General features: G+C 70.6%; 39 protein-coding genes. 15 read left to right on the plus strand and 24 right to left on the minus strand.

Annotated elements, in window-relative coordinates; translation table 11 throughout:
- Positions 1-175: 175 nt before the first annotated feature.
- Positions 176-2,161: a DUF5107 domain-containing protein gene (locus ACF08M_RS35915; protein WP_392189484.1), complete on the minus strand. Its 1,986-nt coding sequence runs from the start codon at positions 2,159-2,161 to the stop codon at positions 176-178.
- Positions 2,162-2,421: 260 nt separating this feature from the next.
- On the opposite strand from ACF08M_RS35915, the gene ACF08M_RS35920 reads away from it, so the two are divergent.
- Entirely contained in the window at positions 2,422-2,757 is a 336-nt protein-coding gene (locus ACF08M_RS35920; protein ID WP_392189485.1) for a DUF6204 family protein, read from the plus strand.
- Between the two features lie 108 nt (positions 2,758-2,865).
- On the opposite strand, the gene sbnA is transcribed toward ACF08M_RS35920, so the two are convergent.
- The 13 genes from sbnA to ACF08M_RS35985 all read right to left on the minus strand — a co-directional run bounded on the left by sbnA (position 2,866) and on the right by ACF08M_RS35985 (position 24,819).
- A complete protein-coding gene (gene sbnA / locus ACF08M_RS35925; protein WP_392189486.1) occupies positions 2,866-3,873 on the minus strand; it encodes a 2,3-diaminopropionate biosynthesis protein SbnA in 1,008 nt (335 codons plus the stop codon).
- A gap of 213 nt (positions 3,874-4,086) precedes the next feature.
- A complete protein-coding gene (gene sbnB / locus ACF08M_RS35930) occupies positions 4,087-5,157 on the minus strand; it encodes a 2,3-diaminopropionate biosynthesis protein SbnB (protein ID WP_392189487.1) in 1,071 nt (356 codons plus the stop codon).
- Positions 5,154-6,158: a TauD/TfdA family dioxygenase gene (locus ACF08M_RS35935; RefSeq protein WP_392189488.1), complete on the minus strand. Its 1,005-nt coding sequence runs from the start codon at positions 6,156-6,158 to the stop codon at positions 5,154-5,156. Before ACF08M_RS35935 ends, sbnB begins: the two co-directional genes overlap by 4 nt.
- 23 nt (positions 6,159-6,181) lie before the next feature.
- Entirely contained in the window at positions 6,182-9,436 is a 3,255-nt protein-coding gene (locus ACF08M_RS35940; RefSeq protein ID WP_392189489.1) for an amino acid adenylation domain-containing protein, read from the minus strand.
- Between the two features lie 78 nt (positions 9,437-9,514).
- Positions 9,515-12,028, minus strand: a complete 2,514-nt coding sequence (locus ACF08M_RS35945) for a Pls/PosA family non-ribosomal peptide synthetase (RefSeq protein WP_392189490.1) — start codon at positions 12,026-12,028, stop codon at positions 9,515-9,517.
- A gap of 604 nt (positions 12,029-12,632) precedes the next feature.
- On the minus strand, positions 12,633-13,340 hold the full coding sequence (locus ACF08M_RS35950; RefSeq protein ID WP_392189491.1) for an HAD family hydrolase: 708 nt from the start codon (positions 13,338-13,340) through the stop codon (positions 12,633-12,635).
- A gap of 37 nt (positions 13,341-13,377) precedes the next feature.
- On the minus strand, positions 13,378-16,428 hold the full coding sequence (locus ACF08M_RS35955; protein WP_392189492.1) for an alpha-mannosidase: 3,051 nt from the start codon (positions 16,426-16,428) through the stop codon (positions 13,378-13,380).
- Positions 16,429-16,508: 80 nt separating this feature from the next.
- The gene (locus ACF08M_RS35960; RefSeq protein WP_392189493.1) at positions 16,509-18,254 is read right to left on the minus strand and encodes a beta-galactosidase; all 1,746 of its coding nucleotides are present in this window, start codon (positions 18,252-18,254) and stop codon (positions 16,509-16,511) included.
- 102 nt (positions 18,255-18,356) lie between these two features.
- Positions 18,357-20,297, minus strand: coding sequence for a glycoside hydrolase family 5 protein (locus ACF08M_RS35965; RefSeq protein WP_392189494.1), 1,941 nt, complete (start codon positions 20,295-20,297; stop codon positions 18,357-18,359).
- A gap of 68 nt (positions 20,298-20,365) precedes the next feature.
- Complete coding sequence (locus ACF08M_RS35970) at positions 20,366-21,211, minus strand: carbohydrate ABC transporter permease (protein ID WP_392189495.1); 846 nt, start codon at positions 21,209-21,211, stop codon at positions 20,366-20,368.
- A gap of 7 nt (positions 21,212-21,218) precedes the next feature.
- Positions 21,219-22,208 (minus strand): carbohydrate ABC transporter permease, encoded by a 990-nt coding sequence (locus ACF08M_RS35975; protein ID WP_392189496.1) that lies wholly within the window; start codon positions 22,206-22,208, stop codon positions 21,219-21,221.
- The gene (locus ACF08M_RS35980) at positions 22,205-23,488 is read right to left on the minus strand and encodes an ABC transporter substrate-binding protein (RefSeq protein ID WP_392189497.1); all 1,284 of its coding nucleotides are present in this window, start codon (positions 23,486-23,488) and stop codon (positions 22,205-22,207) included. Before ACF08M_RS35980 ends, ACF08M_RS35975 begins: the two co-directional genes overlap by 4 nt.
- A 140-nt stretch (positions 23,489-23,628) precedes the next feature.
- Positions 23,629-24,819: an ROK family protein gene (locus ACF08M_RS35985; RefSeq protein ID WP_392189498.1), complete on the minus strand. Its 1,191-nt coding sequence runs from the start codon at positions 24,817-24,819 to the stop codon at positions 23,629-23,631.
- Positions 24,820-24,997: 178 nt separating this feature from the next.
- Here ACF08M_RS35985 and ACF08M_RS35990 point away from each other — a divergent pair, with 178 nt between their 5' ends.
- Entirely contained in the window at positions 24,998-27,124 is a 2,127-nt protein-coding gene (locus tag ACF08M_RS35990; RefSeq protein WP_392189499.1) for an alpha-galactosidase, read from the plus strand.
- Between the two features lie 65 nt (positions 27,125-27,189).
- Positions 27,190-28,026: an alkaline phosphatase family protein gene (locus tag ACF08M_RS35995; protein WP_392189500.1), complete on the plus strand. Its 837-nt coding sequence runs from the start codon at positions 27,190-27,192 to the stop codon at positions 28,024-28,026.
- A 65-nt stretch (positions 28,027-28,091) separates the two neighbouring features.
- Here the strand turns inward: ACF08M_RS35995 and ACF08M_RS36000 are convergent, their stop codons facing one another.
- Positions 28,092-29,780, minus strand: a complete 1,689-nt coding sequence (locus tag ACF08M_RS36000) for a helix-turn-helix domain-containing protein (RefSeq protein WP_392189501.1) — start codon at positions 29,778-29,780, stop codon at positions 28,092-28,094.
- A gap of 184 nt (positions 29,781-29,964) precedes the next feature.
- On the opposite strand from ACF08M_RS36000, the gene ACF08M_RS36005 reads away from it, so the two are divergent.
- Complete coding sequence (locus tag ACF08M_RS36005) at positions 29,965-30,969, plus strand: ArsR/SmtB family transcription factor (protein ID WP_392189502.1); 1,005 nt, start codon at positions 29,965-29,967, stop codon at positions 30,967-30,969.
- A 226-nt stretch (positions 30,970-31,195) separates the two neighbouring features.
- Here ACF08M_RS36005 and asnB read toward each other — a convergent pair whose 3' ends face one another.
- Positions 31,196-33,043 carry an asparagine synthase (glutamine-hydrolyzing) gene (gene asnB / locus ACF08M_RS36010; protein WP_392189503.1) on the minus strand — a complete coding sequence of 616 codons (1,848 nt, stop codon included), beginning with the start codon at positions 33,041-33,043 and terminating at the stop codon, positions 31,196-31,198.
- Positions 33,044-33,683: 640 nt separating this feature from the next.
- Between asnB and ACF08M_RS36015 the strand changes: the two genes are divergently transcribed.
- Positions 33,684-35,042, plus strand: a complete 1,359-nt coding sequence (locus ACF08M_RS36015; RefSeq protein WP_392189504.1) for a hypothetical protein — start codon at positions 33,684-33,686, stop codon at positions 35,040-35,042.
- Positions 35,043-35,093: 51 nt separating this feature from the next.
- Here ACF08M_RS36015 and ACF08M_RS36020 read toward each other — a convergent pair whose 3' ends face one another.
- From ACF08M_RS36020 to ACF08M_RS36040, 5 genes are all read right to left on the minus strand, one after another.
- The gene (locus ACF08M_RS36020; protein ID WP_392189505.1) at positions 35,094-35,684 is read right to left on the minus strand and encodes a GNAT family N-acetyltransferase; all 591 of its coding nucleotides are present in this window, start codon (positions 35,682-35,684) and stop codon (positions 35,094-35,096) included.
- A 467-nt stretch (positions 35,685-36,151) separates the two neighbouring features.
- On the minus strand, positions 36,152-37,096 hold the full coding sequence (locus tag ACF08M_RS36025) for an LD-carboxypeptidase (protein ID WP_392189506.1): 945 nt from the start codon (positions 37,094-37,096) through the stop codon (positions 36,152-36,154).
- Positions 37,093-39,072 carry a prolyl oligopeptidase family serine peptidase gene (locus ACF08M_RS36030; RefSeq protein ID WP_392189507.1) on the minus strand — a complete coding sequence of 660 codons (1,980 nt, stop codon included), beginning with the start codon at positions 39,070-39,072 and terminating at the stop codon, positions 37,093-37,095. Before ACF08M_RS36030 ends, ACF08M_RS36025 begins: the two co-directional genes overlap by 4 nt.
- Before the next feature lie 21 nt (positions 39,073-39,093).
- Entirely contained in the window at positions 39,094-40,437 is a 1,344-nt protein-coding gene (locus ACF08M_RS36035) for a M20/M25/M40 family metallo-hydrolase (RefSeq protein WP_392189508.1), read from the minus strand.
- On the minus strand, positions 40,430-41,263 hold the full coding sequence (locus tag ACF08M_RS36040) for a M55 family metallopeptidase (RefSeq protein WP_392189509.1): 834 nt from the start codon (positions 41,261-41,263) through the stop codon (positions 40,430-40,432). Before ACF08M_RS36040 ends, ACF08M_RS36035 begins: the two co-directional genes overlap by 8 nt.
- 513 nt (positions 41,264-41,776) lie before the next feature.
- Between ACF08M_RS36040 and ACF08M_RS36045 the strand changes: the two genes are divergently transcribed.
- The 9 genes from ACF08M_RS36045 (at position 41,777) to ACF08M_RS36085 (ending at position 51,979) form a co-directional block, all read left to right on the plus strand.
- Positions 41,777-42,979: an aminotransferase class V-fold PLP-dependent enzyme gene (locus ACF08M_RS36045; RefSeq protein ID WP_392189510.1), complete on the plus strand. Its 1,203-nt coding sequence runs from the start codon at positions 41,777-41,779 to the stop codon at positions 42,977-42,979.
- Positions 42,964-44,295, plus strand: a complete 1,332-nt coding sequence (locus ACF08M_RS36050) for an ABC transporter substrate-binding protein (RefSeq protein WP_392189511.1) — start codon at positions 42,964-42,966, stop codon at positions 44,293-44,295. The genes ACF08M_RS36045 and ACF08M_RS36050 overlap by 16 nt, the downstream gene beginning before the upstream one ends.
- 5 nt (positions 44,296-44,300) lie before the next feature.
- On the plus strand, positions 44,301-45,251 hold the full coding sequence (locus ACF08M_RS36055) for a carbohydrate ABC transporter permease (protein ID WP_392189512.1): 951 nt from the start codon (positions 44,301-44,303) through the stop codon (positions 45,249-45,251).
- Complete coding sequence (locus tag ACF08M_RS36060; RefSeq protein WP_392189513.1) at positions 45,248-46,063, plus strand: carbohydrate ABC transporter permease; 816 nt, start codon at positions 45,248-45,250, stop codon at positions 46,061-46,063. Before ACF08M_RS36055 ends, ACF08M_RS36060 begins: the two co-directional genes overlap by 4 nt.
- Positions 46,064-46,068: 5 nt before the next feature.
- Positions 46,069-47,970: a glycoside hydrolase family 36 protein gene (locus ACF08M_RS36065; RefSeq protein ID WP_392189514.1), complete on the plus strand. Its 1,902-nt coding sequence runs from the start codon at positions 46,069-46,071 to the stop codon at positions 47,968-47,970.
- 65 nt (positions 47,971-48,035) lie between these two features.
- Positions 48,036-49,064 carry a LacI family DNA-binding transcriptional regulator gene (locus ACF08M_RS36070; RefSeq protein WP_392189515.1) on the plus strand — a complete coding sequence of 343 codons (1,029 nt, stop codon included), beginning with the start codon at positions 48,036-48,038 and terminating at the stop codon, positions 49,062-49,064.
- A 549-nt stretch (positions 49,065-49,613) separates the two neighbouring features.
- Entirely contained in the window at positions 49,614-50,558 is a 945-nt protein-coding gene (locus ACF08M_RS36075) for an ABC transporter ATP-binding protein (RefSeq protein ID WP_392189516.1), read from the plus strand.
- Positions 50,555-51,529, plus strand: a complete 975-nt coding sequence (locus ACF08M_RS36080) for an ABC transporter permease (protein WP_392189517.1) — start codon at positions 50,555-50,557, stop codon at positions 51,527-51,529. Before ACF08M_RS36075 ends, ACF08M_RS36080 begins: the two co-directional genes overlap by 4 nt.
- Positions 51,530-51,574: 45 nt before the next feature.
- Positions 51,575-51,979: a GntR family transcriptional regulator gene (locus ACF08M_RS36085; protein ID WP_392189518.1), complete on the plus strand. Its 405-nt coding sequence runs from the start codon at positions 51,575-51,577 to the stop codon at positions 51,977-51,979.
- A 43-nt stretch (positions 51,980-52,022) separates the two neighbouring features.
- On the opposite strand, the gene ACF08M_RS36090 is transcribed toward ACF08M_RS36085, so the two are convergent.
- From ACF08M_RS36090 to ACF08M_RS36100, 3 genes are read right to left on the minus strand one after another with little or no spacing between them, the layout of a single operon-like run.
- The gene (locus ACF08M_RS36090; RefSeq protein ID WP_392189519.1) at positions 52,023-52,580 is read right to left on the minus strand and encodes a DinB family protein; all 558 of its coding nucleotides are present in this window, start codon (positions 52,578-52,580) and stop codon (positions 52,023-52,025) included.
- 31 nt (positions 52,581-52,611) lie between these two features.
- The gene (locus ACF08M_RS36095; RefSeq protein ID WP_392189520.1) at positions 52,612-53,484 is read right to left on the minus strand and encodes an alpha/beta fold hydrolase; all 873 of its coding nucleotides are present in this window, start codon (positions 53,482-53,484) and stop codon (positions 52,612-52,614) included.
- Positions 53,481-54,131, minus strand: a complete 651-nt coding sequence (locus ACF08M_RS36100; RefSeq protein WP_392189521.1) for a TetR/AcrR family transcriptional regulator — start codon at positions 54,129-54,131, stop codon at positions 53,481-53,483. The genes ACF08M_RS36095 and ACF08M_RS36100 overlap by 4 nt, the downstream gene beginning before the upstream one ends.
- A gap of 47 nt (positions 54,132-54,178) precedes the next feature.
- Between ACF08M_RS36100 and ACF08M_RS36105 the strand changes: the two genes are divergently transcribed.
- Positions 54,179-55,024, plus strand: a complete 846-nt coding sequence (locus tag ACF08M_RS36105; protein WP_392189522.1) for an amidase — start codon at positions 54,179-54,181, stop codon at positions 55,022-55,024.
- Positions 55,025-55,122 lie beyond the last annotated feature (98 nt).

The following is a 55,122-nucleotide window of genomic DNA, read 5'->3' on the forward strand; positions in this document are numbered from 1 at the left end:
TGGGGATGGAGCTACTTGGGCATTTCGGCAACGCGGGAAGCGTGCGTGCCAGGGCGTGGCCGCCCGATCAGAGGTCACCCGACAGGCTCTGAGCCGCGGCTTCCCGCGCCGGTTCGGCTCATGGCCGCCCGGCCCGCACCGGTGGGGATGGGTGCGCGCCGGGCGGCCGCCTGCATCAATCCCGTGGACGCATACGGTAGTTGTATGCATCCGGCAGGGGCTCGTCGGCGAGTTGGCCCCACACCTCGTCCAGGATCTCCGCCCCCTCGCGCAGATCGGCGACCTCGAAACCCTCGTCGAAAATCGCGCGGGCTGCGGCCCGGTCTCCCTCGGCGATCAGCAGCCTGGCCTCCAACAGACGGAAACGGCCCCGCCGTTGGACCGACGGGCACAGCCCCTCCCATACCGTCCGGGCCGCTGCGGGGCGCCCCGCCGCCAGCATTGCCTCCATCGCCTCGCAGCCGAGCGCCGTCACGACGGGCGCCCAGGCGTCGCCGCCGCCACCGCCGTCGTCGTCGGTGCGTTGCGCACCCAGGTCGTCGAACGCCTCGGCGTAGAGGTCGGCGGCCCGGTCCCCCTGCCCGCTCGCCTCGGCGGCGACGGCGAGGCAGCGCAGCAGCGGCCACCGGGACGGGGCGAGAGCCAGTCCGCGCTCCCAGCTGCGGACCGCCTGGGCGCGGTCACCGGCATGCCACTGGGCGACACCGAGGTGGTATTCGGTGAGGGGTTCGGCGGAGGCCGTCTCCAGCATGTCGCGCCAGTGCGGCGCAACCAGGGAGGGGCCGGGGAATACCGCCCCGCGCGGCTCGGGGAAGGCGCCCTGGTCCAGCAACTCCAGCCAGGGTTCCTGTTGTTCACCGAGGGTCGACTCGGCGAACGGGGTACCGGGGAGCCGGTATTTTCCGCGCCGGACCTCCAGGGCGCCCCAGCCGGAACCGGTGGCGAGCGACTCGCGCGGCTCGATGTCGGCGCAGGGGCGCCAGGCGGCGTACGCGGCGTCGACATCGGCACGCGGCAGTACCTCGGCGAGCCGCCGCTCGGTCTCGGCGCGGGCCGCCGTCCAGTCGTCGCCGTGCACGGCCCCGGGGTCCGCGGACAGCGGCCCGTACGACTCCAGCCAGCTGAACTCGGCGCCCGGTTCGAGAGGAACATGTTCCAGCTGGGTGCGGGCGAGTCCGGCCTGGATCTCGGCGTAGCCGACCGTGCCGGGCTCGGTGAGCCACTCCTGCCAGCGCCGTCCGCCCGGGCCGCTGCCCCACAGGAACAGTTTCCTGCCCCGCAGCAGATCGGTCGACGTCTGGACGAGCCCGTGCCCGTCCTGGTCGAGGGAGGCGATCCAGCGGCGGGCACCGTCGGGGACTTCGTAGAAGTAGTCGGCGGGGAAGTCACCGCGCAGGGGGTACGTACGGTCGACGGACCCTGACTCGGGAACCGGGACCCGGGTCAGGGTGCGCGTGTAACCGAAGTGCCACGCCTCGTCTGCCGGGGCCAGCACGCGGGTGCGTTCGCCCTCGGGCACGGCGATGTTGGACCACCAGTAGACGGGTGCGGTGTGCTCGTGCGGATTGCGTATCCGTACGCCGACGTGCAGGAAGTCGGAGTCCTCGGGCAGCCAGAGGTCCACCTGGAACGGCAGGTCGCGCAGCCGCTCCCACTCCCAGAGACGGACCATTTCGCCGCCGTCCGGTGCGGGCACCCGGGCGGCGTGCACCGGGGCGCAGGAGAGCGTGGTGTGGCCCGTGGCGCCGATGTTCCACTCGATGCCGCCGGAGAACCAGGCGCCGTTGAGCGCGAAGTCGGCAGGTTGCAGGACCGGGTTGGTGTAGAGGAGTTCGCGGCCGGTCGGCTTGTGGTGGAGGGAGTGGATGCGGCCACCGAGCCCGGGCAGAACGGTGGCCCGCAGCCGGTCGTTCTCGATGATGATCGTGTCCAGTGCGGTGGGGGTGCGTTCACGCCCGTACCCGTCGAGGATGCGTACCGGCAGCACGGTGCGGAGCGGTTCGTAGCCGATCTGGCGTGCCATGTCACGTGGCAGCCCGGCCCGGTCGCGGTCGTCGACGACATGCATCTCGTCGAGCGGCCGCAGGGCGGGCAGCGGGTTCTCCGGGCCCAGTGCTGCGGCGGGCAGATCAAGTACGGCACGTCGTACGGTCGTGGCCAAGGCAACCTCGCTCCCTCGCGCGGGCCGCCACAGGTCCGGGCGCCCCCGATGACCATGGAACACGCCGGACAGCGGTCCGGCCAGGGGCGTTGCCGTCAGACTTCGGCAAAAGACCGAAAGTCCACGGCCTGCCGCCCGGGAACACCGACCGGGGCTCCGCCTCCGGTACCGCAGCCGCGGTAATTCGCGTGCGTCTCGCCGCCGGCACCGTAGCCTTTCCCCTCGACGGTTCATGAGCGGAATGCGGAGCGGAAATCACGATGAGCACGCAGCACACCTACCGAGTGATCGTGCGCGGCACCTGGGACGGCCTGACGGAAGAGGCACGCGCCCGGCTCCTGTCCGAGGTGGACGAGCACGGTCTGAGCGCGATGCAGTTCACCGAGGAGGGCTCGCTGACGTACGACCGTGTGCTCAAGCACTTCAGCTTCCGCTTCGTGGTCGTGTCGGACGCCGGGGACGGCGAGGGGATGGCGTCCGCGATCGCCGAGGACCGGGCCGCGGGCCTGCTGCGGGACCAGGGGTACGGCCACGGCGAACTGCGGTCCACGGCAACGGACATGGACACCATGAAGATCAACTACAAGGGCCGCTGATCGGCGGCCCGGGCGCGACATCGCACCGGAAGCCGCCGCAGGAGCGCTGACAAGGGAGTCTTGCCGTTGCCCTTGCGGCTGCCGGCCGGCAGGGTCCGGCCGGCAGCCCTACCGGGTCGCCGGCGAGGGGGCGGCTGCCCAGGAATCGGTGGCCTCCTTGTCGGATTCGAGCACGCCCTCGCCGTAGAGATCCTGCAGCCAGTTGGTCTGGTAGATGGTGTCGAGGTAGCGCTCGCCGAGGTCCGGGCCGATGGCCACTGCGGTGAGTTCGCGCGCGTCATGCCGGGCCAACCAGTCCGTTGCGCCGCTGACCACCGTACCGGTGGAGCCGCCGAACAGGAATCCGCGCCTGGCCAGACGATGGCAGGCACGGATGGTGTCCGCCTCCTCGACACGGATCACCTCGTCGACATAGGACTCGTCGAGGAGCGGCGGGCGCATGCTCATGCCCAGACCGGGAATCATCCGGCGGCCCGGCGAACCGCCGAAGGATACCGAGCCGACGCTGTCCACCGCGATGATCCGCACCCGCCGGTGCCATCTCCGGAAGTAGCGCGCACAGCCCATCAGGGTCCCGGTGGTGCCGGCTCCGACGAACAGCACGTCCAGCTGCGGGAACCGACGAGCCACCTCCGGCGCGGTCGTGCGGTAGTGCGCCTTCCAGTTACTCGGATTGGTGTACTGGCTGAGCCACACATACCGGTCGTCGGAGGCGCACAGCGCGCGGACGTAGTCGAGCCGTGCGCCGAGAAAGCCGCCGTTGGCCAATTGTTCGGAGATCACGTGCACCTGGCTGCCCAACGCCTCCATCATCATTCTGTTCGACAGATTGCCGCGGGAGTCCGTCACACACAGGAACCGGTAGCCCTTGCTCGCCGCGATCATGCTCAGGGCCACACCGAGGTTTCCGGACGAGGACTCGACCAGGATCGATTCCGGCGTCAGGATTCCATCCCGCTCGGCGGCCTCCACCATCTCGGTCGCGGCCTTCAACTTGATCGAGCCGGCGAAGTTGAAGCCCTCGCATTTCAGGAAGAGCGATAGCCCGAAGATCGACCGGAGGTCGACATAGAGATCCTCTTCGTTGAAGGCGTAGGGGGCGGAAATGACGGGCACGATGGTCTCCTCTGTCTGGAGCAGAGCACTGTCGGAACTTCCGGCCGGCCGTGGGAGGGTTCCTCGCTTGTGCCGGCGAGACCCCGTGTCCGACCAGGCGGGACGGGGCCCTGCGTCAGCGGCCCCTGGCTCCTGCGTCAGGACCTGCTGCGACGTGACCGGAGGTCTCTCCTGGGATCAGCCTGGAAAGAGCCTCCTGGACTCTCGGCCTGCTCATCCGTACCGGCTCAGTTCGTGGAAGAAGTCGTCGACGACGTGCAGCTCTCCGCTGCGGGCCACTTCGGTGTACACGTACTTCCCCACCGCGAGGTCGAGCACCCCGAGGCCGAAGGGCGAGAACACCACCGGCCGGTCCGTCGGCACCGCCACCCGCCCGGCCATCACGTCGTCCAGCGTGCCGTGCAGGAAGTCCCGGTTGCCCGTGAGTTGCTCGGCCAGATGCGGCGACGTGTCGGCCTTGAGGCAGTGCTCGACGTCATCGACGATGTTGGTCGAGGCGAGCAGGATCTCCGGCGCGAGATCGCGCAGCGACACATGCAGCACCAGCGGATTGTGTGCGAACCATGACAGGTCACTGACGTGCGGATGACCGGCGACCGTGGCGAAGACGACCAGGTCGCTGTTTCGGATCAACTGCTCGGCGCTGTCGTGCACGGTGATTCGGCCGGCGGTGTCCGACTGCTCCAAGTAGCACCGGAAGCCTGCCGCGCTGTCGGCGGACAGATCGTGTACGCCGACCTCGTCGAACGACCAGCCGGTGCCGGCCAGGAAGGTGTGGATGTAGCGGGCGATCAGGCCCACCCCGAAGAACCCGACACGCGTCGGTCGCGGCCGGTCGCGGCTGAGCCAGTCGGCCGCCGACGCCGCCGACGCCGCCGTCCGGGTGGCGCTGATGATCGAACTCTCCAGACAGGCGAACGGGTAGCCGGTGTCATGGTCGTTGAGGATCAGCACGGCCGATGCCCTGGGGATGCCGGCCGTCACGTTCTTCGGGAAGCTGGAGATCCACTTCAGGCCGTCCACCCGTGTCTCGCCGCCGATCGAGGCGGGCAGCGCGATGATCCGGGAGGACGGGCGGTCGGGGAAACGCAGGAAGTACGACGGCGGGTTCACCGAATCACCGGCGCCGTGCACCCGGTAGGTGGCCTCGACCAACTCCGTGATCCGCTTCTCGCATCCGTGCAGCGTGCGCCGGACCTGGGCGCCGGAGATCACCGCGAACGGTGGCACGGTGATCGGTGCGACGCCTGCGTACTCTCGCGCGGTGGAATCGAGGGTGGTCATTGCGTGGTCACCTCCACGGTCGGCGAGCAGTCGGCCAGACGCACCGGTTCGGCCATGGCGACGAGCACCTCGCGCGGTCCCTCGAAGGGCTCCCTGCTGTGCGCGGTGCGGACGTTGTCGACGAGCATCAGGTCGCCGGCCTGCCACGGTTCTCGTGCGGTGTTCGCCTCGTAGACGGTGTTGAGCAGTTGGACGACGTCCGCACCGATCGGGTCGCCGTTCCCGAAGCGCGTGTTGAACGGCAACCCGTCGGCGCCGTAGACGTCCACCAGGTACTCGTGCACCTCGGGGGCCATCGTCCACTCGTTGAGGAACGCGATCTGGTTGAACCAGCAGCGCCGGCCGGTGACCGGGTGGCGCACCACGGCGCTGCGGCGCTGTCTGGTGCGCAGTCCACCGTCCGGCTGCCACTCGAAGGCGATTGCGTTGGCACGGCAGTAGCGCTCGACGGCGCCCCGGTCGTCGGTGCCGAAAGCCTCGGCGACGGACGCGCCGATCTCGTCGTTGTAGCTGCGGGTGAGCAGCCAGCCCTCGCGCTCGAAGCGCTCGGTCAACTCGGTGGGCAGTGCGTCCAGCACGGTCGGTGAGTCGGCCACCGCGGTCGCCCCGCCGTCGGTGGGGGCACTGAGACAGGCGAACATCATCAGGCCGGGGAACTCAAGCGTGTAGCTCAGTTCGTGGTGCATACACATGGGCTGGTTCGGCGGCCACTTCGATGAGGAGTACACCCCGTCGGAGTAGGTCTGCCGGGGTGCGAAGGCCTCCTGCTCGGCCATCAGACCCGTGGCCAGCTTGGAGAAGACGGCTCCGGTCTCGGCCGCGTCGCGCAGCCCGAGGCCGCGGACCAGGACCGAACCGTGCTCGGCGACGACTGCGCGCAGCGCGTCCCGGTGCTCGGCCGCCCAGGCCGGCGGGGAGCCGGTGGCCTCGGCCCGCAGCCGTGGGGGTGCGCCGGATTCCAGTTCCACGTCGACCAGCAACGCCGTGGATGTGAACGACATCTCGATTTCCTTTCAGCTGATACTCAGGAAGAAACGCACAGTTCGGCGGCGTGCAGCACGGCTTTGGCTGCCTCGGCCGGACGGGTGCGCAGGAAGTAGTGGCCGCCGTCGGCGAGCTCGTGCAGGTCGACCTGCTCGGCCAGCAGCTGCCAGTCGCGGTACCGGCGCGGGTACTCCGCCGTGCTCGGGTCGTCCGCGGCGACGACCACGGTGACCGGCGCGGAGAGCTTCTGCGCCGGCGGGTGCTCCAGGGCATCGGCGAAGTAGTGGTGTGCGGACACGCAGTCGTGCCGGTAGGCGGCGCCGACGTGCTCGGCGTGCTGCGCACCCAGCTCATCGAGTGAGGTGCAGCCGCCGTGCGTGCTCAGGCTCGCGGCGATCTCGGCGTTGCTCCGCCCGGTCAGCTCGGTGACGGTGGCGCGCCGGTCGTCGGCGTCACCGAGCAGTTGCGCGCCGAGGAAGACCCGTTGGACGTCCACCCCGCGTTCCCGCAGCCTTCTGGCCGTCTCCAGGGCCAATGCGGTGCCCGAGGAGTGGCCCCACAGCAGGACCCTGGTCAGGCCACGCCCGGTGATCTCGTCGACGACCTGCTCGACCACCTGTGTCATCGGCGCGAGCGGCTCACTGTCGGCGGCCATGTCGTGACCGGGCAGCTCGACGGCGTAGACCGCCGGTCCACCGTCCGGCAGCGCCCTGGCCATCGGCTGGAAGTTCACCGCGTTGCCGCCGGCGTAGGGGAAGCACACCAGGGCTGCGGTCTGCGCGCCGTCCGATTCCGACAGCGGCTGGAGCAGCCCGGCACGCCGCACGGACCTGCCGTCGACCAGCGCGGCCAGATCGGCGAGGACCGGGTGGCGGGTGACGTCCTTGAGGGACACCGCACGGTCCAGGACGATGGCCAGCTTTACTGCCGACAGCGACGTGCCGCCCCGGTCGAAGAAGTGGTCCCGCCGTCCGATCCGGTCCTGCGGGATGCCGAGCACCTTCGCCCATGCGGCCGCCAACTGCTGTTCGGTCGGCGTATCCGGCGCGCGGTAGTCGTCCCGGACGACATCGAGTTCTCCGGCGAGTGCCTGCAGGGTCCTTCTGTCGATTTTGCTGTTGGCCGTCAGCGGCAGCGTCTCCCGCCAGTGAAAGGCCGACGGGACCATGTACGCGGGCAGCGACTCACCGAGCCGGTCCGGCAGGACGTCGGCCCCGATCGGCCGCCGACCGGAGTAGAACGCCACCAGGTGCTTGCTCCGGTCGGGCCGCTCGGCGACCACGACCGCACCGTCGCGAACACCGGGCACCTGCAACAGGGTGTTCTCGATCTCGCCGATCTCGATCCGGAAGCCACGGATCTTCACCTGGGTATCGCGGCGGCCGAGGAACTCCAGCTTTCCCTCGGGCGTCCAGCGGCCGTAGTCGCCGCCCCGGTAGAGCCGGGCGCCCGCGCGGTGCGGATCGGCCAGGTAGGCCTGCCGGGTGCGCTCGGGGTCGTTGACGTATCCGCGGCCCACGCAGACACCGGAGAAGACGATCAGACCGGGGGCTCCGAGCGGCACCGGGATCAGGTGCTCGTCGACGACGTAGACGTGCACGTTGTTGACCGCGGGACCCAGCAGGACCCGGTCTCCGCCGGGCACGCGGTCCATGACCTCGTGGTTGGTGTCGTCCGAGGTCTCGGTCAGCCCATAGGCGTTGACCAGCTTGATGCCGGGCTGGGCGGCGAACCAGCGCTGCACGAGTTCCTTCTTCAGCGCCTCGCCCGTGACCGACACACACCGCAGGTCCGGCAGCTCGCGGGGGTGCTGCTTCAGCCAGGACACGACCACGTCCAGGTAGGAGGGTACGACCTGGAGGACGGCGACCCGGCCGTCGACGATCTTGTCGACGAACCGCTGGACGTTCAGGATCACCTCCTGCTCCACCAGCAGGGTCCGCCCCCCGACCAGGAGCCCGGACACCAGCTGCCACAACGAGATGTCGAAGCATTGGGGTGCGGTCTGGGCGACCACCTGTCCCTCGCCGATCTCCAGGTCGTCGATCTTGGCGTAGAGGTGGTTCAGCATGCCCGCGTGCTCGCACATCGCGCCCTTGGGCTCACCTGTGGAGCCGGAGGTGAAGTAGATGTAGGCGAGCTGATCCGGTGCGATGTGGAGGCCCAGATCATCGTCGGCGTGGTCTTCCTCGTAGGCTGCGCCGACACAGAGCTTCCGGACCCCGGACAGCGAGCCGAGGGCCTGGTCGAGCGTGGAGGTGCTGCCGGGTTCGGTCAGCACGAGCCCGCATGCGGCACGGGAGAGCATGGTCGCGAGACGGTCGGCCGGGAAATGCGGCTCGATGGGCAGATACACGCCGCCTGCCTTGAAGACCGCGAGGACGGCGGCCATCCAGTCCAGGTTGCGCTCGGTCACCACCGCGACGACACCCTCGGGGCGCAGCCCCCGCGCCAGCAGGGCTCGTCCCACCCGGTTGGCACGCGCGTTGAGTTCCCGATACGTCAGTTGCTGCTCCCCGTGCACCGCGGCGACGGCGTCCGGGTGTGCCGCCACCCGCTGCTCGAACAGTTCGTGGAACCGGTGGTCCGGCAGTTCCCGGCGTGGACCGGCGAGTGATTCGAGCTGGAAGTGGAGTTCCTCGGCGGAGAGCAGGCTCTGCCGCCCGTGCTCGGCGTCCGGATCGGCGGCGATCAGCGCGAGTGCGGTGAGGTGGTAACCGGCGATCCTGACGGCGCAGTCCTCGTCGAGCGCGTCGGTCCGATACCGCAGCCTCAGCACGAGGTGGCCGCCGCGTTGTGAGAATCCCGCCCACAGCCTGGTGCCACCGGTGATTTCGCCGCCCACGCCGTGCGGATCGAACACAGCCCCCATCGACGGCTCTGCCAGGCCCAGTTCGCACCTGAGCTCATCGACCGGGAATTCCTTGTGCGCCAGCAGGTCCGACGCGACTCGATGAGCGTCCAGCAGCAGTGTCCGCCATAAGCCGGACCCGGTCGTCAGCCGGCAGAGCAGCGGTCGGCCGCCCTCCGCGGTGACGTATCCGGTCGCGATCTCGTGCTCGCCGGACAGCGCGGCGAGCACCTTGGCGTGCGCTGCCAGCAGCACCGAGTCGAGCGGTACCGCCAGGTCCTCGGCCAGCCGGCCCAACGCCGCGACGACGTCGTCCGGGATCGGCGCCTCGTGTTCGCCGACGCCCTTCACCGGATTGAGCGTCCACCGCGGGATTTCGGTGGATCCACCGGCGCCGAGCACATCGCGCCAGAACTCCCGGTCGGCCTGCACTTGCATTCCCATCTGGTCGTCCCTCTCCATTCGCCTTTCGCCACCGTGCTGTTCAGCGCCGACAAGGGCGGAGTTGCTATCCCGTCCGCGTCAGCGCGTCGGGCTGATCAGGGCGTCTCGCATCTCCGTGGCGGGGTTTCCTCCCCAGCGTGCGTGCTGCGGGACCTCCTCGCCCTTCATGAGGAAGGAGTCGGGTGCGAGCACCGCGCCGGTACCCATCGTCACGCCGTAATGGACATGGGCTCCCACGCCGATGGTGCAGCCGGCGTCGAGGGTGCTGCGATCGGATTTGAAGGTGCCGTCCTCCTGCGAGTGGCACTGGATCTTGCTTCCCGCGTTGAGCGTGCAGTCGTCTCCGACGGTGGTGAGCGTCCGCTCCGTCATATAGCAGCCGTCATCGAAGACCCTGCTGCCGATCCGAACCCCCAGCATCCGCCAGATCACGTTCTTGAAAGGCGTGCCGTTGAAGATTTCGAGGTAGTTGTCGGGCACCTTCCACAGGCGCTCGTGCCACCAGAAGTAGGGGTCGTAGATGGAGCACACCTGTGGTTGCAGCGCGCGGAATGCCGCGATGCCGCGCTCCACCAGGACGAGATAGACAGCGGTGAACCCGAGGCTGAACACCAGGAACGCGGCGATCAGTACAGGACCGTAGGAGTCGTACAATTCGGCGCTCGCCAGGCCGAACATCGTGAGCACGAAGAAGTGCAGCCACCGCACGAGCAGGAAGAAGACCATCGAGCGGATGTTGTAGCGGTTCTTCGCAGCGAGGCTGCGGCGCAACGTGTCACCGCTGCGCAGATAGTCGAACCGGGAATCGCGCTCGACCGACCGGGGAATCTCGAAGCACGGCGAGCCGAGCAGGCCCACCCCCTCGCGCACCTCGCCTTCGAGCGGAACCATCACCTTCGTCGCGAGGAGACAGTTCTCGCCGGTCCTGGCCCCCGAGGGATAGGCGATGTTGTTCCCGAGGAAGTTGTAGGCCCCGATCGAGGCCCGGGACACCCGGAAGGACGTGCTCGAATAGTCGGCGTTGATGATGGAGATCCCGTCGGCGACCATCGTCCCGCTCCCGACCGAGCACAGAAACGGGGTCTCGTGTTGCACTTCCGTGCCGAAGTTCGACCCCGTCTGCTCGACCTGGGACAAGTCGTATCCGAGGCCGCGCAGGTAGTGGACGATGTAGGAGCTGTCCCCGAACAGCCATGCGAAGAACTTGATGTTGGTCATGCGCCCGATCGCCCGGTGCACCGAGTAGTGAAACCCGTACAGCGGATAGACCTTGTCCGGCTTGACGACCAGGTTCAGCAGGCGCGGAACGGTGAACATCACGGCCAGACCCACCACGACGAAGCCGAAGAACAGCAGCAGGGAAAGGACCAGCGCGTCGATGTAGAGGTCCAGCGATGTGAGCTCCACCCTGCCCGGGCCCAGCCGCTTGTTCAGCGCCGGGACCAGGGTCACCAGCATGTACGCGCCCCCGATGGACAGTGGCACGTAGAGGAAGAAGAGCTGAAGCACGGTGATGAGGCCGAAGCCGGCCCGGCGCAGCGTGCCGCAGGTGGCCGGCCCGGTCCTCAGATAGTCGTGCTGTGTGAGCTCTGCCGGGGACCCGTGCCAGCGCTGACCGCCCGGGACCGCCCGGCCGCTGTACAGCGTGGACGTGTGGCCGAGTTGAGCCCCGTCGCCCATCGACGTGTCGATGTCGAGCACGGTCTTCTCACCGATGAACACATCCCGGCCAAGGGTGACCCGGCCGGTCTGGATGCGCCCGGCGTGCGCCCGGTAGCAGAGGAAGAACGAGTCTTTGCGGATCACCGTGCCGGCGCCGACCGTGAGCAGGTCGGTGCAGACCGGGACGGTGCGGGAGAGGATCGTGACCCCCTTGCCGATCCGTGCGCCCAGCGCGCGCAGGTACAGCACGTACAGGGGATTGCCGACGAAGAAGATCATCGGGTTGGCGTGGATCAGCACCTTGACGGTCCAGAAGCGCAGATAGGTCAGACTCCAGACCGGGAACTCGCGTGGCTTCCACCGGCCGATGAGGAGCCATTTGGCCGCGATGGGGAAGGTGCACAGACCGACGAGGCCGACGCCTCCGAAGACGAACGATCGCAGGTAGACATCGATCACGCCCGACCCGGCGGAGACCCACGCATAGCCTCGGTCGGTAACAAGTCCGGCGAGGAAGGCGTATCCCAGGAAAAGCAGGAACTGCAGGGTTCCGCAGAGGGCGTACCGCGCCGTGCCGACCGAGGTCACCACCTCGGTCGGCGCCGGGACCGACGGCTCGACGGGCGCGGCATTCGCGAGCCCTGTCGCCAGGCTGCGGATCGTCGGGTGCTGGTAGATGTCCTTCATCGACGCCGAGGGAAGGTCCGCCCGTTTTCTGACTCGCGCACAGAAATGGGCCATCACCAATGAGTTGGCGCCGAGATCGTCGAAGAAGTGGCTGTCGATCGACACCCGTTCGACGCACATGACGTCGGCCAGCACCTCGGCGAGGTCTTTCTCGATGCCGGTCTCCGGGCTGGTGCAGTCGCTTATACCGATTGCGGGTTCATCCAGCCCGGGCGTCAGGACGTCGAGGGATTTCTCCTCCATGCGAGCTCCTTGAGGAACTTTGGAGTGCCGTCGCCATTACGGGCGGCGCCCCGTACTCGCGCTTTTCGATGCCGGAGCGAGCGGCCCGGAGATGCACGAGGTCGGGATCTGTTGTCCGGATCCCGAACCGCTGACTCAGTCTTAGCCGTCCACCGTCGGGCTGCCACTCGAACTCGGTTGCATTGGCCCAGCAGTGGCCCTTCTGGTTCACTCCTCGCCCAGAATCCTGCCCGGCGGGACGGCGATGAGCTGCGCATGCGTCCCGCCCGTGCTGCATGCGAGTGGTCCGTTCCTGATCCGGGAGGAGCTGCGCCGGGGTGCGGGGCGGTGACGGCATCCGGGGCATCGCAGCTGTGAGGAGGCGGAGCGGCCTCCGGGTGCTTCTCAGTGGTGGCGCGGTGGCACGCGCGACCGCCACCATCTGATGTCACTCGATCAAGTGATGCACGCCCGCACGCCCGCACTCCCGCAGCGTGATCGTGGTCGGGCTCCGCGATCACTTCGGCCGGTTCGGCATTGCGCCGGATGGCCGCCCCCTCCAGAACGAGGCCGGCCAGCGAGTCCGAGCCGAGCGGCCCCGCTGCGTTCGCGCTGTCGCGCCCGTTCAGCCCCCCTGGATCCGCGGACGCAGTGGGTGACCGCCTGGCCGCTCGGACGGCCTCGTGGCCAGGCGACGGAGCAGGGCGACGTTCACGTCCAGCAGGCTGTGGACCACTGTCCTGTGCGGGGCCGGCGGGACAGGGGTGAGGGAGGGGACGGCGAGGACCGTGCAGTGGGCGGCCTCCGCGGAGGCGATGCCCGTCGGGCTGTCCTCGATGGCCACGCAGGCGGCCGGTGTGGTGCCCAGGGTGGTCAGGGCCGCCTGGTAGGGGTCGGGGAAGGGCTTGGTGCGGGGGGTTTCGCCGGCGGCGACGGTCGTGGTGAAGCGGTGGCGCCCCAGAGTGGCGAGGACGGTGTCCACGACGGGGCGGGTCGAGGCCGAGACCAGGGCCATGGGTACACCTGCCGCGTCGAGCGCGGCCAGGAGGTCTTCGGCTCCTGGGAGGGGGACCACGTCACCTCGTACGAGGTGCGTGAAGCGGCGTTCGAGGGAAGCGGCGAGCTGGAGTGGCCCGGCCCGGCCGGCCGCGCGGGAGGCGAGGTGGGCGGCAGTGTCTTCGATCGCGCGGCCGATGACGTGTGGCAGATCCGCTTCTGTGAGGACGAGGCCGAGGCCCAGGTACTCCTCCTCGACCGCCTGTTTCCAGAGGCGCTCGGTGTCGACGAGTGTGCCGTCCATGTCGAAGAGGACGGCCTGGAGCTCTGCGGGCACGGGGTCCCCCTGGTTGGTGGTGGCGGTGTCACGCGCGTCATTGGTCCCCTCGGAGGCCGATCCGCAGGGTGCGGATCTCGAAGGGCCGCAGCGTGAGGTGGAGCGACCTGGTGTCCTGTGCTCCCGGCCGGGTGGGGTCCGCCCCGGCCAGGGGACGTTCGAGGAGGTCCGTGTCGGTCGCGGTATGCCACGGGGCGCAGATCGTCAGCGTGGTGCGGGCGCGGGATCCGTGGGCTTCGTAGAGGCGCACGACAATGTCGCCGGAACGGTCGTCGGCAAGCTTGACGACCTCGATGACGACGCCGACGCCGTCGTCGCCTGTGGTGACCAGAGGTGTCACCGCCGGCCCGCTGCCGGGGACCGAGCGCTCGGGCAGGTTGAAGGCGTAGCCCTCGCGCACCGCGTCGGCGATGTCGGCACCGAGGACCAGGCCGTAGCGCAGGCGGTGTGTTCCCTGGTCGGCGTCCGGGTCGGGAAAGCGGGGGGCGCGCACCAGGGAGAGGCGTACGGTCGTGGTCGTGCCGCCGTCCGGGCGTACGTCACGGGTGACGTCGTGTCCATAGGTGGAATCGTTGACCAGCGCCGCGCCCCAGTCCCGCTCGCCGACGTGGAGGAAGCGATGGGCGCAGATCTCGAACTTTGCCGCGTCCCAGCTGGTGTTGGTATGGGTCGGGCGCCGAACATGGCCGAAGGGGATCTCGGCGGTCGAGTGGTCGGACCGGACGTCCAGCGGGAAGGCCGCCTTGAGGAGGCGCTCCCGCTCGTGCCAGTCGATGTCGGTGTCGATGTCCAGGCGCCGCGCGCCCTCCCGCAGGGACAACAGCTGCCGGACGCGTGATGCTCCGAAGGTGCGCACGATCTCGATGCCGCCCGCCAGGGCGGTGACGGAGTCGGCGTCGTCCAGGTCGCGCACCGTGTTGCGGTAGAACTCGTCGATGTCCCAGGCGTCGTACTCGTTGGGGAAGTCCTGGTGGAGCTGGAGCAGGTTGGCTGCCTTGCCGGGGGCGACGGCCTCACGGCCGGTCGCCAGGTCGACCGCGGAGACGACCAGGCCGCGGGCGTCGATCCCGATCCGTACGAGACCGTTGTCGAGGACGAAGCCGTCGCCGGACGGCACCGGCCCGACGGTCGGGTCAGTGGCCGCGGTGCGGACGGCCGCGCCGAGGGCGGGGATGTCGCCACGGGCGTGCGGGGCGGAGTTGAACACGACGGTCAGATCGCCGTCGCCTGCCAGCGCGCGCTGCGCCGAGGTGACGATCCCGTGCAGCTCGGCGAGGACCTCGGTGTAGGTCCGCTCGGCCTCGCGGTGCACCCAGGCGATGGAGGAGCCGGGCAGGATGTCGTGGAACTGGTGCAGCAGTACGGTCTTCCAGAGCCGGTCGAGCTCCTCGTACGGATAGCGGAAGTCCGTACGGACGGCCGCCGTGGCCGACCAGAGTTCGGCCTCGCGCAGCAGGTGCTCGCTGCGCCGGTTGCCCTGCTTGGTCCGCAACTGGCTGGTGAGCGTGGCGCGGTGGAACTCCAGGTAGAGCTCGCCGAGCCACACCGGGGCGTCGGGGTACTCGGCCTCGGCGCGCGCGAAGAAGTCCGCGGGCCGCTCGACGACCACCCGGGGCGAGCCTTCCAGGTCGCCCAGACGCGCCGCACGGGCCAGCATCTCGCGGGTGGGGCCTCCGCCACCGTCGCCGTACCCGAAGGGCAGAAGTGAGCTGTTGGCTGCTCCCTTGTCCTGGAAATTGCGTACCGCGTGGGCGAGTTCGGCTCCGGTGAGCTCGGCGTTGTAGGTGTCGGCGGGCGGGAAATGGCTGAAGATCCGGGTACCGTCGATCCCCTCCCAGCGGAAGGTGTGGTGGGGGAACTTGTTGGTGGTGTTCCAGGAGATCTTCTGGGTGAGGAACCAGCGCACGCCGGCCAGCTTCATCAGCTGCGGCATGGCCGCGTTGTAGCCGAAGGTGTCGGGCAGCCACATCTCCTTGGTCTCGACGCCGAACTCGTCGAGGTAGAAGCGCTTGCCGTGGATCAGCTGGCGGGCGAACGCCTCGCCTCCGGTGATGTTGGTATCGGGCTCCACCCAGAGGCTCCCGACCGGCAGGAACTGACCGGCCTTCGCCTTCTCCTGGACGCGGGCGTACACCTCGGGACGCTGCTCCTTGAGCCAGGCCAGTTGCTGGGCCTGGGACATGGCGAAGCGGAAGTCCGGGTGGTCGTCCATGAGTTGGGTGACGTTGGAGAGTGTCCGGGCGACCTTGCGGACGGTCTCGCGCAGCGGCCACAGCCAGGCGGTGTCGATGTGGGCGTGTCCGACGGCGGAGACGCGGTGGGAGCTGGGTGCGGCCGGGGCCGCCAAGGCGGGGCGCAGCACCTCGCGGGCGGCGGGCGCGCAGCCGGAGACGTCCTGGAGGTCGACGGCGTCCAGGGCCCCCTCGATCGTCTGCAGGAGCTGCCAGCGGCGGGGGTCGGATTCGGGGAGCGCGTGCATCAGCTCACCGAGGACATCCAGGTCCTGGGCGAGTTCCCAGACCTGGGTGTCGAAGACGGCGAGGTCCGTGCGGAGCAGTTGGTACAGGGTGTCGCCGGCATGGCCGCTTCCGGTGATCCAGGCAGGCAGGCTCCCGAGAGGGGTCGGCTCATGGCTGTCGCAGAGGGCCGGGTTGGCGGCGGCCTCGATGTAGTAGGTGAACTCCTCGCCGCCCCGGGCCGGATCGGCGACCGGGATCCAGCTGTTACGGGGGTTGAGCGCCTTCAGTACGGTGCCGTCGGGCCGGTACACCAGTCCCTCGGCGGAGAAGCCGGCGCCGGTGACGTTGAAGCCGAGGTCGAGGACGGCTTCGACGCGTTGTCCGGCCCACTTCTCGGGGATCCGGCCGGTGACCTTGAACCAGCTCGTCGACCAGGCCGGTCCCCAGCGGTGTCCGACCTGGACCGGCCGGTACGGCGCTGCCAGGCCGGCGGCGACCGGCGCCGGTTCGCCGGGGACGTCCCAGATCTCCACCTGGAGCGGGGCCGTCCGGGCGTGTACGGCGGGCCGGATCCGTTCCCTGAGGACCCGCTTCAGGCGTTGCTCGATGAGGCGTTGCTTGCTGTGCATGGGGCTCTCCCGGGCGGATGTCGGTACGGGGCGGAGGTGTCGGCACAGCCCCTGGGGATGCCGGTCTTCCTGGGCGGATGTCAGTCCTGGGCGGGTCCCAGGCAGGGCCGGTCCCGCAGTTCGACGGTGCGGGTGGTGGTGGCGTGGAGTTCGAGGACGGTGATCTCGTTGCGGCCGGGACGCAGGGCCGGTGCGGGTACGTACAGGGTGGTCTGAGGGCCCCGGGACCAGTACCGGCCGAGCGGGAAGCCGTTGATCCAGGCGTGGCCCTTGGTCCAGCCGTCCAGCGCGAGGTAGCCGTCGGCGGGCCGGCCGAGCTCGAAGGAACCGCGGTGGAAGGCCGGGCCGACGAGGGGCCTTGTGGGGGCGACTGCGAGGTCGTCGAGGCGGTCGAGCGGAAGCGAGCTGCTGCTCCAGTCGGCGAGCTCCGCACCGTTGACGGTGACCGGGCCGAGCAGGCCCTTGCGGTCGTGGATGCCGGGGCCGTAGTTGACCCGGCCCTGATTCTCCACCAGGACCGCGAGCCGGGCGCCGCTCCTGGGCGTGACGAACGCGAGGGCGTGCTCGTGGTTCTCCCGTTCCAGTACGCCGACGGGCTGCCCGTCGACGAAGACCTGGGCCCGGTCGCGGACCTCGCCCACCCGCAGCACGGCCGCCCCGGCGACCGGCAGCTCCGTCTCGTACAGCACGAAGCCGACGGACTGGCCGAGCTCTTCCATGGTCAGTGGCCGGTCGGCGAGGACCGGCCGCCCGAACAGCTCGGTCCGATCGAACAGACCTGCGGACGTGTCGAGTTCGACGATGGTCGGGGCGAGCTTCGGGCCGGGTGCCGGAACCGGCTCGTCCGGGACGGGGGCGTACCGGGCGATGGTTTCGCGGAAGGCCTCGTACTTGGGGGTCGGGTCGCCGGCCTCGTCGAGGAGTGAGTCGTAGTCGTAGGAGGTGACGGTGGGGCGGTAGGTGCCCTTGTCGTTGGCTCCGTTGGTGAGGCCGAAGTTGGTGCCGCCGTGGAACATGTAGATGTTGACGGAGGCACCGGTGGCGAGCAGGCGGTCCAGGTCGGCCGCCGCGTCCGCGGCGTCGCGGGTGGTGTGGATTCCGCCCCAGCGGTCGAACCAGCCGATCCAGAATTCCGAGCACATCAGTGGCCCGGTCGGCTGGAGCCGACGCAGCTGGTCGAGGCCCGCCTCGACGCGGCTGCCGAAGTTCACCGTGCGCAGCACGCCGTCCAGGCCGCCGCGGGCGAGGTCGTCCGGTTGGTCGCAGGTGAAGAGGGGGACATCGACGCCGTGGGTGCGCAGCAGGCCGGCGAGGTCCGCGAGGTAGCCGGTGTCGTCGCCGTAGGCCCCGTACTCGTTCTCCAGTTGCACCGCGATGACCGGCCCGCCGGCGTTGGAAAAGTACGGCTTCAGCGGCGGAAGGAGCGCGGCGAGATAGCCGTCGACCGCTTCCAGGAAGCGTGGGTCGCGGCTGCGCAGCTCGATGCCGTCCTGGGCGAGCAGCCACGAGGGCAGGCCGCCGCCCTCCCATTCGGCGCAGATGTAGGGGCCGGGGCGGAGGAGGACATGCAGGCCCTCTGCGGCGGCGAGACCGAGGAAGCGGGGCAGGTCGAGACCTCCGTCCAGCCGGAATTCACCGGGCCCGGGGGCGTGGAGGTTCCAGGGGACGTAGGTCTCGACCGTGTTGAGTCCCATCAGCCGCGCTTTGTGGAGCCGGTCGGCCCACTGCTCGGAGTGGACGCGGAAGTAGTGCAGTCCGCCGGAGATGATGCGGAACGGGTGGTCGTCGAGACGGAATTCGTTCTCGGCGATCTCCAGTCGGGGCATGCCGGGGTGCTCCTGGGGGTGGGTGCGGAGGAGGGGGGCAGGGCCTGTCGGGCGACCTCTGATCGGGCGGCCACACCCGATCAGAGGTCACCCGGCAGGTTCTCAGGCGAGCGGACGGCAGAGCAGGGCGTCGGGAACGCCGCCGTGGTTCCACTTCCAGGTGTGGGCGACGCCGGCGAGGTACTCGTTGTCGGCGCACTGGCCCTTGTAGTGGCCGGGTGCCCAGTCGCTGGCGTTCGAGCCTCCGGTGGCGGGCCTGTTGTCACCCTGGTCGAACCAGAGCACGCGGCCGGAGGTGGGCAGGGAGGCTGTCGCGGGGGCGCAGAGAAGGGCGGCCATCGCATTGCCCTTCACGCTGTAGCCGACGGCGAAGGTCCGGTCGGGGCACTGGAGCTTGTTGTAGCCGCTCGCCCAGTCTCCCCCGGTGACGTACCGTTCGTCGGTGACGACGGTCCAGGCTCCGCTTCCCTTGGCCGGCTGGCCGGCGTCGGTGCACAGGCCGCGGCTGTCGCTGCGGCCGAGGCCGGCCAGGCGCTGGGTGTCGGGGCAGTTGCCCTTGCGGTTGCCGGGCGACCAGTCCGGCTTCGCCAGCATGGTGGCGGAGACGTTGTAGTCGGCATAGTCCAGGTTGAGCATGTTCCAGCGCGGGGCCGGGGCGATCCGGCCGGTTTTGCCGGGGGTGTTGACGAGCTTGTTCCAGTCGGTGGCGCGCCAGTCGCCGGTGTCCATGACACCGAGCCGTGTGCCGTCGGCGCTGTAGTTGACCATGGCCCAGTTGTCCTGCGGCGTGCCGTTCGTGTCGGTCCAGCCGACCAGGGGCCAGATGGCGAAGTCGGTGTCGTTCTTCACCAGGATGTCGGTGAAGTTGGCGAACCAGGCGCGTTCCTTGGCGTCGGTGTCGCCGCGGCCGGCGGCGCCGAACTCGCTGATCCACACGGGTGCGGTGAAGTGCTGGCCGGACCGGGTGACGAACAGGGCCTGGTCGTCGACGACCTGGGCGAGCTGTGCGGGGGTGAGTTCCTCGTAGCGCGGGTCGTGCGTCTCGCCCGTGCCGGTGGCGCCGGTGTGGTTCGGGCCGGTGTAGCCGTAGAAGTGGGCCGCGTAGACGAGTTTGTCGGAGCGGATCAGGGTGTTGGACAGGGTGGCGACCGGGGTGAGTGTCGGGCGGCTGTGGGGGGTCAGGTCGGTCGGTATGCCCTGCCAGTTGATGCCCTCCATGATGACGAGCATGTCCGGGTTGGCCTGCAGGATCTTGTTGCCGGCTTCTTCCAGGGCCTTGTTGAGGTCGTGATCGTTGCCCCATCCCCAGTTGGCGTCGTTCCAGGTGTCGCGGCGGACCTCGTTGCGCAGGTCGGCTCCGACGACCCGCTTGTCGGCCTGGTAGCGCTTCGTCAGGAACACCCAGTCGTCGATCCACTGCTGGGTCGACTGGCCGCTGTTCCAGCGCTCGTTGCCGTCCAGGCCGCAGCAGAAGCGGTAGCTGGTGGTGTGGTTGTTGAGGATGACGGCGAAACCGTCCGCGGTCAGGGCTCCGACGACGGCATCGAGCACCTGCAACGGGGTCTTGCCCTTGAGCTGCGGGTTGGCGGTGACGGCCGAGTCCGGGACGGCGTTCGTGTCGTGGATGAGTGCGTTGGCGAACGGCAGCCGGATGCTGTTCAGGCCCAGGGCGTGGAAGTCGGCCAGGATCTGGGACATCGGCTTCCGGTCCAGGCCGAGCGGGATGTTGTGCGACATCTGCCTCGCCTGGTGGTTGGCGACGTCGCCGACATCGCCGCTGCCCTGCCAGGTGCCCTGGGCGCCGGCCCAGTTTCCGGACTTGAGCTTGAACCGGTCGCCCTCGGCGTCGACGACGTACCGGTCCCGGGTGGACAGTGGGGCGGTCCATGAGGCGGCGAGCTGCGCGCCGGTGAGGGCCGGGGGCGGCGGTGCCGTTCCCGTGTCCGCCGCGGCGGCGGTGGGGGTGAGGGTGCAGAGGAGGAGCGCGGACGACGTGGCGAGGGCCGCGGTCGCGCGTCGGAGCAGGGTGATGCGAGGTTTCACGGGGAAGCTCCTTGCGGGTGGGGGGTGTGTGTGCCTGCCTTGTGCGTGGTGCGGGATGGTGGGGTGGGTCAGCCCTTGAGGCCGCTGGTGGCGATGCCTTCGACGATGTACCGCTGGGCGACGAGGAACATGACGACCAGGGGTGTGATGGTGACGACGGCGCCGGCGAACAGGCCGGGGAGGTTGATGGTCTGAGAGGTGAGGAAGGTGGACAGCGCGATCTGCGCGGTCCAGGAGGAGGGGTCCTGACCGATGACCAGTGGCCACAGGAAGGCGTTCCAGCTGTCGATGAAGGACAGCGCCCCGAGCGAGGCCAGCATCGCTCCGGAACTCGGCAGGGCGATCCGGCGGTACAGGCCGAGCCAGCCGAGGCCGTCGAGCCGTCCGGCGTCCTCGATCTCGCTCGGGAACTGCAGGTAGAAGTTACGGAACAGCAGGACCGCGAACGGATTGAACAAACCGGGAACGATGATGCCCCAGAGCGTGTTGACGCCCCCCATGGAGCCGACGACGACGAACGTCGGCACGAAGGTGACCGAGCCGGGGATCATCAGTGTGGCCACGACCAGGGCGAGCAGCACTCCGCGTCCGGGGACCGGGATCCTGGCAAGGGCGTAACCGGCGGCCGAGGCCAGGAGCGTGGAGACGGGTGCGGTGATGGCAGCGATCAGCAGGGAGTTGCCGAGAGCCGGGCCCATGGAGACGGCGGGATCGTCGAACAGGGCGGTGAAGTTCTCGAAGTGCATGGTCGAGGGCCACCATGTCCACTCCGGCGCCGTCAAGCCCTGGGAGCCCATGAGGGAGTTGCGGAGCATCAGGTAGAAGGGTGTCAGGAAGGCCGTGGTCAACAGGCCTACGAGCAGGCCGCGAAAGAGGAGGCGAGCGGCTCGGGACAGTCCGGGCAGGGTGATCATGCGGTTCTCATTCTCCTCTCCTGCCGAATCCGGTGAACCGTCCCTGGAGCAGGGTCACCCCGACAATGAGGGCGGTGAGCACGAAGGCTCCGGCGGAGCCGAGGCCGTAGTTCTGGCTCCCCATGGCGGTGTTGTAGAGGTGGACCAGCGGGGTCTGTACGGGTGCGGTTCCGGTGCCGGAGAGCCCGCTGTTGAACAGGTTGTAGAACTCGTCGAAGGCCTGGAACGCGGCGATGAACAGCAGCATCAGCACGGCGACGGCGGTGTTGCGCAGCATGGGCAGGGTGATCCCGGTCAGGAGCCGTCGGCCGGTGGCGCCGTCGAGCGCGGCGGCCTCGTAGAGCTCCTTGGGGATGGCCTGGAGGCCGGCCAGGAAGAGCACCATGTAGAAGCCGACCTGGAGCCACAGGCGCAGCGTGACGAGGACGACCCAGTACAGCGGTGGCGAGGTGGACTGCAGCCAGGCGGTCGGCTCCGCGCCGAACCACCCGCCGATCATGTTGGCGATGCCTGTCGGCAGGCCGTTGAACAGGCACATCTTCCACAGCAGGGAGGCTGCGACGTACGAGACGGCGGCCGGGATGAGGAAGGCGGTACGGAACAGGGCCCGGCCGCGCCTGATCCGGTGCACGAGCAGCGCGAGACCGAGGGAGGCGGCGAAGGTGACCGGCACGATGAAGGCGGTGAAGAGCAGGATCTGGCCCAGCGAGCCGCGGAAGGTCTGGTCGGCCAGGAGCGTCCGGTAGTTGTCGAGTCCGACCCAGTGGCCGAGGGCGATGGTGCCGCGCGCGTCGCTGAGGCTGAGCAGGAAGCTCCAGCCGATCGCGACGTACTTGAAGAGGCCGAGGCCGATCAGCATCGGCCCGGTCAGCAGGACGAACGCGAACCAGCCGGACCGGCCGGGACGTGGTCGACCGGTCCGGGCGGCGCCCCGTGGGGTGGGTACGGGGCGCCCGGCACGCTCGGGCTCGAGCGTGATGTCGGTGGCCGGGTTCATCGGCCGAGCTGCTTGTCGATCTGGCCCTGGGCCTTCTTCACCGCGTCGGCGAGCAGGGTGGCCGGATCGCCCTGTCCGCCGGCGATCTTCATCGCGGCCGCGTTGAACGTGCTGCTCACCGCCGTGTCCCAGGTGCCGGGGTTGTACTTCCCGTACTTCTGCGCCAGCGACACGGTCTCCTTCGCAGCGCCGGTGGAGAGCTTCTTGGCGGATGCCGCCACGGAGGTGCGCGGCGGCACATGCAGGCCGTAGCTCTCGGCGAAGTCCTTCTGCAGGCCGGATTGCTGCACCCAGAGCCACTGGACGAACTTCTTCGCCGCGGCCACGTTCCGGCCCTTGGCGTTGACGCAGCTGGTCCAGCCGCCGACCCGCACGACGGGGGTGCCGCCGGCCTTGAAGGCGGGCCACGGCAGGACGCCGAAGTCGTCGCCGAGCGCGGACTGGATGGCGGGCATCGCCCACAGGCCGCACCACTGCATCGGCACGACGCCCTGGGTGAAGGCGGAGGGGTCCCACCAGTCGGTGGTGAAGCCGAGCAGCAGCGACTTGTCATCGTGCAGGCGCTTCAGGGCGGTGAGCGCCTCCAGTGCCCGGTCCGATCCGAACGCCACCTTGCCGTCGGGGGTCACGAGGTCGCCGCCGTTGGACCAGACGGCGTTGCTCGCGGAGTCGCCGATGCCGTCGTTGCCCACGAACAGGCCCTTGCTCTTCTTCGTGGTCAGGGCCTTCGCGGCGGCAGCGAGTCCGTCGAAGGTGGTGGGCGGGGTGATCCCGGCCTTGGACAGGGCGCTCTTGCGGTAGTAGAGCATGATGACGTCGTCGATCATCTTGACGCCGTAGGGCTTGCCGTCGACGGTGACCGAGTCGAGGGCATTGGTGTTGAAGCCGCTCCTGGCGCTGCCGTACACGTCGTCGAGGGCGGCGATCTGGCCGCCGCGGGCGAACCGCTCGCTGAAGTCGCCGGTCTCGAAGACATCGGGGGCCCCCTCGGTCAGCAGGGTGGCGTTGAGCTTGCCCGAGTAGTCGCCGGGAACCCAGGTCACCTTCACGGCGATATCGGGGTTGGCCTTGGTGAAGGCAGTGGCGTAGCGGAGCACCGCCTGCTGGGCGCCGGCCTCGCCGTAGGCGTGGTACCAGACGTTGAGGGTGGTCTTGGCGCCGGAGGAGGAGCCGCCGGTGGGGTCGGTACTGCAGGCGGTCGTGAGGACCGTTCCGGCCGCGACGAGCAACGATCCGGTGAGGAATCCGCGTCGGCTAAGCTCGGATATGCGTGTGCTCATGTCGCATGTCCTTCTGTGAGGGGGAGTGCGGGGCAGATGTGTTCCCTGGCCGACGTCTTCGTCAGTGCTTGCCGGCGGAGGAGGGCGGCGGTCAGGGAGTCGTACGCGACGGCTGCGGGGGCGGCGGACTGACCCGTCGGTCAGCCGGCACCGATCACGGAGGTGGCCGCGGGCTGGGGGAAGAGGGCCTGGATGGCCACGGCGGCTCCCCCGCGCGCCCACTCCTCCCAGGGCAGCGGGCGCAGCGACAGCGGGCACTGGGACGCCGCTCCGAAGGCGTGCGCGGCGTACGCCTCCTGAATGTGGCGGCTGAACAGGTCATATGCGTCAACTCCTTCGCCGCTGACGACGACCCGTTCCGGACCCACGAGGTTGACCAGTGCGGCGATACCGACCCCGATGGCCCGTCCGGCCCTGGCGAAGGCATCGCGGGCTTCGGGACGGCCCTCGCGGGCCATCTCGACGACCTCGTGGAACGTGAGGCGCGGGTTTGCGGCGGCCTGACGGACCACTGCGAGGATGGCGTCGGTCGAGCCGATCGCCTCGACGCAGCCGCGCGCACCGCAGCGGCAGCGCGGTCCGGTCGGGTCGACACAGAGGTGTCCGACCTCGCCCGCGACGCCGTGGGCCCCGCGTAACAGATGCCCGTTGACGACGAGGGCGGAACCGATGCCCGATCCGATGGTGACCAGGGCGAAGTAGCCGGTTCCGATGCCTTCGCCGAACCAGTGTTCTGCGACGGTGAGGGCCCTGACGTCGTTCTCGACGGTGACCGTCAGGCCGGTGGCGGCGGCGAGCAGTTCGGCCAGCGGGACGTCCCGCCAGCCGAGGAGGCCGGAGTGGCGGAGCCGTCCGCTGTCGCGGTCCACGTCGCCGTTCACCGCGACACCGAGGTAGCGCGTACGGTCCCGGAACTCGGGGTCGGCGTCGAGGAGTTCGTCGACAAGCTCTGCGACCAGGACGGCGACGGCCTCCGGCGCGCACACACCGAGGGGCCGGGCCGCCGTGGCCCGGATGCCGGCCCGCAGGTCGCAGACGGCGCCGAAGAGTTCGTCGGCGCTGATCTTCAGTCCGATGAAGAACTCCCGGGCGGGAGCGACCGCGAGCGGGTAGACCGGCCGGCCGGCGCCCGGTGCGGTGCGCTCCGGCGGCAGTTCGTACAGGTAGCCGTCGTCGATGAGGGGTCGGGCCGCCTTGGTGACGGCGGTCGAGGAGAGCCCCGTGCGCCGTGCCAGTTCCACTCTGCTGAGCGGGCCTTCCGCAAGGAGCAGTGCGAGGACCGCGGTCTCGGCCGGGGCACTGACCAGGGGCTGGGATGGATGTCGAAACACGGAGGCAATGTAGAGCAAATAAATAACTTCTTCCAGTATTGATTTGGGAGTTGGGGCTGCCCTACGCTCGGGCCCTCTTCCGTTCCCCCTCCGGCAACGGATCGCTACATCGGCCACGCTCCGGCCATGTCGCCCTGGATACCGCTCTGTTCCTCTCCGCACGTCAGGGGATCCGTCCGTGCTCGCCACGCTCCCGCTCGTCACCTTCGCTTCCGACCTCGGCCTCGCGGTCCTGCGCACACCGAACAGCGTGTACGCGCTCCGCATCGCCCCCGACGGCAGCCCCCGGCATGTGTACTGGGGCGCGCCGCTCGGCACCGACGCCCTGGCCGCGCTGCCGGAGGCGGCCTCCCCCGCCGCGAGCAGCTTCGAGGCCGACGCCGCCGCGGACGAACTCGCGCCGCAGACCGGGGCGCGCTTCGGACCGGCCGGCCTTCAGGTCCGCTTCGCCGACGGCACCCGCGGCGCCCAGTGGCGCTTCGTGAGCCACACGGTCGACGGCGGCGAACTGCGGCTGCGCCTGGAGGACCGCCGCCGCCCCCTGCGGGCGGAACTGTGCTACCGCGTCCGGCCCGGCACCGACGTCATCGAGCGCTGGACGGAACTGACCCACCTCGAAGCCGGGGACGGCCCGGACGGTCCCCTCACCGTCGACCGGCTCGACTCGGCCTCCTGGACCGCTCCCCCACTGACCGACTACCGGCTCAGCCATCTGGTGGGCGGCTGGAACAGCGAGTTCCAGCTCCAGCGCGACCGACTGCCTGTCGCCGAGACGGTGTTGACGAGCCGTCGGGGACTGACCGGCCACCACGCGAGCCCCTGGCTGGCCGTCGACGACGGCACCGCGGGCGAGGAACGAGGCGAGGTGTGGAGCACCGCGCTCGCCTGGAGCGGGAGCTGGCGCGTCACGGTCCACCGCGATCCGGTCGGCCGCACCACCTGGACCGGTGGCTTCGGCCACGAGGGGATCGGCTGGACCCTGCGGGCCGGTGAAAGCCTTCGCACACCGGTGTACGCGGGCCTCTACACCCCGCGCGGGTTCGGCGGGGCCAGTCGCGCCTGGCAGGCCCACGTACGCCAGCACGTGCTGCCGGAGCCCGAGCGGGACCGGCCGGTCCTCTACAACTCGTGGGAGGCCACCGGCTTCGACGTCGACGAGCCCGGTCAGATCCGCCTCGCGCACGTGGCCGCCCGGCTCGGCGCGGAACTCTTCGTCCTGGACGACGGCTGGTTCGGCACCCGCCGCGACGACCGGTCCGGGCTCGGCGACTGGACGCCGCGCCCCGAGGCGTTCCCCCGCGGACTGCGTCCGCTCGCCGACGAGGTGCACCGCCTCGGCATGGAGTTCGGACTCTGGGTGGAGCCGGAAATGGTGAACCGGGACAGCGAGTTGTACCGCACCCACCCGGACTGGGTCGTCCACTCCCCCCACCTAGACGCCACCGAACTCCGCAACCAGCTGATGCTGAACTTCGCCCGGCCCGAGGTCGAGACCTGGGCCCACGGGACCCTCGACCGCCTGGTCCGTGAGCACGACGTCGACTGGCTCAAGTGGGACGCCAACCGGCCTTTCACCGACGTCGGCTGGGACGGCCCCCCCGACCCGGACCGGCTGTGGATCGACCACACCCGGGCCGTCCACCGGATCATGGACCGGCTCCGCGCCGACCACCCCGGCCTGCGCATCGAGGCGTGCGCGGGCGGCGGCGGCCGCGTCGACCTCGGCATGCTCGCCCGTACCGACCAGGCCTGGACCTCGGACAACACCGATCCGCTCGACCGGATCGGCATCCAGCACGGCTTCTCCCAGCTCTTCCCCGCCCAGACCATGGCCGCATGGGTCACCGACAGCCCCAACACCGCCACCGGCCGGCGCACCCCGCTGCGTTTCCGCTTCCACGTCGCCATGGCCGGGGTGCTGGGGATCGGCGGAGACCTGACGTCCTGGTCCGAGGAGGAACGTGCACAGGCCGCCGAACTCGTCACCTGCTACAAGCGGATCCGTCCGCTCGTGCAGCGGGGCATCCAGCACCGCGTCGTCCCGCCCGGGCCGGTGACCGCCGTCCACTACGCGGCCCCCGACGACAGCGAGCACGTGCTCCTCGTCTGGCGCCCCACCACCCGGTTCGGCCACCGCCCCGCCCCGATCCGGCTGCCCGCGCTCGACCCCGGGGCGCGCTACCTGGACCCGGACCTGAAGCGGGAGTACAGCGGGGCCGTCCTGGTCGACCGGGGCATCGATCCGCGCCTCCCGGACGGCGACTACGCCAGCAGCCTGATCCGCCTGCACCGCGTCGGGCCCTGAGTCCCGGGCCCGGGCCCCTGCCGGGCGTACGTTCCCCTCCCGCCCACGACACCTCTGGACCTCCCATGGACACCGCCCGCGTACTGGTGGTCGGCATCGACGGCGTACGCCTCGACCTGCTCCCCGAACTCGACACCCCTCACCTCGACGGGATAGCCCGTGCGGGCTTCCTTGCACCCGTCGAAGTGGACGCCGTCACCCCCACGATGTCCGGCCCGTGCTGGACCACCGTCGTCACCGGCGTCGGGGTCGCCAAGCACGGAGTGTGGGCCAACCGCCTGGACGGCAACCGCCTCGACGTCTTCCCCGACTTCACGACCCGCCTCGCGGCCGACTGCGGACGGCGGACCTTCGCCGTCGGCGGCTGGGCGCCGCTCTTCCTCGCCCAGCAGGGCGGCCCGCTCTTCGTCGCCCCCACCCGGCTCGGCTACGTCGCTCCGCGCGCGGACACGCCCGAGGGATGGGAGGAAGCGGACGACCGGGTGAGTATCGAGGCGGAACACCTCCTGAGCCTGGACGAGGAACTCCACGCCGGCTTCGTCTACCTGGGCGCCGTCGACGAGACCGCACACTTCCTCGGCTGCGGGGAGGAGTACCGCCGCTCGATCGAAGCCGCTGACCGGCGCCTCGGCCGGCTCCTCGCCTCCGTACGGCAGCGTCCGCAGCACGAACAGTGGACGGTCATCGTGGTGACGGACCACGGCCACCGCGATGAAGGAGGCCATGGGGGACGCAGCCCGCTGGAGCGCACGGCCTGGATCGCCGCGTGCGGTCCTGGTCTGTCCCCGGGCAGGACTCCATCGACCCTCCACCACGCCGATGTCGCCGCTCACGTCTACACCGCCCTCGGCATCACCCCCGACCTCCACTGGACGCTGGACGGGACCCCGTTCACCGGATGAGCCGGGCGCAGGGCTTCCGTGCACACCGAAATCTCTCCGCATGACGGAACGGAACCCTGACCGCCTCACACCGCGCGGCGCTCCACGAGCAACGGCTCCTCGCCGAAGCCGATCCGGGCGCCGCCGCGGGCGCTGCCCGTACTGCCGTCCATACGATTCAGCCGGTACGCGCCCGCGCCGTCGGGCAGGGACACCTCGGCCCGCCCGTCCGTGGTCCAGTACACGGACAGCTCCGCGCCGTCCCGCTCGAAGCGGCAGGTGTACGCACTCTGCGCGAGGCCCATCCGGGCTCCGTGGCCGCAGGACACGATCCGGGCACCGTCCAGCCACCGCTGGAGCCGTGCGATGCGGCGTCCCGCCTCGGTCGGAGGGCCTCCCACCGGCTGCACGACGAGGGGCACCGTCGAGCTGCCCCAGCTGTAGAAGTACATCCGCCGGATGCCGAAGTTCCGGGCGTAGAGCCCGGCCAGGTAGAAGCGCACGGCGTAGTCGCGGGCGCGCCGGGCGCTGAGCGGCCCGGTCACGGCGACGCTTCTGTCGGGGCCCGTGTTCCACAGCGCGACATCGGACTGTTCCTCCTCGAAGAGCGTGCGCTGCACGCTCTCGGCGAGATCGATGATCTCCTCGGGGGGCCCATCGGCCTTGCGCGGCGGCATCTTCAGCGCCGCCGCATCACACACCTCGTAGGCGCCCGTACGTGCGAACTCCCGCAGCAGCCGCTCGCCGCGCTGCTGCCTGAGATCCCCGAAGGACGGGCAGACGACCGTGGCTTCCGGATCAACCCGGCGGATGATCCGGGCCGCACGCTCAACCATTTCCGCAAGGGTCCGGATGGTTCCGGCGTAGTGCAGCCGGTGGCTCGGGTAGTCCCACAGCTCGTACGCCTCGATACGGCCGCGATAGCGCGTGGCGAGCTTCTCGACGAAGCGGTCCCAGACGGCCAGGTCGTCCGGGGGCGAAGCGAGCGAGTCGCTGTATGCGGACCTGCGCCCGTCCTCGGCGGCCCACAGCGGGGTGCCCGCGATGGTGAACAGCACGGGCAGCCGCTTCCTCCCGGCCGCGTCGACCATGCGCTGCAGCGTGGTCCAGTCATAGTGGCCCGGGCGGCGCTCGATGCTGCCCCAGCGGGTGCCGCTCTCCCACAGCCGCACGGATCCCGCGCGGAATCCGGGCATGTTTCCCGTGTCGGTGTTGAGCGTCAGACCGTAGAACTCCTGGGGAATGCGGCGCGGTGACAGCGCCCAGGCCGGGCCGTCGATCCGCTGCCGGTCGTCGGGACCGCCGCCGGGCCCGCTGCGCACCGGGCTGCCGCGGCTTCCCCCACTGCTGTCGTACGAGACCGCACCGACCACGGAGACGACGACGAAGGCCAGGAACAGAGCCAGCGTCCGCAAACCGACGTACCTGTACCACGGTGTCGCGAAGCCGGTGGGCGCCGCCCCGGTCTCCTTCTCCGTCTCCCCCGGCGGCGCCGCCTCCCCGGCTGTCCCACTCTCCTCGGGAGCCTCCCCGAAGTTCGCCCGCTGCCAGGCGCTGTACAGCCCGTTCAGCTCCGCCGCACCGGCTCCGCAGGCCCTGGCCACCTGTTCCACCGCGCCGAAGCTGGGCGGCACGGTGGAGCCCTGACAGTAGCGGTGCACGGTGGACCGGCTCAGACCCGTGCGGTGTGCCAGCGCCGCATAACTCCGTCCACTGCGCCGCTTCAACTCCTCCAGCAGTTCGGCCAGTTCCGAATCCCCGGCCGCCGCGCCCATCGCTCCCCCAAGTTTCTCGTCCCGTTCGTGCGGAACAGTCGGCCGCCGTCCCACCTTGCCGCAGGACAGCAGGTCATCGCTGCCTTTTCATCTCGTTGTCCCATCTCACGGCTACTTCTTGCCACGGGTCCGGCGCGCACACCACGCTCTCGGGTGCACACACATCCGGCACAACGGGGGAACCATGCTGCGCCTGCATTTCACCGCCGGGGACCTGCCACGTACGCGAGTGGCCGACGGTCCCGATCCGCTCTGGGAGTGCGTCCTGAGCCTGCACAGGCTCCGCGAGGAACGGCCTGAATCCAATCTCTCGGGCTGGCGGGAACATGTGCTGCGGCACAGCAAGGCTCCGCTGCCGCTGCTCCTGCCGCTGGTACCCGCGCGCGGGTACTTCCCGGATTTCCTCACCCCCGCCGAGAGCGCGGAGGGATTCGAGGCGGGGCTCGACGCACTGTTGTCGACACGCCGGAGCCGTATCCGGGACCAGATGGGCCGGTTGGCGACGAGCCGCCCGCTCACCCCGTGGGCGCGTGATGTCTCGGAAGGCGGGGCAGCCACGCTCCGCAGGCTCGGGGCCGCGCTGCGCGCCTACGAGCACACGGCCATCGGCACGTGGTGGCCGCGTCTGCGCACCCAGGTCGATTCCGACCGGACCTGGCGAGCCCGGACCCAGTGCACCCACGGTACCGAGGGGATGCTCAAGACCTTCGGGCCCGTCCTGCGCTGGCGGCCGCCGGTGCTGGAGGCGGACTATCCGGTCGACAAGGAAGTCCGCCTGCGGGGCCGGGGTCTGCTGCTGATCCCGTCGTACTTCTGCCATCGGACCCCGGTCGCGCTGGCCGACTCCTCGCTGCCGCCGACCCTTGTCTACCCGGCAAGGATCCCGGAGCCGCTGTCCACGTCGCTCACCGCGCCGGGGCACGCGCGTCAGGAGACCCTCGCCCGGCTTCTCGGGCATACCCGGGCGGCCGTGCTGGAGTCCCTCGGCAGCAGCTGCACGACCAGCGAACTGGCCCGACGGGCAGGGGTTTCACTGTCCTCGGCGAGTGAGCACGCGTCCGTACTGCGCGCTGCCGGGCTGATCTCCAGCAGCCGGCAGCGCAACTGTGTGCGGCATGCGCTGACCCCCATGGGCCTGGCGCTGCTCGACGCCCCTCCCGCCGGGCGGCCCCGCTCCGTCACGGCCTGAGAGCCTGTCGGGTGACCTCTGATCGGGCGGCCACGCCCTGGCACGCACGCTACCCGATCGAAGGTCACCCGACAGGCTCTGAGGGGCGCCGGCGGCCAGGCGTTCGGCGCCCTGTCCCGCGGCCCGCACAAGCTCGGCAGGGGAACGGTCAGCAGTCCGACGGGTCGCCGCACTTGTGGGAGGAGCCCCCTGGCTGCCGCCGCGCGCCCCGGCCTCGGCGGCCCGGTCAGCCGAGAACCAGCTCCGGCTCGTACATGTCCAGCCACAGCGCGAGGTCCAGGGTGCGTTCCAGCCCGCGGCGGGACGCCGAGGTGATCCCCGGTGCGTCGTCCTCCGCCACCCGTCGCAGCCGGTCGCGGTCGATGAGGTCGAAGACCCGGTGCTCGGGGCGCGCGAGCAGGGCGCGGGCGTGTTCCCGGAGGGCGGCGGCGTACTTCGGGTCCTGGGTCGACGGGTAGGGGCTCTTGGTCCGTTCGTACACCGAGCGGGGAAGCAGATCCGCGGTGGCCTCGCGCAGCAGGCTCTTCTCCCTGCCGTCGAAGGACTTCAGGGCCCAGGGGGTGTTGTAGACGTACTCGACGAGCCGGTGGTCGCAGAACGGCACCCGGACCTCCAGGCCGACCGCCATGCTCGCGCGGTCCTTGCGGTCGAGCAGGACGCGTACGAACCGGGTCAGGTGGAGGTGGCAGATCCTGCGCATGCGGTACTCGAAGTCGCTCTCGCCGCTGAGCCGTTCGATGCCGGCCACGGCTGATGCGTAGCTGTCGTGAATGTACTTCTCCAGGCCCAGAGCCTGGTTCACGTCGTCGCGGAGCATGCCCGCGTCCTCGCCGAAGTGCTCGGCGAACCGCACCAGCCAGGGGAAGGTGTCGGCGCTGCGGGCCTCCTCGTCGAAGAACTGGAGGTAGCCGCCGAAGACCTCGTCGGCCGACTCGCCGGACAGCGCCACCGTCGAGTGCTCACGGATGGCCCGGAAGAGCAGGTAGAGCGAGGCGTCCATGTCACCAAGCCCCATGGGGATGTCCCGGGCCCGGATCATCCGGGCGCGTACGCCGGGGTCGGCGAGGGCGTCCGGGTCGAGCACGATGTCGCGGTGGAGGGTGCCCGCCCGCTCGGCCACGTCGTGCACGAAGGGGGTGTCGGGGGTGGTGCGCAGTTCGTCGGCGACGAAGTTCTCGGTCCGCCCGACGAAGTCGACGGCGAAGGTGCGGACCTTCTCGCCGGTCTCGGCGAGCTGCCGGGCGGCGAGCGAGGTGACCGCGGAGGAGTCGAGGCCGCCGGACAGCAGGATGCAGCGGGGTACGTCCGAGATCAGCTGACGGCGCACGATGTCGTCGAGCAGTGACCGTACGGTGGCGATCGAGGTGTCCCGGTCATCGGTGTGCGGACGGGTCTCCAGCCGCCAGTAGACGTGTCGGCGCAGGCCGTCCCGGTCCACGGTGACGACCGATCCCGGCTCCACCTCGTACATGCCGTCCCACACCGCGTGGCCGGGGCTCTTGACGAGGCTGAAGAGTTCCCGGAGCCCGTCGAGGGTCACCCGGGGCGGGGCCAGCGGGTTGGCGAGAATGGCCTTCGGTTCCGAGCCGAAGAGCACTCCGTCGGCCGTCGGCCAGTAGTAGAACGGCTTGACGCCCATCCGGTCGCGGATCATGACGAGCTTGTCGTGGCGGCTGTCCCAGATCGCGAAGGCGTACATGCCGTTGAGCCGTTCGGCGACGGACTCGCCCCACTCCAGATAGCCGTGCAGCACGACCTCGGTGTCCGAATCGGTGATGAAGCGGTGCCCGCGGGCGGTCAGTTCGGTGCGGAGTTCGGTGAAGTTGTAGGCCTCGCCGGAGTAGACGAGGGCGACCTCCCCCTCGGGTGTGGAGACGGTCATGGGCTGGCGTCCGCCGGGCAGGTCGATGATCGCGAGCCGACGGTGTCCGAGCCCCGCGTGCTCGACGGTCCAGGTCCCCCGGTCGTCCGGGCCCCGGCAGGCCATCGTCTCCGTCATCGCGTCCAGCGTCGCAACCTCTGCGGCGGCCCTCAGATCGCGGTCGAAGGAGACCCAGCCGACGATGCCACACATACGCGTCCTCCCAAATCGATCCCGGCCGGGACAGGGCCGTGGGCACGGTGCCGTCCCTCGGACGGCACGCCGAAGACGAAGGCCCGGCAGAACCAGTTGTATCTAGCAGCTATATGAGGAGCCTCTGCCTGCGCTTGCGTACGGTCAACCCGGTCGTTCCATCGCCGGAGCCGGGCGCCCGATGTTTTCGGCCGCCGCTTTCCCCTTCCTATACGAGGCCACCGTGCTCCGCAGCCCGCGCGGGAAGGGTCCTGGGCCGGGAGGGGAGCCCTATTCGGCCACGGGCAAAGACTTACCCAACCCGGGGTGGGCCAGTTCTCCACGCAACGGCGTCGGGCAACGCGAACGAAGTGATCGGCGCCACCTGCGGGGACAGCCCCTCAGTACGGCGGACGATCGACCGAGCGAGAGAACCCCCCGTCGAACGGAGCACGTCATCGCTCTCATCCAGCACCCCGCCGCCCCCGCCGATCCGCGAACGGGACACCTCCAGCAATCTCTCCCGCCCCGGAGCGCCCCGCACCGCGCCGCCCTGTGGGCCCCCGGCCCGGTGGCCCTCCTCGTCGGGGTCTGGGGGATCCGCCGACAGGACAGCCTGTGGGGGGACGAAGCGGTCACCTGCGCAATGGCGCATCGGAGCGTGCCGCGGCTATGGCATACCCTGGCCCATGTCGACGTCGTGCACGGGTTGTACTACCTGATCATGCGGGGCGTGTTCGGCCTCTGGGACGGCGGCCTCGTGGCGCTTCGGCTGCCCTCGGTACTGGCGGTCGCCGCAGCGGCGATCGGCATCGCGCGGCTCGGACGACGGCTCAACGGCCCCTGGACCGGGCTACTGGCGGGCCTCGTCTTCCCGCTGCTCCCGCCGGTGCAGCGGTACGCGCAGGAGGGCCGGTCCTACGCCCTGGTCTGCGCACTGATCACGTGCGGCAGTTGTCTCCTGGTGGGCAATCTGTCCCGGCCGGGTGGACGGGGCCGGGCAGGGGGTCACGTACGCGGCTGGGCGACGTACGGAGCGGTGATACTGACGGCGTGTCTGCTCCACGAGTTCGCCGTACTGATGCTCCTGGCCCACGGTGTGACCGTCTTCCGGGCGCGATCGGCCCGGCCGATGACGCGGGCGTGGACCGTCGCGGCGGGCGGCGTACTCACCGGGCTCCTGCCGCTCGCCGCCTTCAGCGCCACGCAGTCCGCACAGGTGGACTGGATCGCGGCGCCGGAGGCCGGGGACGTACTCGGCTTCGTCGCGACCGCCCTGCTGGGTGTCGCCTTCGCCCGCGTTCCCGGCCGTGTGTGCGGACCGGTCACCTTGCCCGGTCTCGCACTCCCGCTGCTGATCCTGCCCACCGTGCTGCTCATGCTCACGAGCCCGCTGCATCCGTTGTACGTGGACCGTTACGTCCTGGCCTCCGCCATGGGCTTCGCGCTCCTGACGGGATCGGTGCTCGACCGGCTCCGGCAGTCGGCACGCGACGCCGGTACCGCGCAGCGTGTGACATGTGCTGTGGCACTGCTCGCCGTGCTCGCCGCCCTCGTCCCCGTCAGCACCGCGTTACGGAAGCCGGGGAGCCGCGAGAACGACGCGATCGCAATCGCGCAGGCGGTGCAGGACATCGCCGAGCCGGCGGACGGACTGCTGTTCATGCCGTCACGCAGGCGCGTGTGGACGCTGGCCCGGCCGGACTCCTTCCGGTCCCTGTCCGACCTCGCCCTGGAACAGACCCCGGCCGCGTCCGACACACTGTTCGGCAGGGAACTGTCACCGGACCGGATCCGCAAGCGCATCCTGACGAGCACACGCCTCGTCACCGTGCGCGATCTGGAGGACCAGCCGCTGGACATGAACGCGCGCGAGGCGGTCAAACGCGCCACACTCGACGCGTACTTCGAGGAGTGCGCGAACCGCACGGTCACGCAGGCGCGCATCACGGTGTACGCCAGACCCGGCCACTGCCGAGCCGGGCCGCCCGGACCGGCCCGGGCGACGGGGGCGGGGTGACAGAGGCCCAAGCGGACGAGCCCAGGAGCTGCCGTCCTGCGGCCGCCGTCCCTAAGAGCTCACCCGGCCGACCGGCATCTCGGCCGTGATCGCCCACCGCTCGTGGTCGCGCCAGGCTCCGTCGATGAAGAGGAAGTCCGGCGAGAACCCTTCGAGACGGAATCCGGCCCGCCGGACGAGGGCGAGCGAACCCTCGTTGCCGGGCTGGATGTTGGCTTCGAGCCGGTGCAAACCGAGCGGCCCAAAGGCATACCGCAGGACGAGTGCCAGCCCTTCGCTCATCAGACCGCGTCCCCTCGCGTGGGCAAAGGCCCCGTATCCGAGCGCGCCGCAGCGAAACCCGCCCCGGACGATGTTGTGGATGTTGATGAACCCCGCGATCGGGCCACCGGCCCCGCTCTCGGCGGCCTTCCCGGCCCGGTCGCGGTCGCGTTCGCAGACCAGGAACCCCGCCTTCGTCGGATCGTCGATCAGCCGTCCCGCGTAGACGGCGTACGCGCGGGGGTCCCCGGGCGGGAAGAGCCAGGGACTGTGCACGCCCCGGCTCTCCCTTGCCCGGGTGGTGAACTCTTCGGCGTCCGCCGGAGTGTAGGCGCGGATCGCCACACGGCGTCCCTCGGCCAGATAGTCGACTGCAGACATCCGGCCAGCCTAAGGGCTGTCCCGTAATCCCTGGTGGGTCAGCGCGCGGCGTCAAATACGGTGCATCGCAAGGCGGAGGAACATCCGCATACTGGATGTATTCGGATGTTCCGACAACGCGGCGAGGTGCCGTAGCTGTCGTCGTGCGCCCGCCAGGGATTGCGGGACAGCCCTTAGGGCTCTCATTCGGATCACGCCGGGCTCGCGGGGCCGGCACGGCGCCTCACCGCGTTGCCGTCGTTCCTGTGTCGGTGCGGCAGGCCGTCCGGGCCTGCCGGTCCGGTCCGGTGGCCGGTCGGCACCGGAGCTCCCGGAAGCAGTCGGGGACTGCGGTTCATGACGCGGCCGGGGACAGGGGCACCCGGGCCACCGCGACCTCACCGGTCGACGGATCGCCGTGGTTTCGGGTCCAGCACCCGGACGGCCCGCACGAGAAGGATGCTCAGCTTCTTCGCGACTCGGCCGGTTCAGACCAGTGCGGGCCCCTCGATCGTGAGCGTGGCGGGGCCGCCGTCGGCCGGCGCGTCCAGCACGGCGGGTACGCCGAGCGGAATCGTCAGCGCCGTCGGTCCGTGCCCGAAGCCCAGTTCCTCGACGACGGGTACGCCCAGCGGGCCGAGCCGGTCGGCGAGGACCGCCCGCACCTTCTCGTACGGGCCGCAGTCGGCCCAGGAACCGCAGGCCACCCCGGCTGTCCCGTCGAGCGCACCGGCCCTGAGCAGTTGGGTGAGGATGCGGTCGATGCTGTACGGGTCCTCGGTGGTGTCCTCGATCACCAGCAGCCCGCCCCGGGCCGGTCTCCGGGCGTGCGGGGTACCGAGGTCGGCGGCGAGCAGGCTCACGCAGCCGCCGTAGGTGATGCCCCGGGCACTGCCGGGGACCAGCACCCGCGCCGAGGGCAGGCCGAGGCTCCGCACCGTCTCGGGCTCGAACAGGGTGGCCCGCAGGGACTCCTGGGTGTCCGGGTCCTTGAGGAAGGTCTCGGTGCCCACCATCGGGCCGTGCAGCGTCGCGAGCCCCATGCGCAGGGCGAATGCCTCGTGGAGCACGGTGATGTCGCTGTAGCCGACGAACACCTTGGGGCCGGCCGCGCGCATCGCCGCCCAGTCGACCAGGTCGACCATGCGGTGCGCGCCGTACCCGCCACGTGCGCAGATCACCGCGTCGACGGACGGATCGCACCAGGCCTCCTGGAGATCCCGGGCGCGCGCCTCGTCCGTACCGGCGAGGTAGTCCAACTCCGGGTGGACGTCGCGTACATGGGGTGCCTCGACGGGTTCGAGGCCCCAGCTGCGCAGTACGTCGAGGCCCGCGTCCAGGCGGTCGGCGGGCACGGGCCCGCTCGGTGACACCACGGCGATCCTGGCACCGGGACGCAGCCGGGCGGGGCGGGTCAGGGGGGCGAGGGTCATCGCTTCAGCTCCAGCCTCGGCACGTCGGGACAGTCGATGCCGAACGTCTGGCCGTACAGCGAGAGTTCGGCCTCCAGGGCGCTGATCATCGTATCGGCGCGCCGGAACCCGTGCCCCTCCCCCTCGAAGGTCAGATAGGCGTGCGGGATGCCGCGGCCCTCCACCTCGGCCAGGAACCGCTCGCACTGGACGGGCGGGCAGATCGGATCGTCCAGCCCCTGGAGCAGGAGGAAGGGCGTGGTCAGCCGGTCTGTCCGGCTGACCGGCGACCGTTCCCGGTAGCGTTCCGGGACTTCGGCGAGCGGGCCCACCAGGGACTCCAGGTACTGGGACTCGAAGTCATGGGTCTCGTCCGTGCCCCAGCCGGTGAGATCGAGGATGGGATAGATGATCGTGCCGCAGGCGTAGACATCGGTGCCGGTCAGCGAGGCCGCGGTGGTCCAGCCGCCGGCGCTGCCGCCCCGGATGGCGAGCCGCTGCCGGTCCGCCGTGCCCTCGGCGGCCAGCGCCTCGGCGACGGCCGCGCAGTCCTCGACGTCGACGACGCCCCACTGTTCGCGCAGCCGGTTGCGGTAGCTCCTGCCGTAGCCGGTGGAGCCGCCGTAGTTCACCTCCGCGACACCGATGCCGCGCGAGGTGAAGTAGGCGATCTCCAGGTCGAGTACGAGTGCGGCGTGGCCGGTCGGGCCGCCGTGCGCCCAGACCACGTAGGGCGGCAGTTCACCGTCGGGGCCGGTCCGGGCGGGGTTCCGGGGCGGGTAGATGTGAGCGTGGACCTCCCGGCCGTCGGGCCCGGTGAAGGTGCGCTCCTCGGGCCGCGGATAGTACGCGGGGTCGACCGCGTCCTCGTGCGGGGTGCCGATGACCCGGGTCCGGCCGGTCGCGGTGTCCAGCTCGATGACCTCGTACGCGCTGTACGGGCTCGCGGCGATGCCGTAGACCCGGCTGCCGTGGACGTCCAGCGACTCGGCCCATTCGGTCCAGGGCCCGGCTGCGTCGACGAGTTCACCGGTCGCCGGGTCGAGGATGCCGAGCGTGGTGGTGCCCTTGCCGTGGACGGTGGCGATCAGACCGTTCTCCAGCGGCCGGAACCAGCTGAGGCCGATCTTCCAGAGCGGTCCGGCGAACTCCTCCTCCCGGGGGCGGAGCGCGACCGCGCCCCGGTGCGGGTCGGCACGGTACAGGTTCCACCAGCCGCTGCGGTCGCCGGCGAAGAGAAGCTGTCCGTCGGCGTCCCATTCGATCTGCGGGACGGATTCCTCGGGGCCGCCGCCGAAGCTCCGGGCGTGCTGGAACGTACCGTCCTCGGTGACATCGGCGAGCATCACCTCGGTGCCGTCCCACGGCATGCGCGGATGGTCCCACGCGATCCAGGCCGCCCGCCGTCCGTCGGGCGAGAGCTTGGGCCCGGTGACGAATCGGTGGCTGCCGTCGGTGAGTTCACGGACCGCGGAGCGGTCCTCGGCCGCCGAGCCGTCCAGCGGGACGGCGGCGATCACCCGGCGCAGGTCGGTGGGTGACTCGCCGGTGAACTCCTCCAGCACGCACCACACTTCGCCCCGTTCGAGGTGGATCCGCGGGTCGACCCAGCGCAGCCCGCCGCCGACCGGCGAGACCGGGGTGAGCGGCCGGGGTTCGCCGGACCCGTCGGGAGCGTGGGCGTACAGCCGCTGGTCGGCGAAGTCGACGAAGACGACGAGCGGTCCGCCCTCGGTGCGTGCGGCCCCGGCCCAGGGCTGTCCGCCGTACTCGATGACCCGGCTCCGCACGTTCCACGGAGCGGGCAGCACCTCGGTGCTGGTCCCGTCCGCCCGGTGGCGGACCAGAGCGCGGCGGCCCGCCTCGGCCGGGCGCGGCTCCGTCCACCACACCTCGTCGCCGACGACGCCGACGTACTCCGGCCGGCCGTCGTGCGAGGCGGCCAGCCGCGCGCCGACCGGCGACGGCCACGTTCCGTAGGCCCCTGTGGGCGCCATGTTCGATTCCCCCCGTACGGGTCAGGCCGTGCGCAGATAGTGATCGAGGACGCGGACGCCGAAGTGCAGTGCCTCGACGGGGACGCGTTCGTCGACGCCGTGGAACAGCGCCTGGTAGTCGAAGCCGACGGGCAGCTTCAGCGGCGAGAAGCCGTATCCGGTGATACCGAGCCGGGAGAACTGCTTGGCGTCCGTGCCGCCCGACATGCAGTACGGCACGACATGGCCGTCCGGGTCGAAGCGCTCGACGGCGGCGCGCAGCTTCGCGAAGGTCGGCGAGTCGACCGGAGCCTGCAACGGGACCTCGCGGTGGTGGAATTCCCAGTCGACATCGGGTCCGGTCAGCCGGTCCAGCGTGGCATGGAACTCGTCCTCGCCGCCGGGGACCATCCGGCCGTCGACGAAGGCGGTGGCGTGCCCCGGGATCACATTGACCTTGTACCCGGCCTCCAGCATGGTCGGGTTGGAGCTGTTGCGCACGGTCGGTTCGACCAGTGCGGCAGCCGGTCCGAGCTTGCCGAGCAGCTCGTCCACGTCGAAGCCGGGGGCGTCGAGGTCGGCGCGGATGCCGTGGAGCGCGGCGATCTCGGTGAGCGCGGCGCGGACCGTAGGAGTGAGCCGGACCGGCCATTCGTGCCCGCCGATCCGGGCGACGGCCGCGGCGAGTGCGCTGACCGCGTTGGCCTTGTTGACCTTGGAGCCGTGCCCGGCCTTTCCGTGCGCGGTGAGCTTCAGCCAGGCGGTGCCCCGCTCGCCCGCGGCTATTGGGTAGAGCGGCATCGCCGGTCCGGCGTGGAAGGTGAAGGCGCCGGACTCACTGATGCCCTCCGTACATCCTTCGAAGAGCGCGGCGTGCCGATCCGCGAGGAAGCCGGAGCCGTCCTCGGCACTGGCCTCCTCGTCCGCGGTGTACGCGATCACGATGTCGCGGCGGGGCCGGACACCGGCCCGCGCCCAGGCCCGGACGACGGCCAGGACCATCGCGTCCATGTTCTTCATGTCGATGGCGCCGCGCCCCCAGACGACGCCGTCGCGGATCTCCCCGGAGAAGGGGTGCACGGTCCAGTCGCCGGCCTCGGCCGGGACGACGTCGAGATGGCCGTGCACGAGCAGGGCGTCGGCGGACGGGTCGGTGCCCGGGATCCGTGCCACCACGTTGGTGCGTCCCGGGGTGCGCTCCAGCAGGGTGGGTTCCAGGCCGGCTGCGGACAGCCGCTCAGCGACGTACTCGGCGGCCGGGCGTTCCCGGCAGTCGCCGCCGCCGCGGTTGGTGGTGTCGATCCGGATCAGTTCGGAGGTGAACGTCACCGATTCGTCGAGTGCCTGCCGGTCGACGCCCTCCCGGGGGCCGGTCGCCTCAGCCATACTGCTCCTCCACGGCGGACGACACGATCGTCGTCACCGCCTTGAACGTGCGGATGCCTTCGTACATCGTCGGGCTGGTGTAGGCGACGCGCCGCTCGCCGCTGGGTGCCACGCCGGGGACGACCGTGGCCGCCTGGGCCAGGTGCTCGGCGTCGAACTCCAGCTCGACGGTGAACGGGCCGCCCTTCACCGGGGTGTGCCGCACGGCGAGCGCGGTCGCCTCCTTGGCCGCGGCACGGATGTCGGCGGCGGTACGGGCCGGGGTGCGGCACACCGCCGCGTACCGCGAGACGTAGTCCTTCACGGCGACCTTGCGGGCCTCCGGGGCGTAGCCGTCCGCGTCCACGCAGGTCAGGTCGTCGCCGGTGACGAGGACGACGGGTACGCCGTACTCGGCCACGACATGCGCGTTGAGCAGCCCCTCGCCGGCCCGGGCGCCGTTGAGCCAGACCCCGGTGAGGGAGTTCGCCAGGTAGGTGTGGGCGAGGACCCCCTCCGCACCGGCGCCCGTGTGGTAGCCGACGAAGGCGATGGCATCGACGTCACCGTGCTGGATGCCCTCGACCATGGAGAGGGACTTGTGCCTCCCGGTGAGCATCTGGACCCGGTCGTCGAGCCGCTCCAGCAGGAGGTTGCGCATGGACCAGTGCGCCTCGTTGACGAGCACCTCGTCGGCACCGCCGTCGTAGAAGCCGAGCGCTGCCGCGTTCACGTCGGAGGTGAACAGGGCACGGCACCGCTCCCACTGGGGCGTGCCCGGCAGCACATCGGCCGGCCAGGTCACACCGGTGGCACCTTCCATGTCCGCGCTGATCAGGATCTTCATGATGAGTCCGTCTTCTTACAGGTCAGGGGTATCCGGGCGGTCATGACACCAGTTGCCGGCCTGAGTTCCTGAAGGCCAATCAGCAGGCGCCCAACTCGGCGCCCCCATACAAGCATCTTTGCCTGCCGGCCGTCTCCCCTTCCTCCGTCGCCCGGGGCCGAAACACTCCTGTCCCACAGGTTTGACTGCTCACGGTCGTCGCCATACCCGGCGATCGGGAACGCGATCCTGGAAGGCCTCGCTCCGTCCCGCCCCCGCGCCATGCCCTGGGCCCGGACATCGCGAGACGGCTCAGAGCCTGTCGGGCCCGTACACGAGAGCCAAAGAATCCGATGGCGGCTCTCGTTGCAGCGGAGCCCGTGCCGGTGAACCGCCCGCCGCCCGCTCGCACGGGGTCGGCCGGCTCGCCGGAAAACAGTTGTGTCGAACCTCTTGCCGGGTCGAACCGGTCTCCCTAATCTGAACCTTCAAATCCCTGGAAGCACACACAACAAGCTCCGTTAGGGCAGATTTTTGAACGATCAAATCAGTCGCCCATCCGAAGCCGTCACCCCCGTGGCGCCCGGCCCGGCCCTCGCCCGCGGTCCGAGGGCGGGCTACCTCGACTACGCCAGGGTCGGCCCGCTCTCCCGCCCGGCCGCCGCCGCGCTCGCCGCCACGGCCGCGCTCGCCGCCCGCGTCGACCCCGCCGATCTCGACCGGCTGTTCGCCCTCAGCGACGCCGCCCGGACCTCGGCGGCCCGGCTGCTCGATGCCCGTCCACACGAGATCGCCCTCGCCCCGTCCACCAGCAACGGCCTGTTCACCGTGGCCGCCGCACTCCACGGCCCCGGCACCGTCCTGGTGCCCCGCGGCGAGTTCCCCGCCAACCTCTATCCCTGGCTCCGCTTCGCCGGCCGCGGCGGCCCCGCAGTCCGCCTCATCGACCCGGCCGGGCAGCGGCACATCACCCCCGACCTCCTGCGCCGCCACCTCACTCCCGACGTCACCGCCCTCACCGTCAGCGCCGTCGACTCGCTCACCGGCCACCTGGCACCACTCGCCGCTCTCAAGGAGGTCCTCGGACCCGGCCGGCTGCTGATCGTCGACGCCATCCAGGGCCTGGGCGCCGTCGCACTCGAAGCGGACGCCGCCGACATCCTCGTCAGCGGCGGCCAGAAGTGGCTACGGGCCGGCTGGGGAGCCGCACTGCTCCTGATCCGCGACCGGTGCGCCGAACATCTGACTCCCGGGCTGGGCGGATGGGCCGGCGTCGCGGAGCCCTTCGCGCCTCGGCATCCGGCCCCGCCGCTGCCCGGGGCCGCCGCCCACCTCGCCACCAACCCGGATTTCCCGGCCGCCGCGGCCATCGGCGCAGCCATCGACGACCTGATCGACCAGGGCGGCCCGGCTGCCGTCGGCGCCCGTATCCGCGCCACCCTCGCCGACCTGCTCGACCGCGCACGGCGGGCCGGCGCCGACATCCTGCTGGACGGACTCGGCCCCCACGAGCGCGCCGGCATCGGCACCTTCCGCCTGCCCGGCCACGACCCCGCCACCGTCCACCGCACCCTCGAAGCGGCCGGCCTGATCACCACCCGCCGCGACGAGTGGATCCGGCTGTCTCCCCACGCGTCCACCCCGGGCGCCGCGGCGGACCTGCTCGCCGAGGCACTGCACACCCTCGCTCACCGCACAACCCACTATCCCCAGGAGCCGACATGTCCCATCAACTGAGCCGCCGCCGACTGCTCCAGCTCGCCACCGCCTCCGCCGCCGGGCTCGGCCTGGCCGCCTGCAACAGCAGCGGTTCGGGCGGCGCCGCCGGCGCCGACGGCGACAGCGGCCGGATCACCGTGTGGAGCTGGACCACCGCGGCCGAAGCCCTGCGCAGCATCGTCCCCTCCTTCGAGCGGGACAACCCCGGCATCAAGGTCGACATCCAGGACGTCGGCGAGCCGGCCATCTGGGACAAGATCACTGTCGGCCTCGCCTCCAGCGGCAAGGGCCTCGCCGATGTCCTGCACATCGGTGTCGACTACCTGCCCGGCTACCTGGAGAAGTTCCCCGACGGCCTCGCCGACCTGTCCAGACTAGGGGCCGACCGGTACAGCAGCGACTTCACCCAGGGGCTGTGGCCGACCGTCATAGGCAAGGACAAGGCCGCTCACGCCCTGCCGTGGGAGGTCAACCCCCTCGGGCTGTTCTACCGGCAGGACTACTTCGACAAGGCCGGTGTCGACCCCGCCGGCATCAGCAGCTGGGACGACCTGATCGCCGCCGGACCGAAGATCCGCACCGCCACCGGCGCCCGGCTGCTGGGGCTCGACAAGCCCGGCACCACCCCGGACATGGACTTCTTCCAGAACCTGATGCAACTCCAGGGCGCCTTCTACTTCGACCAGGAAGGCAAGATCACGCTCGCCTCCCCGGCAGCCGTCCAGGCCCTCACCCTTATCAAGCGGCTCAATGACGACGGCCTGCTCGCCGACACCGCGGGCCAGGGCACCATGAAGCGCCTGCTCGGCCAGGGGAAGCTCGCCACCTCCCCGGACCCCGCCTGGGCCGTCGAGTACCTGGCCACCAAGTTCCCCGACCAGAAGGGGAAATGGCGCGTCATGCAGCCTCCCGCCGCCGTTCCCGAGGGCAGTCGCAGCGTCATCGTCAACTCCACCTACCTGGCCGTCTCCGCGTCGAGCAAGCGCCGCCGGGCCGCCTGGCGCTTCATCGAGTACGCGCTCACCAAGCCCGCCGAGATCAACCGGATGTTCACCTCCGGTGGCGTCTTCCCCGCTCTCAGCGCGGCGTACGACGACCCGAGGTTCAACGCGTCCCACCCCTTCTACGGCGGCCAGAAGGTGCTGAAGTCCTTCGTCGACTCGCTCAGTTCCGGATCCGAAGCCACCAACTTCACCGGCGACTACACCCGTGCTCTCAAGCTCGCCAGCGACGCCCAGAGCCAGGTGCTGGTCAAGGGAGCCGATCCGGCCAGTGCCCTCAGCGACGCCGCCGAACGGCTCGCCCAGCAGACCGGTCGGCAGCAGGCGGCCTGACCACCATGTCCCTCGCCCCGTCCGAACGCGCTCCCGCCACCCCGACCGGCCGCAGCACCCCGACGCGCACCGGTCGCGCCCGCCCGCGCCGTCGCCAGTTGCTGACCCGCGGCTCCGCCCCCTACCTGCTGATCATGCCCGCCGTCCTGGGCTTCGCGATCTTCAAGGCGTATCCGATCGTCTCCTCGCTCTGGATCAGCCTCACCACCGGCAACGGAGACGACCGCCACTTCACCGGACTCGCCAACTACCAGCGCCTGCTGGACGACCCGCTGTTCTGGACCGCGCTGAAGAACACCGCGCTGATCCTGGTCGTCCAGGTGCCGCTGATGCTCGGCCTCGCCCTGCTCGTCGCCCTCGGCCTCAACTCCACCAAGGTCTGGCTGCGCCCGCTCTGGCGACTCGGCGTCTTCGTCCCCTCGCTGACCGGCCTGGTGGCCGCCGGCGTGATGTTCTCCGTGATCCTCAACCGCGACGCCGGACTGCTGAACTGGGTCCTCTCCTTGTTCGGCATCGACCGGGTGAACTGGCTCGGCAGCCCCTTCTGGGCCCGTGTGGGCGTCGTCCTCGTCATCACCTGGCACTACACCGGCTACAACGCGGTGATGTACCTCGCCGGCCTGCAGGGCATTCCCAAGGAGTTGTACGAGGCCGCGATGGTCGACGGCGCGGGGCCGATCCGCCGCTTCGTCTCCATCACCCTTCCCCAGCTGCGGCCGATCCTGCTCCTCACCGTGGTGCTCTCCACCATCGGCACCTTGCAACTCTTCGACGAGCCGTACGTCCTCACCGGCGGCGGCCCCGACAACGCCACCTTGACGGTAACCATGTACCTCTACAACAACGGCTTCAAGTACTTCGACTTCGGCTACGCCTCGGCCCTCGCCTACGCGCTCGCGCTGATCGTGTCCGTGCTCGGCATCCTGCAGGTCCGCCTGATGGGAGAGCGCCGGTGAAGCCCCGCGGCCCCCTGCTCACCCTGCTGCTCGCGGGCGCCTTCGCACTCTGCGTCGGCCCGTTCTACTGGCTCGCCATCGCCGCGACCCAGGACGACAAGGACGTGTTTTCCTGGCCGCCGAAACTGCTGCCCGGCGGCCACCTCATGGAGAACCTCCACGGGCTCCAGGAGTCGATCGGGCTCACCCGAGTCCTGCTCAACACCCTGCTGGTGGCGAGCGTCCAGACGATCGGCGCCGTCGTCGTCTCGGTCCTGGCCGGATACGCTTTCGCCAAGTTCGAGTTCCGCGGGCGCAACCTGTTCTTCGTCCTGCTGCTCAGCACCCTGGTCATCCCGGACGCGGTGATGCTGATCCCGATCTTCCAGATGATGATGGAACTGGGCCTGATCGACTCCTACCAGTCCGTCATCCTGCCCGGTCTGGTCACCCCGTTCGGCATCTTCCTGATGCGGCAGGCACTGCGCTCCATGCCCGACGAACTCCTGGACGCGGCCCGCGTCGACGGCGCCGGCGAACTGCGGGTGCTGTGGCGGATCGTCATCCCGGTCAACCGGCCGGTCATCGCCGCGCTCGCACTGTTCGTCTTCCTCGGCGGCTGGAACCAGTTCGTCTGGCCGCTGATCGCGCTGCGCAGCCCCGAGATGCACACGCTGCCCGTGGCCACCGCCACCCTGCAGGGGCTGTCGACCACCAACTACGCGCAGGTCCTGCTCGCCGCCGCCATCGCCGCCGTCCCCGTGATGGCCCTCTTCCTCGTCCTGCAACGCCAGTTCATCTCCGGCCTGCTGGCCGGGGCCACCAAGGAGTGATCACCGTGACCACCGAACCGCGCCCCGCCGACGAGCTCACCGAGAGCCCGCAGGCGCTCACCGAGCCGGACACCGCCCCGCAGCAGCCCGTCCCGGCCTGGCGCCCGAACACGCCGGCCGCGGCCACCCCCGGCACCGGCGTCCACCGGCAGCTCGCCACCGGCCTGCGCCACTCCGCCGGCGCCCCGCTCACCGTCCACCTCACCGGGCTCGGCTGCGACCGGCTGGAGACCGCCGTCACCCCGGTCGGTGACGGCGTGGCCCTGATCGAGGTCACGGCGTCGGCCGCGTCCACCGTCCGCGCCGAATGGCGGGTCCCCTGCGTCGGGGCCACCGCCTACTGGACGCCGGACACCAACGCCTCCCGCTGGCTGCCGCCGTCCTGGATCGCCCCCCGGACCGTCTCGCTCGCCCTGGGCGCCCCCGTCGCCAGTCTGGTGGGTGCCGACGACCGCGCTCTGTGCACCGCCGCCGCCGGCGAGACCTCCGCACCCGTACGCGTCGGCGCCGGCGTGGTGGAGGAGAGCGGCGAGTTCGCCTTTGCCGTCGAACAGGACCTCACCCCGGACGGGCCGCCGCTGCGGCTGCGGATCGACCTCAGCGGCCGCCACTTCGCCGCCACCCTGCAGGCCGTCACCGCCTGGTGGGCCGAGGGCCTGCACCACCCCGGCACCGCCCCCGCCGCCCGGATGCCCGCCTACTCCACCTGGTACAGCCTCCACCAGAACGTCGACACCGCCGCCGTCGAACGCCAGGCCGCCCTCGCCGTGGCCGTCGGCTGCGAGAGCATCATCGTCGACGACGGCTGGCAGACCACCGACCGCGCCCGCGGCTACGGCCACTGCGGCGACTGGGAGCCCAACCCGGCGGCCTTCCCCGACCCCGCGGCCCACGTCGCCGAGGTCCACCGGCTCGGCCTCGCCTACCTCCTGTGGTACGCACTGCCGTTCATCGGCCGGCACAACGACGCCTGGGACCGCTTCAAGGACATGATCCTGCGCGAGGAACCCCACCTGGACGCGGCCGTACTCGACCCCCGCCACCCCGAGGTCCGCGCCTACCTGGTCGAAAAGGTCTCCCGCGCCGTCGAACAGTGGGACATGGACGGTCTGAAGCTCGACTTCATCGACCGCTTCGCCGTCACCGACCCCCCGCCCGCCCCGGCCGGCGCCGACCACACCGCCGTCCACGAGGGCGTGCTCCAACTGCTCGCCGATCTCGACGCCCGTCTGCGCCGCACCCGGCCGGACGTGATCGTCGAGCACCGCCAGCCGTACGTCAGCCCCGGGCTGTGGCCGTACGCCACCATGATCCGCGCCACCGACTGCCCGCTCAGCCCCGCCGAGAACCGCCAGCGCACCGTCGACTGCCGGCTCACCGCGGGCCCGCTCGCCGTCCACGCCGACATGATCATGTGGAACTCCGCCGAGACGCCCGAGGCCATCGCCGTCCACCTCGTCAACGCCCTGTTCTCGGTGCCGCAGATCTCCGTCGACCTCGCCGCCCAGAGCCCCGGCCAGCTCGCCACCCTGCGCTTCTGGCTCGGCGTCTTCCGCGAGTATGCCGATGTCCTCCAACTCGGCGTCCTGGAACCCGTGCGACCGGACCTCGGCTACCCCCTGGTCCGCGCCCGCGACCACCACACCACTGTGGTCGCACGCTACGCGCCGCTGCCCGTCGCCCTCCCGGACCGGGACGCCGCGGACGGCCCGCAGACCCTGCTCGTCGCCAACGCGGACGGCGACCCCGTGGTGCTCCTGACCGCCGGCCGGCCGGAACAGGCCCGCGCGCGCGTCCAGGACTGCCGTGGTGAGATCCTGTCCGAGACCGTGCTCGACCTCGTCGCCGGGGTGAACTCGGTGACCGTGCCGACCGGTGGCCTGCTCACGCTGACCCGAGAGCACTGACACCCGGCGGCTGGGGGCGGTCACCCGCCGCCCCCAGCCCACCGACCACCGCCCACAGAGGAACGATGACCGCTCGACAGGTGACCATCGAGGACGTCGCACGCGCGGCCGGAGTCTCCCGCCAGACCGTTTCGAACGCCCTCAACGCACCCCACCGGCTGCGCGCCACCACCCTCGCCCGGGTCACTGCCGCCATCGACGAACTCGGTTACCAGCCCGACCAGTCCGCCCGCAGCCTGCGCACCGGCACCCGCAAGGTCATCGGCTATCCCGCCCCCGCCGACAACCCCGCCGACCCCAACCCCCTGATGGGCGGATTCCTCCAGGCGCTGGTGACCGCCGCCGACGCCGTCGGCCACCGCATCCTGGTGTTCCGCTCCGACCCCCAGCAGGGCGCCGGAGCGGTCGCCAAGTCCTTCAGCGGCCTGATCGCGGCCCGCCAGGTCGACGGGTTCGTCCTCTCCGACGTCGTCCACGACGACCCCCGCGTCGACGTGCTCACCGAGGCCGGCTTCCCGTTCGCCGCCTTCGGCCGCATCGCCCCCGGCCGCCCGCAGAACTGGGTGGACATCGACTCCACCGCCGCCACCGCCGCCCTCGTCGGGCTCCTGCTCGACCAGGGCCACCGCCGGATCTGCTACCTCAACTCCGCCGCGTCCCTGCCCTGGCTCGCCGACCGCAGGGCCGGCTTCCTGCAGGCCGCGGCCGCCGCCCCCGACGGTGCCTTCGAGGTCGGCGTCCCCGACGACGACCCGGCCGCGCTGTCCCACGCCGTCCAGCGCCTGCTCACCGGCCCCGACCGCCCGACCGCCCTGGTCTGCGCAAGCGACTGGCTCGCCCTGACCGCCTACCAGGCGGTCCGCGCCGCAGGCCTCACCGTCGGCAGCGACGTCGCCGTCACCGGCTTCAACGACATCCCGCTCTGCACGCTCCTCCAGCCCGGCCTCACCAGCGCGCGCCTGCCCCTGGCCGCCATCGCCCACGTCCTCGTCGACCGGCTGATCACCGCCGTCGAGGACCCCGCCACCGCCCCGGCGAGCGGGCTGCTGCTTCCGGCGGAACCGGTCGTGCGCGCCAGCACGCCGGGGCGGTAGCGGCCGCCGCCGGAAGCACCGTCCGCCCTGCCGGCCTGGGTGCTCGAACCGGGCATCGGTGCTGGATGCGGAGATCGGCCCGCTGATCGAGCAGGCCGCCCCCAGTCGCCGGAGGGGTCCGGCGTCGGTCCCGAGACCGCCGGTCCACTGCCGGCCGCCGACGGGGACAACCCGGAACAGATGCGGTCCGAGGGCGCGTTCGCGCACCTGCGACCCACACCCCGAACAGGCACATTCCCGGCATCCCACGCCCCGGCGGCGGGCAGACCCCTTACGACCTCGCCCACGATTGTCAGCGGCGTCGCGGCGTCTGGGACCTCCACCTCCGGCGTTGTCGTCAGTCGCCGACGCTCCTTCCCCAAGCTCTCAGCTGCGTTCGAGCAGGGGAGACCCCATCCGACTCCCTCCTCCGCCTTGGATTCGAAGGCCCCAGACGCCGCTCCTTCTCCCACTGCCAATCGTGGGCGAGGTCGTTGGCGTCGCCTTGACAGTCCTCCACCACCAAGACCATGATTCCATTAATTGACTAATGGAATTGAGGCGAAGTGCATGGCAGACGCATTCACTCCGGGCGGCACATCCGGTGCCTGGGCGCTGGAGGCGCGCGGCCTGGGTAAGCGCTACCGCCGCGGCTGGGCGCTGCGGGACTGCTCGTTCCGGCTGCCGGCCGGGCGGATCTGCGGGCTCGTCGGCCCCAACGGGGCCGGGAAGAGCACCCTGCTGGGACTCGCGACCCGGCGGGTGCAGCCGACGGACGGCGAGCTCCGTCTCTTCGGCGTGCCGGTGGACGATCCCGCGACCATGCCGCGATTCGCGTTCCTGGGGCAGGACAAGCCGTTGTTCAAGCGGTTCACCGTGGCGGAGACGCTGCGCCTGGGCAGCGAGCTCAACCCGGCCTGGGACATGGCCGCGGCGGAGCGGATCGTACGGGCGGGCCAGGTGCCCATGAACGCCCGTGTCGGCACGCTCTCCGGTGGTCAGCGCACCCGCGTCGCGTTCGCACTCGCCTTCGGCAAGCGGCCCGACCTGCTGCTGCTCGACGAGCCGATGTCCGACCTCGACCCGCTGGCCCGCCACGACATGAGCACCCTCCTGATGGCGGAGGCCGTGGAGCGCGGCACGACCGTGGTGATGTCCTCGCACATGCTGTCCGAGCTGGAGGACATGTGCGACTACCTGCTGGTGCTCGCGGGCGGCAGGATCCGGATGGCGGGCGACGCGGACGCGCTCGTCCCGGCCCACGCGCTGGTGACGGGGCTCGTCACGGACGGGAACCCGGCCGATCTGCTGGCCCCCCACACGGTGATCGAAATCCGCGTCCAGGGCAGGCAGTTCCACGCGCTGGTGCGGACGAACGGCCCGCTGCAGGCCGACTGGGTCGTCGCCGAACCCAGCCTGGAGGAAGTCCTGCTGGCGCATCTCCGCTCACCCGACGTACCCGCCTTGTACACACCCGGTGCCCGCATCGAGGCCGAAGGGATCCACAGCTCATGAGCGCCGCCCCGACCGACACCTCCCGAACCGGCCGGACGCCGGGGCCTCACCTGCTGCGCGGGCTGAACTGGCTCGTGGTACGCCAGCACCGGGCCGCACTGCTCTCCCTGCTGGCCTTGATGGTCCTCGGCTCGATCTGGCTCGTCCTCCAGCGCGGCGAGATGGCCCAGAAGCTCGAAGCGGCCGGCTGGCCGGACAAGGAGCTGGCGCAGCCGACGTTCGACTCGACGGGGCTCGGCCTCACCCTCACCGCCCTGAGCTCCCTGCCCCTGGTCCTCGCCGTCTTCCTCGGCGCCCCGCTGATCGCGGGCGACCAGGAGCACGGCACCGCACAGCTGATCACCACCCAGTCCGTGTCCCGCCGCCGCTGGCTGACGGCGAAGCTCGCCTGGTGCTACGGGGCGGTGGTCGTGTCCAGCGCGGTGCTGTCGGCGTTCTTCACCTGGTGGTGGAAGCCCTACCGTTCGGTGTTCCCCAGCCGGTGGTCGGATGGGCCGATCTTCGACAGCACCGGTCCGGTACTCCCCGCGCTGTGCCTCTTCCTGACCGCCGCCGGCATCACCATCGGCCTGCTGCTGCGCCGAGTCATCGCGTCCATGGCGATCACGTTCCTCTTCGCCGCGTTCATCGAGGTCGTCTGGGGCGAGCTGCGCGTACACCTCGCGCCGACGCGCACGCTCGCCTACCCACTCGATGCCGACATGCCCGCCCAGCTGAACGAGTTGCACGAGGTGGACCGCTGGATCGGCTCCGCCGACGGACATCTCTACGGCTGGGGGCTGTGCAGCAAGACCACCGAGGCAGCCTCGGACGCCTGCATCAAGGAGCACGGCATCGTCAACAACGTCTACGAGTACCTCGGTTTCGACCAGATGCAGTCCATGCAGTGGATGGGAGCGGGCATCCTGCTCGTGGCCGGCGCCGTACTCACCGCGTTCGCCCTGTGGCGGGTCTCCCGGAGCCCCCTCTAGGACCTGCCCCCACGGGCACATATCGTTTCGGCAGTCCAACGGGAGGTGAAGACGGTGGTCGTGTTCCGCATCGACAGACGGAGCGGAGTGGCAACGTACCTCCAGATCGTGCGACAGGTCGAACAGGCGCTGCGCATGGGCGCACTGGAGGAGGGCGACCGGCTGCCCACGGCGGCACAGGTCGCGGCGGAGACCAAGGTCAACCCGAACACGACCCTCAAGGCGTACCGCGAGCTGGAGCGCGCGGGTCTCGCCGAGGTACGGCAGGGGGCGGGCACCTTCATCACCCGCTCCCTCGCCACGGCCCAGGAGGGCCCCGACACCCCGTTGCGTGCCTCGCTCGCCGAGTGGCTGGACGAGGCCCGGACCCAGGGACTCAGCGGCCAGGAGGTCACCGCCCTGTTCCGGTCGGCGTACGCGGCGGTGTATCCGTCCGGGACCGACGGGTGAGGGATGGTTCCGTACTCCTCGTCCACGGAGTACGGAACCGCGTTCAACCCCGTGCCGGGTAGTCCCCCGTGGCGCCGTCGGTCCGCTCGCGCAGCAGGTCCGCGTGGCCGTTGTGGCGGGCGTACTCCTGGATCATCACCAGGTACACCCAGCGGAGGCTGACGAGCCGGCCACGTGTCGTCGACAGGAACGTCTCGTCGAGGCCGTGCCCGGCCACCGCTGCCTCGCACGCCTCGACCTCGGCGCGGAACGCGGCGTAGTCGCGTGCCGCGTGGGCGGCGTCGACGCCGTCGATGCCTTCGTCCCCGTCGTCGGGACCGGTGAAGACGTCCCCGATCGGCTCACCCGCGAAACTCCGCCGGAACCACCAGCGTTCGATCTCCGCCATGTGCCGGACCAGACCGAGGAGCGTGAGGTTCGACGGTTCTGCGGCCGTGCGGGCCAGTTGCTCCGGGCCGAGTCCGGCGCGCTTGGTGAGCAGCGTTTCCCGGTGCCATCGGAGCCAGCCCTCCAGCATGACGCGCTCGTCCGCGGTGCTCGGCACGTTCAGCTGGTCGCCGTCGGCCGTCGTGCGTTCGATGCGGGGTGCCGTCCAAGTCATGGCGGCCATCCTGGCACCGGGCACGCCGTGTTCAGGTCAGTTCCCGGATGAGCAGGTCCGCGTCCTGAAGGAGGAAGAGGTGTCCGCCGTCGGGGATGGTGTGCAGTTGGGCGCCATCGATCCGCGCGTGCGCCCAACGCGCCACCTCGATGGGAACGTTGCCGTCGGCGTCGCCGTGGAGGAAGACGGTGGGTACGGAGACGGAGCCCAGCAGGTTCGGCAACGGGTAGGAGTAGCCGACCAGATCGGTCACGGCCGCGTCCATGCCCTGGCGCCGGCCCTCGGTCGTGTCCAGATCGGACAGCGCCGCGAACTCGGGGGTGGCCATCACCAGTTGATCGGCCCGGGGCCAGGCCTTGAAGTTCGGCCTGCGCTTGCTCAGGGACTTGAAGACCCCGGTCCCCGCGAGCATCGACCGGCCGACTGCCGGCGCCCACCGGACGATCCAGTTCAGCAGCTTCACGACGGGGATCCGGCGCGCGTACGTCTCCTTGGGCGCTCCGGGAACGGCGGCGGCCGCGAGGATCAGCTTCGACACCCGCTGCGGGTGGGCCTGGGCCGCGGCCAGGGCATATCCGCCGCCGCCCGAGATCGCCGCGAGCGGGACCCTTTCGTGGCCGAGGTGATCGAGCAGGGCCACGAAGTCGTCGTTCCAGCGGTGGAAGCCACGGCCCGGTACGGGATCGGTCTCGCCGTATCCGGGGCGGTCCGGGAAGACCAGGTGGATACCCGCCTCCGTGGCGGCCTGCCGCAGCGCGACACCCTCGTACCGGCTGCCGGGTGTGCCATGGAGCACGATCGCGGGCGGGGCGGCGGGATCCCCGTACGAGCAGTACGCGATACGGCGCCCGCCGGGGCCCGTCAGGCGGACCGTCTCGGGCAGATCCGGCCAGGAGGGGGTCATCTCTGCTCCTCGTGCGATACGGGGGTGGCTGCAGCGGCGGCGATCCCGCCGATGACGAGGTCGAGACCGAAGGCGAACCGACGGTCGTAGTCGTGGTGGTCGGCGAAGACCGACAGGGTCCGGTGCTCGGGCGGGAGCCGGAGCTGTTCCGGATTCCCGCGGCCGAGGCGGATCGCCACGTGGCCGGTGACGAAATCGTGCAGCGTGCCGTACGCGTAGACGGCGGACGCCTCGTCGAGCCCCGCGGTCCGCAGCGCCGCGACGATCCGGAGGGCGACATCGTCCGCGCCGGGACCGACGAGAGGGGCTCTGCGGTGCGCCTCGAGAATGACCGGGTGCCGCATGAGCAGGTCACGAAGCGTTTCGGCGAACAGCCGGACGACGTCGCGCCAGTGGTCCGGCCAGTCCACGGCCCCGGTCACCTCGCCGACGATCCGGGAGACCAGCGCGTGCTGGAGGGCGTTGATACCCCCCGTCGTGCGGTGGATCGCCATCGGTGACACACCCAGCCGGTCGGCCAGCGCCCGGAAGGTCACCGCGTCGAGGCCCCGGTCGTCGGCGATCTCGGTCCCCGCGTCCAGGATCGTGTCGAGGCCCACCGCCCGGGGACGGCCGTTCTTCGGAGTGCTTGCCTTCTCGCCCGCCATGCCGCCACCATATCGATACGCGTAACGAAACGGCAATGGGAGATTCCATGACGCAGTTGCACGACCTCACGGCTCTCCAGCTGGCCACCGCCTACGAGCGCGGTGAGACCACTCCCGCCGAAGTCGTGGACCATCTGCTGGCCCGGATCGAGGACGGCGACCGGGTGGGTGCGTTCACCACCGTGTCGGCGGACCGGGCCCGCGCCGCCGCGGCCGCGGCCGGACGCACCCTGCGCGCATCGGACCGCGCCGAGCTGCCGCGCCTGTTCGGCGTGCCGACCGCTGTCAAGGACCTGGAGGCCACCGCGGGCGTGCGCACCACACTGGGGTCCGCGCTGTTCCACGACTGGATCCCCGAACACAACGACGAGATCGTCGACATCATGGCCGAAGCGGGGCTGATCAGCCTCGGCAAGACGACCGTCCCGGAGTTCGGTGCCGCCTGCTACACCGAACCCGAGGTGTCCGCCCCCGCGCGCAGCCCGTTCGACCTCACCCGCAGCGCGGCCGGCAGCAGTGGCGGGGCGGCGGCGGCGGTCGGCGCGTTCCTGGTGCCGATAGCCCAGGGCAGCGACAGCGCCGGTTCCGTGCGCTCCCCCGCGAGCGCCTGTGGTGTGGTCGGGCTGAAACCGAGCCGCGGGCTCATCATGGCAGGCCCGAACGGCAACGACGGAATGGGGCTCTCCGTGAAGGGACCGCTCGCCCGCACCGTGCGCGACACCGCGGCGTTCCTCGATGCGCTGACCACCCGTACCGGAGCCGGCACCGTGCATCCGCCCCGCGCCGACGGCTACGAGCGGGCCTGCGAAGCCCCGTTATGTTTTTCGCGGTCCTGCAAGAGGGCCGCTGGCCTCCGGGCCCGGCATGACTGTTGCCCCCTGTCGAACGGATGACCTGGGGGGTGGTGTCACCGGGCCCGGGAGGTGCCGTCGGAGACGCTGATGAGAGGTCCGGCCACCGCCTGGTCCGGTGCAACGCCGGACAGCTCGCG

This window comes from Streptomyces sp. NPDC015032 (assembly GCF_043080425.1).
GTDB lineage: Bacteria > Actinomycetota > Actinomycetes > Streptomycetales > Streptomycetaceae > Streptomyces.

What these genes read in the sequence shown, in the direction of transcription:
- ACF08M_RS35960 (WP_392189493.1), bottom strand. Translation starts at nt 18,254, where the DNA reads ATGCCCCGACTGGAGATCGCCGAGAACGAATTCCGTCTCGACGACCAC.
- ACF08M_RS36095 (WP_392189520.1), bottom strand. Translation starts at nt 53,484, where the DNA reads ATGACCCCCTCCTGGCCGGATCTGCCCGAGACGGTCCGCCTGACGGGC.
- ACF08M_RS36005 (WP_392189502.1), top strand. Translation starts at nt 29,965, where the DNA reads ATGCTGCGCCTGCATTTCACCGCCGGGGACCTGCCACGTACGCGAGTG.
- ACF08M_RS36090 (WP_392189519.1), bottom strand. Translation starts at nt 52,580, where the DNA reads ATGACTTGGACGGCACCCCGCATCGAACGCACGACGGCCGACGGCGAC.
- ACF08M_RS36000 (WP_392189501.1), bottom strand. Translation starts at nt 29,780, where the DNA reads ATGGGCGCGGCGGCCGGGGATTCGGAACTGGCCGAACTGCTGGAGGAG.
- ACF08M_RS35980 (WP_392189497.1), bottom strand. Translation starts at nt 23,488, where the DNA reads ATGAGCACACGCATATCCGAGCTTAGCCGACGCGGATTCCTCACCGGA.
- ACF08M_RS36025 (WP_392189506.1), bottom strand. Translation starts at nt 37,096, where the DNA reads ATGACCCTCGCCCCCCTGACCCGCCCCGCCCGGCTGCGTCCCGGTGCC.
- ACF08M_RS35975 (WP_392189496.1), bottom strand. Translation starts at nt 22,208, where the DNA reads ATGAACCCGGCCACCGACATCACGCTCGAGCCCGAGCGTGCCGGGCGC.
- ACF08M_RS36105 (WP_392189522.1), top strand. Translation starts at nt 54,179, where the DNA reads ATGACGCAGTTGCACGACCTCACGGCTCTCCAGCTGGCCACCGCCTAC.
- ACF08M_RS36080 (WP_392189517.1), top strand. Translation starts at nt 50,555, where the DNA reads ATGAGCGCCGCCCCGACCGACACCTCCCGAACCGGCCGGACGCCGGGG.
- ACF08M_RS35970 (WP_392189495.1), bottom strand. Translation starts at nt 21,211, where the DNA reads ATGATCACCCTGCCCGGACTGTCCCGAGCCGCTCGCCTCCTCTTTCGC.
- ACF08M_RS36035 (WP_392189508.1), bottom strand. Translation starts at nt 40,437, where the DNA reads ATGGCTGAGGCGACCGGCCCCCGGGAGGGCGTCGACCGGCAGGCACTC.
- ACF08M_RS36040 (WP_392189509.1), bottom strand. Translation starts at nt 41,263, where the DNA reads ATGAAGATCCTGATCAGCGCGGACATGGAAGGTGCCACCGGTGTGACC.
- sbnB (WP_392189487.1), bottom strand. Translation starts at nt 5,157, where the DNA reads ATGACCACCCTCGATTCCACCGCGCGAGAGTACGCAGGCGTCGCACCG.
- ACF08M_RS36055 (WP_392189512.1), top strand. Translation starts at nt 44,301, where the DNA reads ATGTCCCTCGCCCCGTCCGAACGCGCTCCCGCCACCCCGACCGGCCGC.
- ACF08M_RS35945 (WP_392189490.1), bottom strand. Translation starts at nt 12,028, where the DNA reads ATGGAGGAGAAATCCCTCGACGTCCTGACGCCCGGGCTGGATGAACCC.
- ACF08M_RS36020 (WP_392189505.1), bottom strand. Translation starts at nt 35,684, where the DNA reads ATGTCTGCAGTCGACTATCTGGCCGAGGGACGCCGTGTGGCGATCCGC.
- ACF08M_RS35955 (WP_392189492.1), bottom strand. Translation starts at nt 16,428, where the DNA reads ATGCACAGCAAGCAACGCCTCATCGAGCAACGCCTGAAGCGGGTCCTC.
- asnB (WP_392189503.1), bottom strand. Translation starts at nt 33,043, where the DNA reads ATGTGTGGCATCGTCGGCTGGGTCTCCTTCGACCGCGATCTGAGGGCC.
- ACF08M_RS35920 (WP_392189485.1), top strand. Translation starts at nt 2,422, where the DNA reads ATGAGCACGCAGCACACCTACCGAGTGATCGTGCGCGGCACCTGGGAC.
- ACF08M_RS35940 (WP_392189489.1), bottom strand. Translation starts at nt 9,436, where the DNA reads ATGGGAATGCAAGTGCAGGCCGACCGGGAGTTCTGGCGCGATGTGCTC.
- ACF08M_RS36100 (WP_392189521.1), bottom strand. Translation starts at nt 54,131, where the DNA reads ATGGCGGGCGAGAAGGCAAGCACTCCGAAGAACGGCCGTCCCCGGGCG.
- ACF08M_RS36075 (WP_392189516.1), top strand. Translation starts at nt 49,614, where the DNA reads ATGGCAGACGCATTCACTCCGGGCGGCACATCCGGTGCCTGGGCGCTG.
- ACF08M_RS35935 (WP_392189488.1), bottom strand. Translation starts at nt 6,158, where the DNA reads ATGTCGTTCACATCCACGGCGTTGCTGGTCGACGTGGAACTGGAATCC.
- ACF08M_RS36030 (WP_392189507.1), bottom strand. Translation starts at nt 39,072, where the DNA reads ATGGCGCCCACAGGGGCCTACGGAACGTGGCCGTCGCCGGTCGGCGCG.
- ACF08M_RS36070 (WP_392189515.1), top strand. Translation starts at nt 48,036, where the DNA reads ATGACCGCTCGACAGGTGACCATCGAGGACGTCGCACGCGCGGCCGGA.
- ACF08M_RS36050 (WP_392189511.1), top strand. Translation starts at nt 42,964, where the DNA reads ATGTCCCATCAACTGAGCCGCCGCCGACTGCTCCAGCTCGCCACCGCC.
- ACF08M_RS35995 (WP_392189500.1), top strand. Translation starts at nt 27,190, where the DNA reads ATGGACACCGCCCGCGTACTGGTGGTCGGCATCGACGGCGTACGCCTC.